47 protein-coding genes and 2 tRNA genes are annotated in these 57276 nt (G+C 73.3%); 21 read left to right on the top strand and 28 right to left on the bottom strand.

The genetic code is table 11. The annotated features are described in order from the left end of the window. Positions 1-250: 250 nt before the first annotated feature. Complete coding sequence (locus tag AB0D67_RS01120; protein WP_362928484.1) at positions 251-1489, top strand: deoxyguanosinetriphosphate triphosphohydrolase; 1239 nt, start codon at positions 251-253, stop codon at positions 1487-1489. 126 nt (positions 1490-1615) lie between these two features. Here the strand turns inward: AB0D67_RS01120 and AB0D67_RS01125 are convergent, their stop codons facing one another. Further along, the gene (locus tag AB0D67_RS01125; protein WP_362928750.1) at positions 1616-2530 is read right to left on the bottom strand and encodes a peptidoglycan DD-metalloendopeptidase family protein; all 915 of its coding nucleotides are present in this window, start codon (positions 2528-2530) and stop codon (positions 1616-1618) included. A 271-nt stretch (positions 2531-2801) separates the two neighbouring features. On the opposite strand from AB0D67_RS01125, the gene dnaG reads away from it, so the two are divergent. From dnaG to AB0D67_RS01145, 4 genes are all read left to right on the top strand, one after another. Then, on the top strand, positions 2802-4661 hold the full coding sequence (dnaG, locus tag AB0D67_RS01130; protein ID WP_362928486.1) for a DNA primase: 1860 nt from the start codon (positions 2802-2804) through the stop codon (positions 4659-4661). Positions 4662-4812: 151 nt separating this feature from the next. After that, positions 4813-5949, top strand: a complete 1137-nt coding sequence (gene rpoD, locus AB0D67_RS01135; RefSeq protein ID WP_362928752.1) for an RNA polymerase sigma factor RpoD — start codon at positions 4813-4815, stop codon at positions 5947-5949. Positions 5950-6255: 306 nt separating this feature from the next. After that, on the top strand, positions 6256-7572 hold the full coding sequence (locus AB0D67_RS01140; RefSeq protein WP_362928488.1) for a hypothetical protein: 1317 nt from the start codon (positions 6256-6258) through the stop codon (positions 7570-7572). Continuing rightward, a complete protein-coding gene (locus tag AB0D67_RS01145; RefSeq protein WP_362928490.1) occupies positions 7569-8030 on the top strand; it encodes a hypothetical protein in 462 nt (153 codons plus the stop codon). Before AB0D67_RS01140 ends, AB0D67_RS01145 begins: the two co-directional genes overlap by 4 nt. A gap of 82 nt (positions 8031-8112) precedes the next feature. Here the strand turns inward: AB0D67_RS01145 and AB0D67_RS01150 are convergent, their stop codons facing one another. Further along, positions 8113-8427, bottom strand: coding sequence for a YtxH domain-containing protein (locus tag AB0D67_RS01150; protein WP_362928492.1), 315 nt, complete (start codon positions 8425-8427; stop codon positions 8113-8115). A 167-nt stretch (positions 8428-8594) separates the two neighbouring features. Here AB0D67_RS01150 and AB0D67_RS01155 point away from each other — a divergent pair. The 3 genes from AB0D67_RS01155 (at position 8595) to AB0D67_RS01165 (ending at position 10526) form a co-directional block, all read left to right on the top strand. Next, positions 8595-8670, top strand: a tRNA-Asn gene (locus tag AB0D67_RS01155). A 264-nt stretch (positions 8671-8934) separates the two neighbouring features. After that, the gene (locus tag AB0D67_RS01160) at positions 8935-9558 is read left to right on the top strand and encodes an FMN-binding negative transcriptional regulator (RefSeq protein WP_362928494.1); all 624 of its coding nucleotides are present in this window, start codon (positions 8935-8937) and stop codon (positions 9556-9558) included. Positions 9559-9725: 167 nt separating this feature from the next. Further along, positions 9726-10526, top strand: coding sequence for an enoyl-CoA hydratase-related protein (locus AB0D67_RS01165; RefSeq protein WP_362928496.1), 801 nt, complete (start codon positions 9726-9728; stop codon positions 10524-10526). Here AB0D67_RS01165 and AB0D67_RS01170 read toward each other — a convergent pair. From AB0D67_RS01170 to galK, 4 genes are all read right to left on the bottom strand, one after another. Next, the gene (locus AB0D67_RS01170; RefSeq protein WP_362928498.1) at positions 10521-11021 is read right to left on the bottom strand and encodes a DUF402 domain-containing protein; all 501 of its coding nucleotides are present in this window, start codon (positions 11019-11021) and stop codon (positions 10521-10523) included. The two genes, AB0D67_RS01165 and AB0D67_RS01170, sit on opposite strands and share 6 nt — an antisense overlap. Before the next feature lie 341 nt (positions 11022-11362). Further along, positions 11363-11806, bottom strand: coding sequence for an SRPBCC family protein (locus AB0D67_RS01175; protein ID WP_362928500.1), 444 nt, complete (start codon positions 11804-11806; stop codon positions 11363-11365). After that, positions 11803-12048 (bottom strand): hypothetical protein, encoded by a 246-nt coding sequence (locus tag AB0D67_RS01180; RefSeq protein WP_362928502.1) that lies wholly within the window; start codon positions 12046-12048, stop codon positions 11803-11805. Before AB0D67_RS01180 ends, AB0D67_RS01175 begins: the two co-directional genes overlap by 4 nt. Before the next feature lie 23 nt (positions 12049-12071). Continuing rightward, a complete protein-coding gene (gene galK / locus AB0D67_RS01185; protein ID WP_362928504.1) occupies positions 12072-13199 on the bottom strand; it encodes a galactokinase in 1128 nt (375 codons plus the stop codon). A gap of 225 nt (positions 13200-13424) precedes the next feature. On the opposite strand from galK, the gene AB0D67_RS01190 reads away from it, so the two are divergent. After that, positions 13425-13498, top strand: a tRNA-Ile gene (locus tag AB0D67_RS01190). 161 nt (positions 13499-13659) lie between these two features. Here AB0D67_RS01190 and AB0D67_RS01195 read toward each other — a convergent pair. After that, positions 13660-13902, bottom strand: a complete 243-nt coding sequence (locus tag AB0D67_RS01195) for a WHG domain-containing protein (RefSeq protein WP_362928506.1) — start codon at positions 13900-13902, stop codon at positions 13660-13662. Between the two features lie 183 nt (positions 13903-14085). On the opposite strand from AB0D67_RS01195, the gene AB0D67_RS01200 reads away from it, so the two are divergent. The 3 genes from AB0D67_RS01200 (at position 14086) to AB0D67_RS01210 (ending at position 15475) form a co-directional block, all read left to right on the top strand. Further along, positions 14086-14547, top strand: coding sequence for a hypothetical protein (locus AB0D67_RS01200; RefSeq protein WP_362928508.1), 462 nt, complete (start codon positions 14086-14088; stop codon positions 14545-14547). Further along, a complete protein-coding gene (locus AB0D67_RS01205) occupies positions 14544-14900 on the top strand; it encodes a hypothetical protein (RefSeq protein WP_362928510.1) in 357 nt (118 codons plus the stop codon). The genes AB0D67_RS01200 and AB0D67_RS01205 overlap by 4 nt, the downstream gene beginning before the upstream one ends. 98 nt (positions 14901-14998) lie before the next feature. Further along, on the top strand, positions 14999-15475 hold the full coding sequence (locus AB0D67_RS01210) for a GNAT family N-acetyltransferase (protein ID WP_362928754.1): 477 nt from the start codon (positions 14999-15001) through the stop codon (positions 15473-15475). Between the two features lie 359 nt (positions 15476-15834). Here AB0D67_RS01210 and AB0D67_RS01215 read toward each other — a convergent pair whose 3' ends face one another. Further along, positions 15835-16833, bottom strand: a complete 999-nt coding sequence (locus tag AB0D67_RS01215) for a helix-turn-helix domain-containing protein (protein WP_362928512.1) — start codon at positions 16831-16833, stop codon at positions 15835-15837. A gap of 152 nt (positions 16834-16985) precedes the next feature. On the opposite strand from AB0D67_RS01215, the gene AB0D67_RS01220 reads away from it, so the two are divergent. Continuing rightward, on the top strand, positions 16986-19943 hold the full coding sequence (locus AB0D67_RS01220; protein ID WP_362928514.1) for a S8 family serine peptidase: 2958 nt from the start codon (positions 16986-16988) through the stop codon (positions 19941-19943). 220 nt (positions 19944-20163) lie between these two features. Here the strand turns inward: AB0D67_RS01220 and AB0D67_RS01225 are convergent, their stop codons facing one another. Then, the gene (locus AB0D67_RS01225) at positions 20164-21198 is read right to left on the bottom strand and encodes a hypothetical protein (protein WP_362928516.1); all 1035 of its coding nucleotides are present in this window, start codon (positions 21196-21198) and stop codon (positions 20164-20166) included. A gap of 226 nt (positions 21199-21424) precedes the next feature. Next, positions 21425-21916, bottom strand: coding sequence for a DUF1992 domain-containing protein (locus tag AB0D67_RS01230; protein ID WP_362928518.1), 492 nt, complete (start codon positions 21914-21916; stop codon positions 21425-21427). Between the two features lie 410 nt (positions 21917-22326). On the opposite strand from AB0D67_RS01230, the gene AB0D67_RS01235 reads away from it, so the two are divergent. After that, positions 22327-23022, top strand: a complete 696-nt coding sequence (locus AB0D67_RS01235) for an NAD(P)-binding domain-containing protein (RefSeq protein WP_362928520.1) — start codon at positions 22327-22329, stop codon at positions 23020-23022. A 106-nt stretch (positions 23023-23128) separates the two neighbouring features. Here AB0D67_RS01235 and AB0D67_RS01240 read toward each other — a convergent pair whose 3' ends face one another. From AB0D67_RS01240 to AB0D67_RS01255, 4 genes are all read right to left on the bottom strand, one after another. Then, a complete protein-coding gene (locus AB0D67_RS01240) occupies positions 23129-24334 on the bottom strand; it encodes an MFS transporter (RefSeq protein ID WP_362928522.1) in 1206 nt (401 codons plus the stop codon). A gap of 115 nt (positions 24335-24449) precedes the next feature. Continuing rightward, positions 24450-25112 (bottom strand): TetR/AcrR family transcriptional regulator, encoded by a 663-nt coding sequence (locus AB0D67_RS01245; protein ID WP_362928524.1) that lies wholly within the window; start codon positions 25110-25112, stop codon positions 24450-24452. Between the two features lie 229 nt (positions 25113-25341). Next, positions 25342-25998 (bottom strand): NADAR family protein, encoded by a 657-nt coding sequence (locus AB0D67_RS01250; RefSeq protein WP_362928526.1) that lies wholly within the window; start codon positions 25996-25998, stop codon positions 25342-25344. 75 nt (positions 25999-26073) lie between these two features. Further along, the gene (locus AB0D67_RS01255; protein WP_362928528.1) at positions 26074-26595 is read right to left on the bottom strand and encodes an O-acetyl-ADP-ribose deacetylase; all 522 of its coding nucleotides are present in this window, start codon (positions 26593-26595) and stop codon (positions 26074-26076) included. 171 nt (positions 26596-26766) lie between these two features. Here AB0D67_RS01255 and AB0D67_RS01260 point away from each other — a divergent pair, with 171 nt between their 5' ends. From AB0D67_RS01260 to AB0D67_RS01275, 4 genes are all read left to right on the top strand, one after another. Then, a complete protein-coding gene (locus tag AB0D67_RS01260; protein WP_362928530.1) occupies positions 26767-27561 on the top strand; it encodes a peptidylprolyl isomerase in 795 nt (264 codons plus the stop codon). A 166-nt stretch (positions 27562-27727) separates the two neighbouring features. Next, complete coding sequence (locus tag AB0D67_RS01265) at positions 27728-28510, top strand: NUDIX domain-containing protein (protein ID WP_362928756.1); 783 nt, start codon at positions 27728-27730, stop codon at positions 28508-28510. A 294-nt stretch (positions 28511-28804) separates the two neighbouring features. Further along, positions 28805-29938 carry a cellulose binding domain-containing protein gene (locus AB0D67_RS01270; protein WP_362928532.1) on the top strand — a complete coding sequence of 378 codons (1134 nt, stop codon included), beginning with the start codon at positions 28805-28807 and terminating at the stop codon, positions 29936-29938. A gap of 169 nt (positions 29939-30107) precedes the next feature. After that, positions 30108-32684 carry a glycoside hydrolase family 3 N-terminal domain-containing protein gene (locus AB0D67_RS01275; protein WP_362928534.1) on the top strand — a complete coding sequence of 859 codons (2577 nt, stop codon included), beginning with the start codon at positions 30108-30110 and terminating at the stop codon, positions 32682-32684. A 141-nt stretch (positions 32685-32825) separates the two neighbouring features. Here AB0D67_RS01275 and AB0D67_RS01280 read toward each other — a convergent pair whose 3' ends face one another. From AB0D67_RS01280 to AB0D67_RS01290, 3 genes are all read right to left on the bottom strand, one after another. After that, entirely contained in the window at positions 32826-34205 is a 1380-nt protein-coding gene (locus AB0D67_RS01280; protein WP_362928536.1) for a hypothetical protein, read from the bottom strand. Further along, positions 34198-34791 (bottom strand): RNA polymerase sigma factor, encoded by a 594-nt coding sequence (locus tag AB0D67_RS01285; protein ID WP_362928758.1) that lies wholly within the window; start codon positions 34789-34791, stop codon positions 34198-34200. Before AB0D67_RS01285 ends, AB0D67_RS01280 begins: the two co-directional genes overlap by 8 nt. 267 nt (positions 34792-35058) lie before the next feature. Further along, positions 35059-36459, bottom strand: coding sequence for a family 16 glycosylhydrolase (locus AB0D67_RS01290; RefSeq protein ID WP_362928538.1), 1401 nt, complete (start codon positions 36457-36459; stop codon positions 35059-35061). A gap of 296 nt (positions 36460-36755) precedes the next feature. Here AB0D67_RS01290 and AB0D67_RS01295 point away from each other — a divergent pair, with 296 nt between their 5' ends. Both AB0D67_RS01295 and AB0D67_RS01300 read left to right on the top strand, forming a co-directional pair. Then, complete coding sequence (locus tag AB0D67_RS01295) at positions 36756-36917, top strand: hypothetical protein (RefSeq protein ID WP_179818717.1); 162 nt, start codon at positions 36756-36758, stop codon at positions 36915-36917. Positions 36918-37454: 537 nt separating this feature from the next. Continuing rightward, positions 37455-39257 (top strand): glycosyl hydrolase, encoded by a 1803-nt coding sequence (locus AB0D67_RS01300; RefSeq protein WP_362928540.1) that lies wholly within the window; start codon positions 37455-37457, stop codon positions 39255-39257. A gap of 24 nt (positions 39258-39281) precedes the next feature. On the opposite strand, the gene AB0D67_RS01305 is transcribed toward AB0D67_RS01300, so the two are convergent. The 11 genes from AB0D67_RS01305 to AB0D67_RS01355 all read right to left on the bottom strand — a co-directional run bounded on the left by AB0D67_RS01305 (position 39282) and on the right by AB0D67_RS01355 (position 56469). Beyond that, positions 39282-39863 (bottom strand): molecular chaperone TorD family protein, encoded by a 582-nt coding sequence (locus AB0D67_RS01305; protein WP_362928542.1) that lies wholly within the window; start codon positions 39861-39863, stop codon positions 39282-39284. Positions 39864-40314: 451 nt separating this feature from the next. Then, complete coding sequence (gene narI, locus AB0D67_RS01310) at positions 40315-41043, bottom strand: respiratory nitrate reductase subunit gamma (RefSeq protein WP_362928544.1); 729 nt, start codon at positions 41041-41043, stop codon at positions 40315-40317. Beyond that, positions 41040-41666 (bottom strand): nitrate reductase molybdenum cofactor assembly chaperone, encoded by a 627-nt coding sequence (gene narJ / locus AB0D67_RS01315; RefSeq protein WP_362928546.1) that lies wholly within the window; start codon positions 41664-41666, stop codon positions 41040-41042. The genes narI and narJ overlap by 4 nt, the downstream gene beginning before the upstream one ends. Next, positions 41663-43339 carry a nitrate reductase subunit beta gene (gene narH / locus AB0D67_RS01320; RefSeq protein ID WP_362928548.1) on the bottom strand — a complete coding sequence of 559 codons (1677 nt, stop codon included), beginning with the start codon at positions 43337-43339 and terminating at the stop codon, positions 41663-41665. Before narH ends, narJ begins: the two co-directional genes overlap by 4 nt. Before the next feature lie 79 nt (positions 43340-43418). Continuing rightward, positions 43419-47129: a nitrate reductase subunit alpha gene (locus tag AB0D67_RS01325; RefSeq protein ID WP_362928550.1), complete on the bottom strand. Its 3711-nt coding sequence runs from the start codon at positions 47127-47129 to the stop codon at positions 43419-43421. A gap of 100 nt (positions 47130-47229) precedes the next feature. Continuing rightward, entirely contained in the window at positions 47230-48447 is a 1218-nt protein-coding gene (locus AB0D67_RS01330) for an MFS transporter (RefSeq protein WP_362928552.1), read from the bottom strand. A gap of 253 nt (positions 48448-48700) precedes the next feature. After that, positions 48701-49951: an FAD-dependent oxidoreductase gene (locus AB0D67_RS01335; RefSeq protein ID WP_362928554.1), complete on the bottom strand. Its 1251-nt coding sequence runs from the start codon at positions 49949-49951 to the stop codon at positions 48701-48703. A gap of 421 nt (positions 49952-50372) precedes the next feature. Continuing rightward, positions 50373-51917: a helix-turn-helix domain-containing protein gene (locus tag AB0D67_RS01340; RefSeq protein ID WP_362928556.1), complete on the bottom strand. Its 1545-nt coding sequence runs from the start codon at positions 51915-51917 to the stop codon at positions 50373-50375. Between the two features lie 196 nt (positions 51918-52113). Next, positions 52114-53034: a neutral zinc metallopeptidase gene (locus tag AB0D67_RS01345; protein ID WP_362928558.1), complete on the bottom strand. Its 921-nt coding sequence runs from the start codon at positions 53032-53034 to the stop codon at positions 52114-52116. Positions 53035-53071: 37 nt separating this feature from the next. Then, positions 53072-55588: a PEP/pyruvate-binding domain-containing protein gene (locus tag AB0D67_RS01350; protein WP_362928560.1), complete on the bottom strand. Its 2517-nt coding sequence runs from the start codon at positions 55586-55588 to the stop codon at positions 53072-53074. Next, positions 55585-56469 carry a helix-turn-helix domain-containing protein gene (locus tag AB0D67_RS01355; RefSeq protein ID WP_362928562.1) on the bottom strand — a complete coding sequence of 295 codons (885 nt, stop codon included), beginning with the start codon at positions 56467-56469 and terminating at the stop codon, positions 55585-55587. The genes AB0D67_RS01350 and AB0D67_RS01355 overlap by 4 nt, the downstream gene beginning before the upstream one ends. A gap of 202 nt (positions 56470-56671) precedes the next feature. Between AB0D67_RS01355 and AB0D67_RS01360 the strand changes: the two genes are divergently transcribed. Beyond that, on the top strand, positions 56672-57241 hold the full coding sequence (locus AB0D67_RS01360) for a TOPRIM nucleotidyl transferase/hydrolase domain-containing protein (protein ID WP_362928564.1): 570 nt from the start codon (positions 56672-56674) through the stop codon (positions 57239-57241). Positions 57242-57276: the final 35 nt, after the last annotated feature.

A 57276-nucleotide genomic window follows, 5' to 3' on the forward strand; every position in this document is an offset into this window, starting at 1 on the left:
GAACCGCGGACCGGAGAACCGCGGACCGGAGAACCGCGGACCGGAGAACCGCGGACCGGAGAACCGCGGACCGGGCGGAACCGCGGACCGGAAGGGGCGGCCGGGCCGGGAGATCCGGCGCCGGGGAGGTCCGGCAGGCGGGTCCCGCGCGACGCGGGGCCCCGCCCGCCGGGCCGCCGCCGGCGCGGCATCCGAGGTTTTCCCATAGTTCGGAATGGATTGGCGGACGCCGGATAAAATCACTGCACTTATGCACGGTTACGAGGAACATGACCAGGCCAGATGGGTGCCGGAACCCCCCGGCAACCCGGAGCGAGGGCCGTTCGAGCGCGATCGGGCGCGGGTGCTGCACAGCGCGGGCCTGCGACGGCTGGCCGCCAAGACACAGGTGGTCGGGCCGGGCGAGACCCTCGGCAGCGGGCAGCACATCCCCCGCACCCGGCTGACCCACTCGCTGGAGTGCGCGCAGATCGGCCGGGAGATGGGGCAGGCGCTCGGCCGCGACCCCGACCTCATGGAGACCGCCTGCCTGGCCCACGACCTCGGCCACCCCCCGTTCGGGCACAACGGGGAGGCCGCGCTCGACGAGATCGCCGCCCCGTGCGGGGGGTTCGAGGGCAACGCGCAGAGCCTGCGCCTGCTGACCCGGCTGGAGGCCAAGGTCCTCACCGAGGACGGCCGCAGCGCCGGGCTCAACCTCACCCGGGCCTCCCTGGACGCCACGATCAAGTATCCCTGGACGCGCCGGACGAGCCCCAAGTACTGCGCCTACGACGAGGACCTGCCCGTCTTCACCTGGATCAGGGAAGGCGCCCCCGAGCGGCGGGTCAGCTTCGAGGCCCAGATCATGGACTGGGCCGACGACGTCGCCTACTCCGTGCACGACCTGGAGGACGCCCTGCACGCCGGGGACGTCGTGCTCGCGGCCCTGCGCGACCCCGCCGAGCGCCGCGAGGTGTGCGTGACCACCGCCTCCTGGTACGCCCCGGACGCCGACCCCGGCGAGCTGGAGCACGTCTTCGCCCGCCTGGTGGCCCGGCCGATCTGGCCCCGTCACTTCGACGGCTCCCTCGGCGACCTCGCCGCGCTCAAGGCCCTGACCAGCGAGCTCATCGGTCACCTGTGCCGGTCCGCGCAGGTCGCCACCCGCGAGGCGTACGGCCCGGCCGCGGGCCGCCACGAGGCCGCCCTCATCGTGCCGAGGGTCACCCGGCTGGAGTGCGCGGTGCTGAAGGGGCTCACCGCCCACTATGTGATGACCCGCGACGTCCACCACGCCAACCAGGCCAGGCAGCGCGAGCTCATCCGCGGGCTGGCCGACCTGATCATGCGGGGCGCCCCGGAGACGCTGGAACCCGCGCTGCGGGCGGCCTTCGTCAAGGCGGCCGACGACGCCGGGCGGCTGCGGGTGGTCGTCGACCAGGTCGCCTCGCTGTCGGACACCGCGGCCGTCACCTGGCACCGGCGCCTGGAGGACGGGGCCCGCTGACCGGCGCGGACCGCGGCCTCACCCGGCCACGCCGCCCGCTCACCCCGCACGGCCGGTCGCACAGGGCCGCACGGGGTCGCACGGCCGGCCGGTCGCACGGGGCGGGACGGCCGGGCCGTACGGAGGTCAGCCGCCGCTGAGCGTGCCCACCGTGATGTGCTTGTCGTCGGGCCGCGGCGGGCGCTCGGTGGGCTTGGACTTCGGCTTCGGCTTCGAGGCGCACAGGGTCGCGCACCTGGGCGTCGCGCCGGTCCGGTTCCTGACGGCCGTCATCTCGTCACGCGGGGACAGGGTGCGGTTGCCGTTCAGCCAGGCGTCCAGGTAGTTCCACGGGTTGACCATGCCGCGCCGTACCCACCAGAGCGAGGGGTCGGTCTTCCACGAGATCGCGAAGTAGAGGTTGCTGGCCGTGGAACGGGCGTTGCCCGAGTTGCCGACCTGGCCGAGGATCTGGCCGGCGGTCACCCGCCGGCCGGGGACGATCCCCGGGGCGACCCGCTCCAGGTGGCCGCCGAGGTAGCGCACGCCGTCGTCGCCGATGACGGTCACGAAGCGGCCCTCGCGGTCGGCGCCCCGGTCGGTGGAGGCCGACCACCGGTTCTTGACGTTGACCTCGTCGACCACGCCGTTCACCGGGGAGACGAACGAGCAGCCCTTGGCGGCCCAGACGGTGGTCTTGGGCAGTACGAGGAGCTGGCTCTGGTAGGTCACCCGGCATCCCTGGACGGGGAAGGAGTAGGTGAAGTTCGAGAGCCTGGGCGGCGGCACCTGCACCGGCTCGTCGGCCTTGGGACGCCGCACCGTCTGCGGCGGCACCCGGGGGACGGGCGTCCCCGTGGCCGCCGGCGCCGGGCTCCCGGTCGCCGTGGCGGCCGGGGTCCCAGGGCTCTCCGGGGTGGCCGTCGCCGTCGCGGCGACCGCCTGGGAAAGGGCGGCGGGCCGCGCGCTGACGCTCGTCACCCCGCCGGCCGAGCCGCAGGCCCCGGTGACGAGCACCGCGCCGGTCACGGCGGCCAGTCGTGCTTTGTGCCCCGATCGCATGATCTCCACCCGCGTAACCTATCGAGAAACAGCCCTTACATTTGTAACCGACCTCATTGCCCGTCATGACCGATTCGGGAAAGTCGGCCCCCTCGCGGCTCCCTCGCGGCCCTGCCGTGATCCCACCGGGGTCCCGTCGCGGTCCCATCACGGCCCCGCCGCGGCTCCGTCGCGGAGACGCCATGGAGACGCCCTCGGGGACGCCGTGGAGACGCCACGGGGACGCCCTCGGGGACGCCGACCTGTCGGGGCGCCCGACTAGACTCGCGGCGTGGCAGGCCGGATCAGTGACGACGACATCGCGCTCGTGCGTGAGCGCTCCCCGATCGCCGACATCGTGGGCGAGCACATCCAGCTCCGCAACGCGGGTGGCGGCAACCTGAAGGGGCTGTGCCCCTTCCATGACGAGAAGAGCCCGTCGTTCAACGTCACGCCCGCCCGCGGCTACTGGTACTGCTTCGGCTGCGGCGAGGGCGGCGACGCCATCACCTTCGTCCGGCGGCTGGAGCACCTGTCGTTCGCCGAGGCCGTCGAACGGCTGGCGAACCGCGCGGGCATCCAGCTCCGCTACGAGCAGGGGGGATACGTCCCCGGCCGGGAGCAGGGCGAGCGCAGCCGGCTGATCGAGGCACACCGGGCGGCGGCGGAGTTCTACGCCTCCAAGCTGGCCGCCCCCGAGGCGGCGGCCGGGCGCAGGTTCCTGTCGGAGCGCGGGTTCGAGCGGGCCGACGCCGAGCACTTCGGCGTGGGATACGCCCCCGCCGAGTGGGAGGCGCTCACCCGGCACCTGATGTCCCGCGGGTTCACCGCCGCCGAGCTGGTCAAGGGAGGGCTGGCCAAAGAGGGGCGCCGGGGCCCGATCGACCGGTTCCGCGGACGGCTCATCTGGCCGATCCGCGACATCACCGGCGACGTCATCGGCTTCGGCGCGCGCAAGCTCAACGACGCCGAGGACGGCCCGAAATACCTCAACACCCCCGAGAGCCCCCTCTACAAGAAGAGCGAGGTCCTGTACGGCGTCGACCTCGCCAAGCGGGAGATCTCCCGGCGGTCCCAGGCGGTGATCGTCGAGGGCTACACCGACGTGATGGCCTGCCATCTGTCGGGCGTGCCGACGGCGGTGGCGACCTGCGGCACCGCGTTCGGCGCCGAGCACATCAAGGTGCTGCGGCGGCTGCTGCTCGACCAGGCGGGCTCCCACGGTGAGGTGATCTTCACCTTCGACGGCGACGCGGCCGGCCAGAAGGCGGCGCTGCGGGCCTTCGCCGACGAGCAGAAGTTCGTCACCCAGACCTTCGTGGCCGTGCAGCCCGACGGCCTCGACCCGTGCGACCTGCGCACCGGGCACGGCGAGGCCGCGGTGCGCGAGCTGATCGCCTCCCGCGAGCCGCTGTTCGCGTTCGCGATCCGCAGCGTGATCTCCCGCTACGACGTGACGACCAACGAGGGCCGGCTGTCCGCCCTGGACGCCGCCGCGCCGATCGTGGCCGGCATCAAGGACCGTGCCCTGCGCCAGCTGTACGCCGTCGACCTCGACCGGTGGCTGGGCTTCAACAACGAGCGGTTCGTCATGGACCGCATCGCCGAGATCTCCGTCTCCGCCGACCGGCAGCAGCAGCGAGCCCAGCGGCCCGCCGGGCCGAGGAAGGTCGCCGACCTCACCGATCCGGCCGTGCGGACCGAGGCGGAGATCCTGAAGCTGGCCGTACAGCGTCCCGCGCTGCTCGGGCCCGGGTTCGACGCGGTCGGCACGGAGGCGTTCACGCTGCCCGAGCACGCCGCCCTGCACAAGCTCATCGTCGGCGCCGGGGGCGCGGCCGCCGCCGGACCGGGCGGCCGGGAGTGGGTCGACCGCCTGCTCGCCGGGGCGCCCGACGACCTGCGCGGTACGGTGACCCGCTTCGCCGTGGAGGAGCTGCGCGCCGGCGTGGGGATCGAGGAGCGCTACGCCTCGGCCATGCTGGCCGCCCTGGAGCTCATCTCGGTGTCCCGGGAGATCGAGCGGCTGAAGTCGCGGATGGAGCGGACCAACCCGGTCGAGGAGCAGCAGGAGTACAACCGTCTGTTCGGCGAGCTGGTCGCGATGGAGCAGCAGCGGCGCGTGCTGCGGGACCGCGCCGCGGGAAGCTGAAGCGTAATGGTCTTTGATTTCCATGCCGTCATTAGGTCAAACCCTAATGAGGTCTCGATTCGATAATGATCGCGGCCTTACCTTCGGTTACAAAAATGGGTCTGCCATTTTGACTGCCTAATACAGCAGACTGTCTCCCGTGGGTGCATCGGTGCTGCCAAGCGGGCCGCCAGCGGTAGACCAGGTGGCCGACCTCGTCGCAAAGGGAAGAGAGCGCGGAAGCGTCACGGTCGAGGACGTGGCCGCCGCTCTCGACAGATCCGAGCTGCCGTCCGACGCGCTCGAACGCGTCGTGCGCATGCTCGCCGAACAGGGAGTGGAGGTCCTCGAGCCCCAGGGCGACGAGGAGCCGAGCCGCCCGGATGAGGAGGACGTCGGCAAACGCGCGCCGACCAGCGATCTCGTCCGCATCTACCTGCGGGAGATCGGCCGGGTGCCGCTTCTCACCGCCGAGGAGGAGGTGGAGCTCGCCAAGTCGATCGAGGCCGGGTTGTTCGCCGAGGACAAGCTGACCAGTGCCGCCTCGCGTCTGGCCTTCCCGGAGTTCCGGGAGCTCGTCTGGGAGGGCAACCGTGCCAAGCAGCGCCTCATCGAGGCGAATCTGCGGCTCGTCGTCTCGATAGCCAAAAGATATGTCGGCCGCGGGATGCTGTTCCTGGACCTTATCCAGGAGGGCAACCTCGGACTCATCCGGGCGGTCGAGAAATTCGACTACACCAAGGGTTACAAGTTCTCCACGTACGCCACGTGGTGGATTCGCCAGGCGATCACACGGGCGATCGCCGACCAGGCGCGCACCATTCGTATTCCGGTGCACATGGTCGAGACGATCAACAAGCTCGTCCGGGTCCAGCGCCAGCTCCACCAGGACCTCGGCCGCGAGCCCGCGCCCGAGGAGATCGCGCTGGAGATGGACCTCCCGATCGAGCGGGTGATCGAGATCCAGCGCATCGCGCAGGAACCCGTCTCACTGCAGTCGCCGATCGGAGAGGAGGACTCCGACCTCGGAGACTTCATCGAGGACGCCGACGCCGTCGTGCCGATGGAGGCGGCCGCCTTCATCATGCTGCAGGACCAGCTCGACGACATCCTCGCGACGTTGTCCGAACGTGAGCAGCGCATCATCCAGTTGCGCTTCGGCCTGGCCGACGGCCACCCCCGCACACTGGAGGAGGTCGGCCGGGAGTTCGGCGTGACGCGGGAGCGGATCCGCCAGATCGAGTCCAAGACCCTGGCCAAGCTCCGCCATCCGACCCGCGCCCAGATGCTCCGCGACTACCTCGACTGAGCGTCCGGCGGGACATCCGTACGGCGAAGGCCCCGGGAGCGATCTCAGCTCCCCGGGGCCTTCGCCGTTCCCGCGGCCCTTCCCAGGGCGTTCCCGCAGCCGTTTCCAGGGCGTCCCGGCGCGGCCCCGGGCGTCCGGCGCGGCCCCGGGCGGCCCGTGCGGCCCCGGGCGTCCCGGCGCGGTCCCGGGGGCTCCCGGCGCGGCTTCGGGCGGCCCCGTGCGGCCCGGCCCGCCGGCGGCGGAGCAACGGGTCGGTAGCCGATCCGAACCTTGTTCTCCTCGTCGATGCGGGAGCAGACTGGGCGAATGGAAGCGCGGCCCGCGTTGGACAACGGCGCGCTCGGGCGTGAGGCGTGGTCCGTGCTCGGTGCGAACCGGACGGGCTCCTGCACCGTGCCCGCACCCGGCCTCTACCCGCACCAGTGGAACTGGGACACGGCCTTCGTCGCCGCGGGCCTGGCCCGCTGGGACACCCGCCGGGCCGGCGCGGAGCTGCTCGGCCTGATGGAGGGCCAGTGGCGCACCGGCATGGTGCCGCACATCGTCTTCCACCCCTCCCACGCCTCCCACGCCGAGACGTACTTCCCCGGCCCCGCCTTCTGGCGGTCACGGGACCACCCCGCCTCCCCGCGCCGGGTGCCCACCTCCGGACTGACCCAGCCGCCGTCGCAGGCCCTGGCCCTGTGGCGGGTGTGGCGGCACGCGACGGACCGCGACGAGGCCGCGGCGCTGGTCCGCCGGGTCCACCCGATGCTCGTCGCGCAGCACGACCACCTCGCCGCCACCCGGGACCTCGGCGGGGGAGGGCTGGCGGCGATCGTGCACCCCTGGGAGTCGGGGATGGACGACAGCCCCGTCTGGGACGCCCCGCTGGACGCGCTGCCGCCCCTGCACCCCGCCTACCGGGACCGGGAGCCGCGCGGTGAGCCCCACGGCGAGCCGCAGACCGGCCACCACGACCGCTACGTCTGGCTGGCCTCCCGCTACCGCGACTCCGGCTACGACCCCGCATACCTGCACGACCACCCCTTCGCGGTCGAGGATCCGATGTTCAACGGGATCTGGCTGGCCTCCTGTGAGGCGCTCGCCGAACTGGCGCCGGTGGCGGGGGCCGACCCCGCGCCGCAGCGGGAGGCGGCGGAGCGGATCCGCGCGGCGCTGCTGGAACGCCTCTGGTTCGACGGCCTCTTCCATGCCCGCGACCTGCGGTCCGGACGGCTCAGCCCGGTCTGCTCGGTCGGCTCCTTCGGCCCCCTGCTCGATCCGGGGCTGCCGTCCGACCGGGTGGACACGCTGGTGGGGGTGCTGGAGTCGCCCAGGTTCATGGGCGCCGCAGGATACCCGGTGCCGAGCTGCGAGATCCGCTCCCCGCAGTTCGACCGCTCCCGCTACTGGCGGGGACCGTCCTGGGTGATCACCAACTGGCTGCTGCTGCGGGCGGCCGACGCGCACGGCCGTACCGAGCTGGCCCGGTTGCTGGCCGCCGGGACCCTGCGCCTGGTACGGCAGGCGGGCTTCCGCGAGTGCTTCGACCCCTTCGACGGCAGCGGCCGGGGCAGCCGTGACTTCTCCGCCTCGGCCGCCCTCACCCTCGACCTGCTCGCGGATAACGTGGCCGTATGAAGCTCTTCAACCGCATGCCCGCCGAGGTCCGCGAGGCCGTCACACCGCCCGACCGGGTGCTCACCTACGCCGAGGGGCCGGACGGCCACGTCATCGCCACCGACCGGGCGCTCTACATCCGGGGGACCAGGCTGCCGTGGTTCCGGGTGGACCGGGGACTGTGGGACGAGGAGGGCCTGACGGTGGTCACCACGTCGGGCGAGGAGCACCGGGCGCTGCTGCCCGAGCCCGGTCGTGTCCCGGAGGCGGTGCGGGAGCGGGTGACCGCCTCGATCGTGGTGAGCCGGTACGCCCCGCTGGACGCGCGCGGGGGAGTGCGGCTGGTGGCCAGGAAGACCGACGACGACCGGACGGTCTGGGAGTTCGTCTTCGACAGTGGCATGGACCCCGACGACCCGGGCCTGCGGGCCCTGGCCGAGCAGGCGCTGGAGGAGGCCCGCCGCAGCTTCGGCGTCTGACGGCGGCCCGGGGGACTTCTGCTCCGGACACGACGAAGGCCCCCGGGAAAGGGGCCTTCGTCGTGCTCGTGCACCTCGCGGGTCAGTAGGGTCCGGCCGCGGCCTGGCTCTCCTTCTGCGGCCAGCCGGTGCCCGCTTCGTCGTGCTCACCGGTCTGCGAGCCGTTCTCGGACTGCAGGAAGGGGAGCTTGTTCTTGGCCACGTCGCCGACCTTGGTCCTGGCGATGTCGGTGGCCTTCGAAACACGCGCGCCGACCAGACCGGCGGCCTCCTGTACGGAGGGGTTGTCGGCCACCCGCTCGGCAATGCGCTTGATCTGCTCGTAGCGCTGCCGTCCGGCCCTGCTTCCCAGGACGTAGCCCACGGCGAGCCCTGCCCCGAACATCAGTCGATACATCTCAACCTCCACATCCGCGCTTCGCGAGAACCCCCTACCCATGGACGGGCGGTCCTCTCCGACCTACCCGCGAGCTTCGATGCGACACACACTCTCAGAGTGCGCTAATCTATTCCTGCGCCGAGAGGAGCGGGGAAAACCTCCCTCCGACCAGCGCAGAGAAACGATCCCGTGTAGCTCAATCGGCAGAGCAGCCGGCTGTTAACCGGCAGGTTATAGGTTCGAGTCCTATCGCGGGAGCCAACGAAGGCCCCGGGAGCCCCGCTCCCGGGGCCTTCCGCGTTCTCGCGCTCTCTTCCGGTATCAAGGTTCGGAAATCCAGCGTGGTGACGTGAAGGAGCCGCTGCGACGAGGTGGGGCTGCGTCCGGCGTTCGTCCACCACCCCGACGTCCTGGAGCGGTCACGCGGCCGGTGGCCCGTCCCGGAGGGGTGATCGGCCGGGCGGTAGGTTCTGTCACGTGCGTCTCCGCCCGGGAGACCCTCTCGCCCGGAACGGAAGGAAGACCATGTACGTCCCCGCCCACTTCGCTCCCGACGCCGACGCCGTACGCGACCTCCTGGCCGCTCCGGGTGCGGCGGACCTGGTCACCGTGACCCCGGCCGGGCTCCTCGCGACGTTCCTGCCCTTCGTGTACGAGCCGGACGCCGGTCCGCACGGGGCGCTGCTCGGTCACCTCGCCCGTAACAACGACCAGTGGCGGCAGCCCGCCGAGGGTGAGGCCCTGGTCATCGTCCGGGGGCCGGACGCCTATGTCACGCCCTCGTGGTACGCGTCGAAGGCCGAGCACGGGCGTGTGGTGCCGACCTGGAACTACGTCACCGCGCACGTCTACGGCCGGCTGGTCGTCCACGACGACCCGGTCTGGACGGAGTCGGTGGTCCGCAGGCTCACCGAGCTGCACGAGGCCGGGAACGATCCGGCCTGGTCGGTGGACGACGCCCCCGCGACGTTCGTCGCCGGTCAGCTGCGGGCCGTCGTCGGGGTCGAGGTGGTCATCAGCCGCGTCGAGGCGAAGTTCAAGCTCAGCCAGAACCGGCCGGGGCCGGATATCGACGGTGTCATCGCCGGGCTGGAGGAGCGGGGCGACGCCGGGAGCGCCGCCGCCGTACGCGCCGCCCGGCCCCGGTGACCGACCGGCGGGTGGTGTTGCGGGCCTGAGCAGAACATGATTCGGTGTTCTGGCCGGGCCCGTGCCCGGCGGCGGGAGGCGCGCTCCCCGGAGGGCGTTCCCCGCAGGCGTCTCCCGGGCCGGGAGGCGTTCCGGTGCGGACGGCCGGTGGAGGGGATGGGCGGGACATGGCGGATCCGGTGCTGTCGTCGATCGACGGGAGCGTGCTGACGCTGACGTTCAACCGGCCCGACCGCCTCAACGCGTGGACTCACGCGATGGGGCGCCGCTACTTCGACCTGCTCGCCGAGGCGGAGCGGGATCCGGCGGTCCGGGTGGTCGTCGTGACCGGCGCGGGCCGGGGCTTCTGCGCGGGCGCGGACTTCGAGGACCTCACCGCGGTCCTGGACGGCTCCCACCGCTGGGAGGGCGAGCCCGACCGGCGCTCCGTCACCCTCCCGGCCACGCTCGGCAAGCCCGTCATCGCCGCGGTCAACGGAGCCTGCGCCGGGCTCGGCATGGTCTGCGCACTCGCCTGCGACCTGGTCTTCACCGCGGACGAGGCGAAGTGGACCACCGCCTTCGCCCGGCGCGGCCTGATCGCCGAGTACGGCCTGTCCTGGATCCTGCCCCGGCTGGCCGGCCAGGCGCGGGCCATGGACCTGCTGCTGTCCGGCCGTACGTTCACCGGGGCCGAGGCGTACGGGATGGGGCTGGTCAGCCGCTCGGTGCCGGGGGAGGGCCTCATGGCGGAGACCGCGGCCTACGCCCGCGAGCTGGCGCTCCACAGCTCGCCGGCGTCGATGGCCGTGATGAAGCGCCAGATCCGGGGCGACTGGAACCGGAGCCTGGAGGAGGCCGAGGCCGACGCGGTCCGGCTGATGGCCGAGTCGTTCGGCCGCCCCGACGTCACCGAGGGTGTGGCGGCCTTCCTGGAGCGCCGCCCGCCCGCCTTCCCGCCGCTCCCGCCCTCAGGACACCCCTCATGACACCAGGGAGAGCCAGTGGGGCGCGGGGCCGAAGGGGGCGGTGCGGGCGGTGACGGCCTCCAGCAGCAGGTCCGCCGAGGCGCGGGCGTTGCCGATGACCTCGGGCGGGTAGGCGTAGCGGACCTGGTGCTCCTCGAACTCGTCCTCGTCGTCCAGGATGATCCGGCCGTCGCGCATGCGCAGCACGTCGAGGTCGAGGTCGACCATGGTCACCTCGCCGTCGCGCCACTCCGGCACGGTCGAGATGTCGCAGTAGATCTCCGCCTTGTACGGCTCGGCGTTGAAGCAGGCCGTCCACCAGGCGTCGCGGGGGAAGAGCATCACGAACGCGTGGTGCCAGGTGATGGGAGTCTCGGAGCCCCGGCGGGCGACGGTGCCGGTGGGGCAGCCGGTCCAGACGCCGTGCTCGTCCTCGCCGAGGAGCACGGCCGGGTGGTGCCAGTGCAGGGAGTCGTCGTACTTGCGGTAGACCACGTTCACGATCTCGGAGGGCATTCCCCGACCCTATGGGGCGGGCGGCCGTCCGTGCCTCCCGTTTCCGGCCGGGGCGCGGCTCCCGGCCGGTCGGCGCCCTCGCCCCGCCGTCCGGGATCCCTCCCGGGACGTTCCGTCCGTGCCCCCGTGGCCCGGGCGGTGGTGGACGCCGTACGGCCGGCGGGTGCGAGTTCGCGGGCCGTACGGCGTCCGGGGTTCCCGCGGGACGCCGCGCGGCCGGCTGCGGACGGCGTGAAGGCGCGGCGGGAGGTACCCCGCGGGCCGCCGTACGGGCCGGACACGGTGGCCGTACGGCGGAGCTCGGTGGTGGCGCCGCGTGGTGAGGCGCGGCCGGCGGGCCGTCAGACGGCTCGCAGGAAGGCTTCGATGTCGTCCTGCCAGGAGCGGAGGAAGGCGGTGTAGCCGCGGGCGAACTCCGCGAGCTCCCGGGCGGCCTCGTCGTCGAACGGGGTGAGGTCGTAGGTGACCGTCACCTCGCTGCCGTCCCCGTCCCCGTCCCCGTCCCCGTCGCGGGCCAGGGCGACCGTCACGGTCCCGGCGCGGTGGCCCGGGGTGACGCGGGCGTAGGAGATGCGGGAGTGCTCCTCGCGGGCGGTGACGACCCAGGTGGTCGTCACGCCGTCGGCGTCGGTCTCGAAGACGGTGCCGGGCACGGTGTCGTCCTCGACGGGCACCGGGAAGCGGGGTTTCCAGCCCTCCACCCAGTCCTGCTCGCCGCGCGCGGTGAACAGGCGGAACGCCCGGCTCGGCGGGAGGGGGACGGTGAGCGTGCCGGTGAGTCTCATCGCCCCTCCTCCAGCCGGTGAGCGTCGGCGGAGGTCAGGGTCAGCCCGTAGACGGCTCGGAGCTGCTCGATCTTCGCCATGGTCTCCTCGGAGAAGGGCGCCCTGCCCTCGAAGGAGTGCAGGACGATGCCCTCGACGAGGTCTCCGAGGGAGACGTCCAGGTATTCCGCGAGGCCCTTGAGGACCTTCAGCACGTTCTTCTCGACGCGCAGCCCGGTCTGGACCCGCTCAACTGTTACCATGTTACCAAGGTAACATAGATGGATCACTGGAGACGACGCGCTCCGGCGGCCGGGACGGCGGGGTAGATCTCCGGACGGGCCCAGCCGCGCTCGGCGTAGGCGAGGATCACCGAGTCCTGTACGGCCTGCACCCGGTCCTCGGCGACCAGCGCGATGGCCGACCCGCCGAACCCGCCGCCGGTCATCCGCGCCCCGCGCGCCCCGCCGCGGATCGCCGCCTCCACGGCCACGTCCAGTTCCGGGCAGGACACCTCGAACTGGTCGCGCAGCGACAGGTGGGAGGCGTTCAGCAGGGCGCCGATCTCCTGGACCGCCCCGGCCCGCAGCAGCCCGATCACCGCCTCCACCCGGTGGTTCTCGGTCACCACGTGCTGGGTGCGCCTGCGCTCGTCGCCGCTGAGCCGCCCGAGGGCGGCCGCCAGGTCGGTCACGTCGCGCAGCGCGGCCACGCCCAGGTGCCCGGCGGCGCTCTCGCAGTCGCGCCGGCGCCGGGCGTACTGGCCGTCGGCCAGCTCGTGGCGGACCCCGGTGTTGATGATCAGCAACCGCATGCCGTGCGCGGAGAGGTCGAACGGGACGTTCCTGCTCCCCAGACTCCGGCAGTCGAGGAAGAGCGCCCTGCCCTCCTCGGCGAGCGCGGAGGCGGCCTGGTCCATGATCCCGCAGGGCATGCCCACGAAGTCGTTCTCGGCCCGCTGCGCGACCCGGGCGACCTCCATCTTCGTCATGCCCAGGCCGTACAGGTCGTTGAGGGCGGTGCCGACGGCCACCTCCAGCGCCGCGCTGGACGACAGCCCCGCCCCCTGCGGGACGTCCCCGTCGATCACCAGGTCGGCGCCCCGCACCGGGTGCCCCGCCTCGCGCAGCGCCCAGAAAACCCCGACGGCGTAGCGGGCCCATCCCGCGGCCCGCCCCAGGTCCTCGACGGTCTCGACGGTCCCCGGCTCGGCCGCCTGGAGCGAGCGCAGCCGTACGACGTCGTCCTCACGCGGCGAGACCGCCGCGGTGATCCCCCACGGCACCGCGAACGGCAGGACGAGCCCGTCGTTGTAGTCGGTGTGCTCGCCGATCAGGTTGACCCGCCCCGGAGCGTGCCACACCCCCTGCGGCTCCGCACCGAAGGACTCACGAAAAGCATCAACAACGCGCATGGTCAAACACTCCTCAACAGGGTCCCTCCGTAGGGTAGCGAGTCCGGGACGCCCCATCGGCCTCCGAAGGCGGCGCGAAGGCGTTCGAAGCCGCCTGAAGCCGCTCGAAGCTCCTTGGAGCCCGCTCGAAGGCCCGTGAAGATCACAGCTTGAACGCGACCCGCTCGCCGGATGTGCGAACGGGCCCGACCTTTGGTTGAATGCCGCAGTACGGTACGCGCGCGAGGGGCGGTAGCTCAGCCGGTTAGAGCAGGGGACTCATAATCCCTGGGTCGCGGGTTCGAGTCCCGCCCGCCCTACCTCTCGCGGTCCACGGAGAAGTCCGCCCTGCCTGCGTCCAGCCAGGACTTGTCCGGAGGATCCCTTGCGGCTCCTGACCGAATGATCAGTGGGTGAGGCGGCGCCGGATCCTCGACTCACCGGGTGTCCCCGGCCGAGGCGCTCCTCGCCCGCAAGGCGATCATTCCGGTGGGCCGCCGAGTGCGGGTGCGAGGCCGACGAGCTTGGCGAGGAAACGATCGACCTGCTCCGCCAGCGGTGGCCATGGCAGGTCGGGCTGATTGACCCGCATCGACACGGCTCCGTGCACCGCCGCCCTCAGATCCAGTGAGACCGCGGCGGCATCGTCGGCCGGGGCGATTCCGGCATCGATGCACCGCTGCACCGCGGCGGTGGTGCGCTCGGCCGGCTCCTGGGCGCTCACCCGCCTGACCGAACTGGAACGGGCGCACGTCCTGCCCGCCCCCGCCGGCCAGGGTCACGAGGTGAACACCGGCGGCACGGGCAGCCCGATGCCCGAGTCGATGCGGCAGGCCGTGGCCGCCCTGGACGCGCCGTTCGGCGGCCCTCGCTTTACTTCGGAATGTGTTCCGAAGTATGGTGTGGTATGGCTGTGCCGACCGTTCCGTTCTCTGACCTGTCGAAGCATTCCAAGCAGGTCGCCGAGACCATCGATCAGTTCCATCGGGTCCACGTCAAACGCCGTGACGGGGAGGATCTGTTCATCTCCACGGCTCAGCACGACCGCCAGCGCGAGGAGACGGCGGATGTCGCAGCCCGCATGATCGCCGCCCTGCTGTCCAGCGATGAGGGTGTCCGCGTCATCTTGCACGCCCTGCCCGTGGTCTTTCCCTGGGGACGGCACCTGTCCGCGGATGAGAGGCGCGAGTTCGCGCAGGAACTCGTCGATGCCACGCGCGACGCGGTCGATCTGGACGTCCACGCCACCTTGCACCGAGTCATCGTCGAGTGGCGCGCCACCGCCCGTATCCTGGCTGACCCGGCGCTGACCGCGCAGCTCACCCGTCCACTGCCGGATGAGGACCATGGTGAGGTGACCACACCGTGAGCCCCAAGCGCGGTGACGCGGTAGCGCCGCCGTCGGTCGGTGACGAGTGGCATCTGCGTTTCGCCACCGGAGAGGCGGCCAAGGGCTGGATCGATCTGTGCGGTGAGGCGCCGGGCAACACCCGGCGGTGTTTCGAGGCGCTGCGTACGGATCCGTTGTCGCAGAAGGACCCGGACCGTCAGCACCGGCTGCGCGGTCGTCTCGCCTCCGGGACGCTGGGCGGCCGCGAGTATCCGCAATGGGAGTACGAGGTCACCGCGGGAGGGCGGGTGCGCTACCTCGTCGACGAGCCCCGGAGGACCGTTCATCTCGTCTATGCCTCACCCCGGCATCCTAAGGACACCGACGCCTGAAGCCGCTCGCAGGACTTACCACTCTGGACCCGCATGGCCTTCCAAGGTCGCCATTTACATGATTAATCATGATTGTTACCGTCGGTGGCGTGGAGATCATGATCACGACGGCGCGGGTCGAGGACGTTCCCGCGCTCGTCGCCTCGGCCGCCGCGCTCTTCCGGGAGGACGGCGGTAGGCGGGATCCGTTCATGGACGTGGACTGGCCGGCCCGGGACGGGGACGACTACTACCGGGGGATGGTGACGGGCGAGGGGAACCTGGCGCTGCTGGCCCGGTCCGGTTCGCCCGAGGGGCCGGTGGTCGGTCATCTCACCGCCCGGATGCGGGGCCGGGACGAACTCCGCCCGGACGCCGTCGTGGCCGAGCTGCTCAGCATGCGGGTGGACGAGGAGCATCGGGGGCGCGGCGTGGGGGCCCGGCTCGTCGAACGGTTCCTCGCGTGGGCCGGGGAGCGGGGCGCGAACCAGGCCGTCGTGTCCGCCTACGCGACCAACTCCGACGCCGTCCGTTTCTACCGGGCGCGCGGGTTCACCCCCGTGCACGTCTCGCTCCAGGCGGACCTCGGCACGTAGGGGCCTGTTCCCGGTGACCGGTGACCGGTGACCGTACGGGGCCGGCGAGGCTGCCGAAGACCGACGAGCCCAGGTGGTACGTGAACAGGTAGGGCGAGGCGGCCTGACCGGTGGACACTCCGCCGGGCGGGCGGGGCGCGGGGGTCACGCCGGCGATCTCGTTCGAGAGCCAGGACCTGGCCGCCATCGAGGACCTTGTCGCCGCCGGACCGGGCGTGGCGATCGTGCCTATGCGACCCGCCCGGCCCCCTGCCCCGAGGCGCCGCCGCCACCCGCCTCCGCGACCGCGTCACCGGCCTGCCGCGCAGGCAGCCGGAGGCCGGGCCGGCCCCCGGCGGGGTTCACCCCCGCCGGGTTCGTCAGAGCCAGCCGCGGGCGGCGGCCGCCGCGCCGGCCTGGAAGCGGGTCGTCACGCCGAGCCGTTCGACCACGGCGGCGATCTTGCGGGTGGCCGTCCGCGGGCTGACGCCCAGATGCCGGCCGATGGCCTCGTCCTTGAGACCGGTGTTCAGCAACCGCAGCACGAGCAGGTCCTCATCTGGCGGCCGCTCGTCCACCGTCGGCGGTACGCCCGTCAGCGGCCTGCCGCGTTCCCAGTAGACCTCGAACAGCTCGACGAGCGCGTCGAGCAGCCGGGAGGGGTGAAGCAGCGCGATGTTGTCGTAGACCCCGTCCACCAGTGGGAACAGACCGACTCTGCGGTCGGCGATGCGCAGCTTGAACGGCAGGCGCTCGACGAAGCGGGAGCGCTCGCCCTCCTCGGCCAGCCGTACCAGGGTCTCCAGGCGTCCCGGGCGGTACAGGGAGTCGGCGCAGTAGACCACGCGTATGTCCACGCCACGCGCCAGCAGGCTCCGGGTGTCCTTCAACTCCGACTCGTTGGTGTCCGACGTGTCGTCGGGGCGGCCCACGTAGGGCGGGCGGTCGAAGCCGAGCAGTTCGGTGCCGACCGTCCGCTGCACCTCGGTGACGACCCGCTTGACGGCCTCCTCTCCCACCAGGACCTCCACGACCCCGGCTGGACCGGCCTCCATCCGGCCCGAGTGGTAGAGCTGGGAGAAGTCCGAGACGACCGTCCTTACCGCGGCGAGCCGCGCCTCGGTCTCCAGCCGTCGCCGATCCACCAGCCACTCGATCGCCGCCTCCGGGGGCACCGCCTCGTACCGGCCGGGTCCACCGCGGCGCAGCAGCCCCGCGTCGGCCAGGCGAGCCAGCGCGGAACGCACCCGGGCCGGGCCGACGCCGAGTTCGGCGGCCATCTCCCCCGTCCGCCGGCCAGGCCGGCGCAGCAGCAACCGGTACACCCGTTCGTCGGAGTCCGTGACGCCCACGGCGCCGAGCACGGACCGATCGCCCACGAAGCACCTGCCGAAATGTCGTTTTTGGTCATGCGGCCGAAAATGTCAGCACTATATCTCGACAGGGATCCACGCCGGACGCTTGACTCCGTAGCGGCCCTCCGGTGATCTCCCCGGACGGGTGACCAGTCTCTTTCCCCCTCAGAGGCGCAATGTTCCGCAACCCCCGCGTCCGTCGTGTGCCGGCGCTGGCCGCCGCGCTGGCGGTCACCGTCATCACCCCGGCCATCGCCCGGCCCGCTGCGGCGTCGGCACCTCCCGGGGCCGCCTCCGCGGTCGCCCCCACTTCGTACATCGTCACCCTGGCCGAACCACCGCTGGCCACCTACGACGGCGGCACGGAGGGCATCGCCCCCACCAGGGGCGGCAAGGGCAGGAAGGTCGACACCACCAGTTCCCACGCCAGGCGCTACCGCGACCGTCTGGTCGACCGGCAGAACAAGGTGGCCCGCGGCGTCGGCGCGGCCGCCACCGGCCACCACGCGGTCGCCTCCAACAGCTTCACCGCCGAGCTGACCCCAGCCCAGGCACTGCGGCTGCACACCACCCAGGGCGTGCTGTCCGTCGTCCCCGACACTCTGCGCAAGGCCCTGGACGACCGCAACTCCGCCGATTTCCTCGGCCTGACGGGCGACGCCGGCCTATGGGCGAAGCTCGGCGGCGTCGGCAAGGCGGGGAAGGGCGTCGTCGTCGGTGTCATCGACACCGGCATCTGGCCGGAGAACCCCTCCTTCGCCGCCCCGGCCCTCAGCACGGAGCCGCCCACGAGAACCGACCCGTACCGGCCCTACCTGAAGGACGGGGTCACGGTCATGAAGAAGGCCGACGGCGCCACCTTCATCGGCCTGTGCCAGACCGGCGAGGAGTTCGCCGCGAACCTGTGCAACCAGAAGGTCATCAGCGCCCGGTACTTCGGTGAGCAGTGGTTGAAGGGCAATCCGCCGGACAAGCGCGCCGACTACGTCTCCCCGAGGGACGCCCAGGGCCACGGCTCGCACACCGCCGGCACCGCGGCGGGCGACCACGCCGTCCGGGCCACGGCGAACGGCGCCGACTACGGCACGATCTCCGGCGTCGCCCCCGGTGCGGCCGTCGCCGTCTACAAGGCCCTCTGGCAGGGCAAGGACGGCGGAGTCACGGGCGGCTACACCTCCGACCTCGTGGCGGCCGTCGACCAGGCGGTCGCCGACGGTGTCGATGTGATCAACTACTCGGTCGGCGGCATGTTCGAGTCGGCGGCCGACGACCCGGTCCAGCGCGCCTTCCTGGCCGCCGCCGAGGCCGGCGTCTTCGTCGCGACGGCGGGGGGCAACTCCGGTCCCGACCCGTCCACGGTGGACAACACGATGCCGTGGACGACGACGGTCGCGGCCGGCACGATCGCGCCCTGGCAGGCCGAGGTCCGGCTCGGCGACGGCACGGTCGCCGATGGCGTGAGCACCACGGTCCTCGCCCCGCTCGGTCCCAAGCCGCTGGTCACGGCCGCGTCGGTGAAGACGGACACGGCCGCCGAGGCCGACGCGCAGGTCTGCGCGGCCGGTTCGCTCGACCCCGCCAAGACCGCCGGGAAGATCGTCTACTGCCGGCGTGGGACCACGCTCCGCGTGGACAAGTCGGACGAGGTCAAGCGGGCCGGCGGTGTCGGCATGGTGCTGGGCAACCCGACCGACCAGGACACCGACGTCGACCTGCACTCCGTGCCGACCGTGCACGTCAACGCCCCCGACTCGGGCAGGGTCGAGGGCTACGCGGCCACCGCGGGCGCGACGGTCACGTTCGTCCCGGCCGCCTCCGGCGGCGCGCCGTACCCACAGGTCACGAGTTTCTCCTCTCGCGGCCCCTCGCTCACCAACAACGGCGACCTGCTCAAGCCGGACATCACCGCGCCGGGCTCGGCGATCCTTGCCGCCGTGGCGCCCCCCGGCAACGGCGGCAAGGACTTCGATTTCTACTCCGGCACCTCGATGGCCGCCCCGCACATCGCCGGCCTGGCCGCCCTCTACCTCGGCGAGTACCCACTCCTGTCGCCGATGGCGATCAAGTCGGCCATGATGACCACCGCCTACGACACCAAGACCCCGGACGTGTTCGCCCAGGGCGCCGGGCACGTCGACCCGGCCCGCATGCTCACGCCGGGCCTGATCTACGACGCGGGCGCCGAGGACTGGTACGGCTACCTGGAGGGCCTGGGCGTCGGCACCGGGACCGGCGTCAAGCCGCTGGCCGGGCCCGACCTGAACTACCCGACGATCTCCGTCGGCACCCTCTTCGGCTCCCGGACGGTCACCCGCAGGGTCACCGCCGTCACCCCGGGCGTCTACCACTCGGCGATCGAACTGCCCGGTTTCAAGACCAAGGTCAAGCCGTCCACGCTGGTCTTCAAGAAGGCGGGCGAGACCAAGGAGTTCACCGTCTCCATGGAGACGGTCCCGTCGGACATCACGGGCACCGTCGCCGGGCGGCTCACGTGGACCGGCGCGGGCACGACCGTGCGCAGCGCGGTCGTCGCCACCCCGCTGAGCGCGCGGGCGCCCGTCGAGGTGAAGGGCGCCGGAACCGACGGTTCGGTGCGCTTCGAGGTGACGCCCGGGGTGAAGAAGTTCCCGGTCACCCCGTACGGTCCCGTGTCGGCGGACGAGGTGCCGGGCACCGTCAGCGAGAGCGAGGTGCTGGGCCGCGAGATCCCGGTCATGGTTCCCGACGGCGCCAAGGCCGTCTCGTTCAAGATCCGGGCGGCGAACCCCGAGGCCCAGGTCGGCGGCGTCATCTTCTACGAGAAGAACGGCACGCTCGAGTTCGAGTCGTGGGTGTCCAGCCCGGACGGCGACCATCGCGTCGTGCTGCCCCACCCGCGCCCCGGCAGGCACACCCTGGTCGTGCTCACCCTCGGCGACCTGCCCGGGACCACGTCCACGGACTTCCTCACCCAGATCAACCTCGTGACCGCCGACCACGCGCGAGGCACGCTCACCCTGACGCCGGGCAAGCCGAAGGCGACCGTCGGCACGCCGATCCCGCTGACGGTCTCCTGGACGCAGGCGACGCCGCGGACGAACACCGGCTACGTCGAGTACCCCAACGGAGCAGGAACGATCGTCACGATCAACTGACACGGTTCCGCCGCCCGGCCCTCGGCCCCCCTCGCCTGCCCGGCGGGCGGGGGCCCGTCGGCTTACCCGGTCACCCGGCCGCCCGCTTCCGCGACCACGTCACCGGTTCGCCGCGTTGATCCTCATGCTCCGCGCGGCCCACCGGTGTCACCGCCCGGTCGCGTTCCGCCGGTGGGCGGCCGGACACTCCCGGTGCGGGAGGTCCGGACGCCGTGGCCGGTCATACGCAGCGCAGGACGAACGACTCGCCCGTGCCGTCGTGCCCGTTGTACGTGCTCCCGGCCACCGAACCGTCGTCCGAGGCGACCGTGAGCGACATGCTGTACGTGGGCGACTTCGGGACGGCGTGGACGAACCGGTCGAGGCGCCAGATGCCCTCGCCGCCTCCGGTGGCCTCGTCGGTGGGGCCGGTGATCAGGCCGTCACGGTTGAGGGCCCGGGTGTCGGAGCTGTTCGGCAGCAGGCGCGGCACCCCGTCGGTGTCCCACAGCACGCCCTGGCCGCGGGAGGGCGAGGCGTAGCCGGCCCGGCCGATCACGCGGCCGTTGGAGATCCTGGTGGCGGACGTGGCGGACGCCCCCGGCACCTTCGCCAGAGGGGTGATCGCGCCGTTCCGCCACAGCGCCGGGCCGTCCGGGCCGCGCAGCAGCACCGTGCCGTCCTCGTCGGCGTCCTCGGGCTGGTATCCGCCGGGCAGGACGGTCTCGATCACCTGGCCGGGACGGTCCGCGGGCCAGCGCAGCAGGCGGTACTCGAACCGGTTGTCGATCCGGACCATGTTCTTGCCGGTGACATCGCCTTTCTCGTCGATGGCGAGCGGGGTGACGAATCCGGTTCCGTCCGGGCGGACGAGTTTCTCCGCCTGACCGTCCTTCAGGAGGACCGCGTAACTGGGACCGTAGTACGGCGGGACGGCTATGGCGGCCCAGGCCAGTGTCGTGCCCGACCGGTTCTCGTCCGGCAGCCTCAGGAGCGGCTCGTTGCCTATCTTGGTGCCGTGGTCGGTGAACAGCCCGTTCCGCCATGAGACGCCGTGCCAGTAGCCGTCGGCGAGTATGGCGCGGCCCGAGAAACCACCCTGGTGGTTCGTCGCGGTGACCTCGGACTGCCCGGTGCCCGCCGGCACGGGCAGGGCGGATCGCGTCCAGGTGCACGCGGCGCCCGCGGAGGCCGAGACGGCGCCCGGCGCCACCACACCGGAAACGAGCAGAAGTACGGTTCCCGCGATCGAACGGACCAGCCGTTTCATATTCATGGATTCCTCCTGCGATTGACGCGGTCGGTGTCAACCGTAGAGGGGAAGGAATGGCCGGTCGCTTTTCTCGTTCGACAATGGCGGTTTCCAAGAAATCCGCGGTGCTGGGAGGGCGCCGGCGCCCCGGAGAGCCGGGGCGCGCCCTTCGCCGCGGGGGAGACGGTGACGCCCCGGGCGCACCGCGTCCCCCGGGGGCCGGTGCCGCGTCCGCCGGCCGAAGCCCGGGTCACCCTCCCCGGCGGAACAGACCGAACAGGCCGAACGGTCCCCGTCCGCGCCGCGCGGGTGCGGGCGGGGGCTCGGAGGGCTCCTCCCGGACGGGGTGGCGGTCGCGCCAGTCGCGTACGGCCTCCTCGACGTCGAAGGGCATCAGGTTCAGCGGGGGACCGGAGAGGGCCTTGCGGTTCCCCTCGACGATCTCCTCGTTGATCTCCTCGATGATCCGGCGGACCTCGTCCTCCGACCGTGCCTCAGCGGCCGCGGCCCGCGCCTCCTCGGCCTTCCTGCGCAGGGCGAGCGTGCCGGGCAGCGGCATCGACAGGCCCTCGGAGCGGAGCTTCTGCCTGATCCACCACATCTCCTCGTACGGCTCGCCCTCGCCGGGCAGCGGCTTGCCCGCGCCCGGCAGGCCGTCGAACGCGCCGCGCTCCGCGGCCTCGCGGATCTGCCGGTCGACCCACGTCTCGAAGCCGACACCGAGTGGCCTGCGTTCCGTCATCGCCCGCCTCCAGCACGCCGGACAGTGGTGTTCCCGAGCATAGCCACCCATCGCCGGCCGGCAGGGGCGCGGGTGGACGGCGCCGACGGCTTCGGCGGGCGGCGCGCCACATGGACGTGGCCGTCCATGTGGCGCGCGGGCGCGGCTCCGCGAGCGCCGGACTCTCGGGTGTTCCGTATTCCGGAATTCCGGTCCGCGCCGCCGTGTCTCAAATTCCCGTGAATGGCTCAGAAGTCCGGAGGGGAATTCCTTTACGTGGCGTGGAACCCGCGACTGCGGCGATTTCGCGTACGATCGGTTTTCCGGTGGCGCCCGCCTCCACGGCCCTTCCGGGGCCGCGCAGGCCCGCTCATCCCGGGGCCCGGAGCGGACGGCCACGCCGTATTCACCGGACAATCCCTGGAGCGACCATGAGGATCGGCATCATCGGCGCCGGAAACATCGGCGGCGCCCTCACCCGGCGGCTGACGGACCTCGGCCACGAGGTGACGGTGGCCAACTCGCGCGGCCCGCACACCCTCGCCGACCTGGCCTCGGAGACCGGGGCGAAGGCGGTGACCGTCGAGGAGGCGCCACGCGGGGCCGACCTCGTCGTGGTCACGATCCCGGAGTGCCGGGTGCCCGAGCTGCCTCCGGGTCTCTTCGACGGGGTGCCGCACGACGTGGTCGTCGTCGACACCGGCAACTACTACCCCCAGCAGCGTGACGGCCGCATCGAGGAGATCGAGTCCGGCCTGCCGGAGAGCCGCTGGGTGGAAAGGCGCCTCGGCCGTCCGGTGATCAAGGCGTTCAACAACATCTACGCCCGGCACCTCGCCGAGCACGGCCGTCCCGCCGGCGCGCCGGGCCGTGTGGCCCTGCCGGTGGCCGGCGACGACGAGGCCGCGAAAAGGGTCGTCATGGACCTGATCGACCAGCTCGGATTCGACCCGGTCGACGCCGGTGGCCTGGACGACTCCTGGCGCCAGCAGCCCGGCACGCCCGTCTACGCCACGGACAGGGACGCCGGGGGAGTCCGCGAGGCGCTGGCCCAGGCGAGGCCCGAGCGCGGCCCGGAATGGCGGGCCACCGATGGCAGCCCGGGCACCTTCGTCGCCCCGGCCTGACCGACCCTGCCTGGACCCTGGCCCGGACACCTCCGCCTGGTGTTCCGGGCCGGGCCGGATCAGATCGGACCGGGCTTCATACGGCCAGGCGTTCCCGAAGCCGTTCTCAACTCGCGGCTTCCGTGAGTAGGTCGTCATCGGCCCGGGTGCCGTCGCGCGGCGCGTCCGCGGGTGTCCGGCGGCGGCGGAGGACGTCGGGCACGAGGGTGAAGATCCCGGCCGCGGCCAGGGCCGCGCCGAGCCACAGCGGGGCGCGCAGGCCGAACGCGTCGATGCCCAGTCCGCCGGCCGAGGATCCGATGATGACGCCGAGGGTGATGAAGGAGGTGTGGACGGTGTTGACCAGGGGCCCGGCGTTCCCGGCCCGCTGGACGCGGGCGGTCATCGCCGCGTTGAGGGTGACCCCCGCCAGGCCGATCCCCAGCATGAACGTCACGGCGGGGACCGGAAGGTGGGCCAGCAGCGCGAAGCCGGTGAGGAAGGCGAGGTTCAGGACCAGGCCGCAGAGCAGGACTGCGAGGGTGTGCCGGTCGGCGAGGCGTCCGACGACGACGTTCCCGATCACGGTGGCGGCGCCGTAGGCGACGAGCAGCACCGGGACGGTCCCGGCGGCGAAGCCGGTGACGCCGGTGAGGACCGGGGTGAAGTAGGTGAAGGCCGCGAACGTCGCGCCGATGACGAACGTGCTGGTGGACAGCGTCAGCCACAGACGCGGGGCGCGGAAGAGGGCCAGTTCGCTCCGGAGGTTCCCGCCGTCGCCGTCGCGCTCCAGGCGCGGCACCCCGGCGAGCGTGGCCAGGGCGGCGATCACGGTCAGGACGCCGACGGCCCAGAAGGCGGCGCGCCAGCCCAGCCACTCGCCGATCAGGGTGGACAGCGGCAGCCCGAGCAGCGTGCCGAGCATCAGGCCGTTCATGGCCGCCGCGACGGCCCGGCCCCGTGCCTCGGGGCGCGCCAGTCGCATGCACAGCGAGACCGAGATCCCGAAGAACGCCTGGGAGGCGGCTCCGGTGATCACCCGCGCCACCGTCATGACCCCGTAGCCCGGGGCGACGGCGGCCAGCACGTTGCCCGCCAGGAAGACGGCGAACAGCGCCGTCAGCGCGGTCCTCGGATTCACCCGAAGCAGCGCCACGGTCAGGAAAGGGCCGCCCACGGCCATGGCCGCCGCGAAGGCGGTGACGAGATAGCCGACCTGCGGGACGGTGACACCCAGCCCGTCGGCGATCTGCGGCATGAGGCCGGCGACGGCGAACTCGCTGGTCACCATGGCGAAGATCCCGAGGGCCATTATGTGTACGGCGCGGTGCACGGCGCTCCTTGGGGACATCGGTTTTGGATTGATCGGTTCAAAATTCGGGCATGGAGACGCCGTGGGGGCTCCGGGGATTTTCGGAGGGGCGGGGTCCGAGCCGGCGATCCGGCGTTCAGCGGTCCTGGGCGGGCGGCCCGGTGGGTCCGAGGTCCGAGGGTGCGGGCTCGCGGGGCGCGGGGCCGGGCGGATCCGGCTCTCGGGTGAGCGCGTCCATCGCCGTCGCCGCGACCGCCTCCAGCGTGGCGCGGTCGGCGCCTCCCTGGCCGGAGACCCGCAACCCCGCGATCACCGCGTTGACGAAACGGGCCAGGGAGGCCGCGTCCCGGGAGGAGGTGATGTCGCCCTCGCGCTGTCCGGCCTCCAGCGCCACGCGCATGACGGCCAGCCGGCGCGCGGTGTCGCGTTCCAGCATCGCGGCCGCCTCCGGGTCGCGGTCGGCGAGCTCCACGACGGTGTTGACGGAAAGGCAACCGCGCCGGTCGTCCGGGTCGTCGCCGATCACCATGGCGAACAGGGTGCGGATCCGCTCCGCGCCGGGCCGGCTCTCGTCCTCCAGGAGGGCGAACTGGGCGGCGTTCATGGTCTCGATGTAGCGGGCCAGCGCGCGCTTGAACAGGTCGTGCTTGCTGGCGAAGGCGTTGTAGATGCTGCTGCGGCCCAGGCCGGTGGCGTCGCACAGGTCCTGGGTCGAGGTGGCCTCGTAGCCCTTCTCCCAGAAGGCGTGCATCGCCGCGTCCAGGGCCCGGTCCTCGTCGAACGTCCTCGGCCGTGCCATGCGGTCACCGTAACACATTTTGGAATGCTCGATACAGTACGGTCCGCGTCCCACCGGGATCCGGCGTGACCCGTGCCCGCCGGGATCCGGCGCGGGCCGTACGGCCGCCCGAAGGCAGGCTCGGCGCGGTGGCCCGGCCGGCCGGCCACATGGTCGGGGCGAGACCGGGGTTCACGGATCCGGCTCGGCCCTCACACCGCGTGAGGCCGGGAGCCGGGTACATGAGCGATCACTGCGACGCGTTCGGGATGAGCCCCGTACCCGTCCCCGGAGCCGCCGGGTCGCCGTCCTTCGGGTCACCGTCCGTCAAGCCGCTGTCCGCCGGGTCGCCGTCCGTCAGGGCGTCGCGGGCGTCCATGAGGGCGAAGCCCAGCAGGTTGAGGCCGAGCCAGGCGGCGGGGGAGGCGGCGCGTGCGTCGTCCGCCGCCAGCCCGATGCCCCAGATCCGGTCCACCGGGCTGGCCTCGACCAGAACCCGGCCGCGGGTGCCCAGCAGGAACTCCCTCAGCTCCGGGTGCGCGCCGAACTTCGCGACACCGCCGCGCACCACGATCCCGTAGCGATGCTCGCGCCAGACGGTCTCGTCGAAGCCCCGGACCTCGCGGCCGAGCTGTTTGACCTCGCCGGGATGCCGGGCTCCGAGGATTCGCGCGGCGGTCCCGCCGTCGCCGAACAGCCACGCCTTGTGGGCCATCATGTAGTGCTCCGCGGAGCGGAAGACGTGCCCGTCCGAGGTGAAGGGGGCCTCCCACCACTGGCTGAGGCATCCCGGGCCGACGCCTCCGCCGCGTGGCGGCCGGTGCCCCCAGAAGAACAGGTGACGGAGCACCACGCCGTCCCGCTCGGCGGCCACGGCCTCATCGACGGAACGGGGAAGTCTGCTCATTCCGGACACCGGTTCACCATGCCACGTACGGCCGCGGCCGGGCCACCGGATTGACGGGCACGGCCGGGCGCGGGGTCACTCCCGGTTCAGCCGGCTGAGCGCCCAGTCGAAGGAGGTGTGGGCGGTCGCGGTGAACAGGACGAACCACACCTCCGACACCCGTGTGGCCGTGGCGTTCACGGTGTCGACCGCGATGCGGGCGGCGTCGTCCATCGGCCAGCCGTAGACCCCCGCCGACACCGCCGGGAAGGCGACGCGGGCCGCGCCGAGTTCGTCGGCGACCCGCAGCGACTCGCGGTAGCAGGAGGCGAGCAGCTCCGAGCGGTCCTCGTCGGCGGAGAAGACGGGGCCGACGGTGTGGATGACCCAGCGGGCCGGCAGATCGCCCGCGGTGGTGGCCACCGCCATGCCGGTCGGCAGCCCGTGGACGTAGCGGGAGGCGCGGAGCTCACGGCACTCGGCGAGGATCGCCGGGCCGCCGCGCCGGTGGATCGCCCCGTCGACCCCACCGCCCCCGAGGAGCGAGGAGTTGGCGGCGTTGACGACGGCGTCGACGTTCTGGGTGGTGATGTCCCCATGGACCAGCCTCATCCACATGGTCCGAGTCTGCCATCCGGCGCGGGCCGCGGCGGCGTTCCGGTCGGCACACGCGTAGGGGGAGCCCGTGGCGGCCGGTGGAGAGGGCGACGTCCCTCCCCGCCGGCCCCCTCGCGTCCCACGGGTGCGCCGCCGAGTCCTTGACGTCCTCGGTCAGATCGATTAGACCTCATGAGGTCATCGATCATCTCCCGGGAGGTCACCGTGTTCGACAGAGCGTTGCCGCGCCGCGCGGTACGCGCCGCGCTGGTCATGGCGGCGGCGGGCTCGCTGGTCGCGTCGGGAGCGATGCCCGCTTCGGCCGCCGGGGCCGCAGGCAGGCCGCCGAGCCCGACGAGCCCGACGAAGGGTCCGTGCCGGTACACCCCGACCCCGGACGAGCCGGCCGTGCGCAGGGTCCCCCTCCCGCCGGACCCGCGCCGCACGCCCGCCCGCCCCGTCTCCGCGGTCCTCAAGACCAACCACGGCGACATCGGGCTCACCCTCGACCCGGCCAAGGCGCCCTGCACGGTGCAGAGTTTCGTGCACCTGGTCCGGCACGGGTTCTACGACCGCACCTCATGCCACCGGCTGACCGCCTACGACCGGCTGAAGGTGCTGCAGTGCGGTGATCCCGGCTTCACCGGCGAGGGCGGACCGGGCTACCGGTACAAGGACGAACTGCCCACCGATCTGCCGCCGTGGCCGGGTGACTCCACCGGGCAGCGCAGGACGTACGCGCGTGGGCTGCTGGCCATGGCCAACGCCGGACCGGACACCAACGGCAGCCAGTTCTTCCTGGTCTACGGCGACTCCGGTCTGGCGGCCAACTACACGGTCTTCGGGACGGTCGACGCCGCCGGGCTCGCCGCCCTGGACCGCATCGCGGCCGGCGGCATCCAGCCCGCCGAGGGGGGCCCGACCCCGCCGGTCGACGGCAGGCCCGCCCTCCCGGCCGACATCCGCGACGCCCGGATCCGTCACTAGACGCCCGGATCCGGTACCGGTCGTCGGCGGTGACGCCTTTTCGCGGTGGATCACCCGCGAAGGGCGTCACCGCCGGACGCCGCTCCGCCGCCGCGACCGTACGGCCGTACGGCGGACCCGCCGGAGACCGTACGGCGGGCACGCGCGAGGAGAGGGTGTGGGTGTGATGGCCGACGGAGACTCCGGCGTGCCGGGATCCCTGAGGAAGGTGCTCGCCGACGTCGCCGCCGAGCGGGCCGCGCAGGACGCCATGTGGGGCGTGCAGGAGCACCCCGACGGCACCGGCCCCGAGGGCACGGCCGCCGCCGACCGCGCCAAGCGCGACCTCGACGGGGCCAAGCGGGCGGGGAGGGTCACCTGGCGGCACATCCTGCACGAGGAGGTCCTGGAGGCGTTCGCCGAGGACGACCCCGACCTGCTGCGCGGCGAGCTGATCCAGGTCGCCGCCGTCGCCGTCAAGTGGGCGCAGGCCCTCGACCGGCGCGTCGCGACCGCGCCGCACCGGGTGCGTGAGACCCGGTTCACCGCGATCGTCGACGTGCACGTGATGTTCGTCCGCGACGGCGCGCTGCTGCTCGGACGGCGGGCGAACACCGGGTACGGCGACGGCCTGTGGCATCTGCCCAGCGGGCACCTGGAGGCCGGGGAGCCGGCGATCCGGGCCGCGGCCCGCGAGGCGGAGGAGGAGGTCGGCGTCACCGTCGACCCGGCGGACCTGACGTTCGTCCACGTCATGCACCGCGCCCCCGACCGGATCGGGCTGTTCTTCCGGGCCGAGCGCTGGACCGGCGAGCCGTACAACGCCGAGCCCGGCAAGTGCGACGGCCTGGACTGGTACCCGCTCGACGCGCTGCCCGCCGACATGGTCGCCTACCCTGCGGCGGCCCTGCGGGCGATCGCCGAGGGGCGGGGCTTCGCGCTCCACGGCTGGGACGACCCGGCGGGGTGAGTTCCGGGCAGACGGGCTCCGGCCGGTGAACTCCACGCGGACGGATCCCGGGCCCTGACCCCCGGCCCCGGCCCCGGCTCCAGGCCATGGGGCTTCGGGCCATGGGGCTCCGGCCGGGCGGGGCAGGTGAAATTTTCACGGGCCCCGCGGCCCGCCGGTGAGGATCGCGCCTGGTGACCGGCCGGACGCGGCGCGGCGCGGCCGGACGGCCGTTTGCAGCGGGGAGACCGGACTTTATGGTGCGTCGTGCAGGAGGGACCCTGCAGACGTTCGCGACCCCCGGAGCAGCGCACCATGACGGACACGACGGAACGACGCGGCATGAGCCGGGCCGTCGCGGTGATCCTCGCCGCGCTCGGCCTGGTCCTCGCGGCCGGAGCGGTCACCGCCCCGGCGCGTGCCGACACGACCATCTGCGAGAAGTACGGCTCGACCAGCATCCAGAACGGCAAGTACATCGTCCAGAACAACAACTGGGGCGACGACACGACCCAGTGCATCAACGTCACGGGCACCGGTTTCACCGTCACCCAGGCGAGCCACAACAAGCCGACGAACGGCGCGCCGGGCTCGTACCCGTCGATCTACGCCGGCTGCCACTACGCCAACTGCACCTCCGGCAGCGGCCTGCCGATGCGGGTCAGCGACAGCCGGTTCAACGGCGTCCAGACCAGCGTCAGCATGAGCTACCCCGGAGGCGGGGTGTACGACGCCGCCTACGACATCTGGTTCGACCCGACCCCGCGGACCGACGGCCAGAACACCGGCGCGGAGATCATGGTGTGGCTCAACCGCGTGGGGTCGATCCAGCCGGTCGGCTCGCGGGTGGGCATGGTCAACCTCGCCGGGGCCACCTGGGAGGTCTGGTACGGCAACATCGGCTGGAACGTGATCTCCTACGTCCGCACCTCGGCGACGAACTCGATCAGCTTCGCCGTGCGCACCTTCGCCGACGACGCGATCAACCGCGGCTACGCCCAGCGGTCGTGGTACCTCACCAGCGTCCAAGCGGGCTTCGAGCCGTGGGTGGGCCAGAACGGCCTGGCGGTGAACGACTTCTCCTACAGCGTCGGCGGGAGCGACCCCGGCAACGGCGACCCGGGTAACGGCGGCGGCCGCACCTGCTCGGCCGCCGGGTCCACCGCGAACCAGTGGAACAACGGCTACGTCATCGATCCGGTCACCGTCACGAACACCGGCTCCTCGACGACCAACGGCTGGACCGTCACCTTCACCCTCCCCGCCGGGCACACGCTCTCCGGCTCCTGGAACGCCGGCGTGACCGTCAACGGGCAGACCGTCACCGCGCGCAACGTGAGCCACAACGGCTCCCTCGCGCCCGGCGCCAAGGCGAGCTTCGGCTTCCAGGTCACCCGTCCCGGCGGCAACCTCCAGGTTCCCTCGGGCTACACCTGCACCGCGTCCTGAACCGGACCGGGGGTACGGCGCATTCGCCCGGCCGTACCCCCGGGCCTTCCGCCGCGGCGTCCCGGTCCCGGACCGGGACGCCGTACCCGTGCCGTGCCACCGGCCTGCACGACGCCCGCCCCGCCGACGACCCTCGTGAAGGGGGCCGAACCCTGTGAAGGGGACCGAAGTGCGCACCTCCCTCCTGCCCGGCCGCCGGGCCCGGCTCCGCGCCGGGCTCACCGCCGCGCTGCTGGCCGCCGGGATGTCGATCCCGGCGGCGACCACCACGGCCGGGGCCGTGTCCGCCCCGGGAACCGGGACGGGGACCACGACCGTGGCCGGAGCGGGAACCACGGCCGTGGCCGGGACGGGAGCGGGGCTCCGGGCCGCGGCCGGGGAGCCCTACCGGGACCCGTCCCTGTCGGTGGCGACCCGCGTCGCCGACCTGCTCTCGCGGATGACGCTGGACGAGAAGATCGGCCAGATGACCCAGGCGGAGCGCGCCTCCGTCACCGCCTCCGACATCACGACCTACCGGCTGGGCTCCCTGCTGTCGGGAGGCGGCTCGGCGCCCTCCCCGAACAACGCCGCCTCCTGGGCCGACATGTACGACGGCTTCCAGCGGGCCGCCCTCGCCACGCCGCTGGGCGTCCCCCTCGTCTACGGCGCGGACGCGGTGCACGGCCACAACAACGTGGTCGGCGCCACGATCTTCCCGCACAACATCGGGCTCGGCGCCACCCGGGACCCCGAGCTGGTGCGGCAGATCGGCCGGGCGGTCGCCGAGGAGGTCTCCGGCACGGGCGTCGACTGGGACTTCGCCCCCTGCGTGTGCGTGGCGCGCGACGACCGGTGGGGACGCACCTACGAGTCGTTCGGCGAGGTGCCCGAACTCCCCTCGTCGATGACGACGATCGTCACCGGACTGCAGGGCTCGCAGCTGGGCGGCCCGGCCTCGGTGATGGCCACCGCCAAGCACTACGTCGGAGACGGCGGCACGGCCGGCGGGGACGACCAGGGCGACGCCCGCCTGACCGAGGCCGAGCTGCGGGCGGTCCACCTGCCGCCGTTCAAGGCCGCGGTGGACCGCGGGGTCGGCTCGGTGATGGTCTCCTACAGCAGCTGGAACGGCGTCAAGACGCACGGCGACCGCTACCTGATCACCTCCGTGCTCAAGGGCGAGCTGGGCTTCACCGGGATCGTCGTCTCCGACTGGAACGGCGTGGACCAGATCGACGGCGCCGAGGGGCTGTCGGCCACCGACGTGCGCACCGCGGTCAACGCCGGCGTCGACATGGTGATGGAGCCCCAGGCGTGGAAGCAGTTCATCACCCTGCTGCGGGCCGAGGTGCAGGCCGGACGGGTGGCGACCTCGCGGGTGGACGACGCCGTACGGCGCATCCTGACCAAGAAGTTCGAGCTGGGACTCTTCGAGAAGCCGCTGACCGACCGGTCCTACACCTCCACCGTGGGCAGCGCGGCGCACCGCGCCCTGGCCCGCCAGGCGGTGGCGAAGTCGCAGGTGCTGCTGAAGAACAGCGGGAACGTCCTGCCGCTGGCCGCCTCGGGCGGGAAGATCTTCGTCGCCGGCAAGAGCGCCGACGACATCGGCGTCCAGAGCGGCGGCTGGACCGTCACCTGGCAGGGCTCCACGGGGAACATCACCCCCGGCACCACCATCCTCCAGGGCATCCGCGACACCGTCGGCCCGGCGGCGACGGTGACCTACAGCCGCGACGGCAGCGGCGTCGACGGCTCCTACCGGGCGGCGATCGCCGTGGTGGGCGAGACCCCGTACGCCGAGGGCCAGGGCGACCGCACCGGATCCATGGGCCTGGACGCCACCGACCTGCGCACCCTCGACACGCTGCGCCGGGCCGGGGTGCCGCTGGTCGTGGTGCTGGTCTCGGGCCGCCCGCTGGACATCGCCGCCCAGCTGCCCGGCTGGGACGCCCTGGTGGCCGCCTGGCTGCCGGGCACCGAGGGGCGGGGCGTCGCCGACGTCCTGTTCGGCGCGGTCAAGCCCACCGGGAAGCTGCCGATGACCTGGATGAGCGACGTGAGCCAGCAGCCGATCAACGACGGGGACGGCAAGACGCCGCTCTTCCCCTACGGCCACGGCCTGACCTACCGGGACACGCCCGCCGACACCGCCCCGCCGTCCGCGCCCGGTGTGCCGGTCGCGTCGGAGGTGACGTCCTCGCAGGTCAAACTGTCCTGGGCGGCGTCGAGCGACGACGTCGGCGTGACGGCCTACGACGTCGTACGGGTGCAGGGCACGACCGAGACCACGGTGGCGACGCAGGCGGCCCCCTCGGCGACGGTCACCGGCCTGTCCGCGGGCACCGCGTACACGTTCGCGGTCTACGCGCGTGACGCGGCGGGCAACCGCTCGCCCAGGTCCGGCACGGTGAACGTCACCACGGGCGCCGGGAACGGCGGCGGGGGATGCCGGATCACCTACGCCGCCGGCGACTGGGGCGGCGGGGGCTTCGGGGCCACCGTCACCGTCGCCAACACCGGGACCTCCGCGATCAACGGCTGGACGCTGCGGTTCACCTTCCCCGGCGACCAGCGCGTCACCCAGGGCTGGTCGGCGACCTGGTCGCAGTCGGGCGCCGACGTCACCGCGACGAGCCTGTCGTGGAACGCCTCCCTCGCGCCCGGCGCCTCGACCGGCATCGGGTTCAACGGCTCCTACGGCTCCGGCAACCCGGCCCCGGCCGCGTTCACCCTGAACGGCACGCCCTGCTCGGTGTCCTGAGAACCCGGACGGCCGGCGTCCCGCGGCCGGCCCCGGCCGGTCGGCGTCCCGGGGCTCCGCGCGGAGCCCCGGGGCCTCGTCCGGGCCGCCGGACCCTCCGGCCGGGACCTCGTCCGGGTGTCCGCGCGGACGCCGTCCCGCTCAGGAGGGCCAGGGGACGCGGGGCAGCCGGGACACCGGGGTCACGGCGGGCCCGTCGTCCGTCCAGCCCGCCTCCAGCACCACCTCCACCTCGTCGCCGGCCGCCCCCGGCCGGCCGGAGGTGGTGCTGGACAGCACCTGGGAGGTGCCCGGGTCGATGACCAGCGTCCGCCGGAAGGGCACGGGGGTCCGCACGGTGAAGGAGAACGCCTCACCCGCCCTGCCCCGCGCGTCGGCTGCCCGGCCCAGGTAACGGACGTCCGGCGACTCGGCGAGGGCCCGGTAGGCGGCGGCGCGCACGGCGGGCGGGGACGGCTTGCTCCACAGCAGACCGCTCAGCGCGTCCGCCACGAGACCCCCGTCCACCGCGGCCCGGCCGGCCCGGCCGGTCCTGTGGGTCCCGTGAGCCATGCCGGCCTCGCCGGTCGTGTCCCCGCTGCCCGCCGTGCCATCCGGCACGGTCCCGTCGCCGCCCGTCGTGCCGTGGTCCGTCGTGTCGGGGTCCGTCGTTCCGGGGGCGGGAGTTCCGGGGGCGGGCGTTCCGGGGGCGGGCGGCTCCGCCACCGTCCCGGCCACCAGGTCCCGCAGCGCCCGCGGGTCCGACGGGAGGCCCTCGATCCGCCGCAGGGTCATCCCGTGACCCGCCATGCTGAAGGGCGCCTCGCCGGTGATCTCCGTGAGCTCGCCCTCGCCCGGGGACGTGGACAGCCCCGCCGGTCCGTTCCGCCACTCCGACGGGGAACCGTCGCGGCGCCAGGCCGCCTCGTCGGCCTCACCCGCGGGGCGGACCCCCAGCGCCCGGGAGGCGGTCCAGGCCCGGCCGTCCCTGGCTGCCCACAGCTCGGTCAGCCGCCACTCCACCACGCGGTACCGGTCCGGGCCGTCGCCCAGCGGTTCCGGCAGGGTCCGCCGGCGCAGCTTCGCGACATGCCAGTAGGCGCCGGCCGCCGTCGTCCCCGCCCCGGCTTCGGCTCCGGCCCCGGACTCGGCCGAGGTGGCCGCCGCGAGCAGGATCGACCGCCCGGAGAGCCCGGAGAGCCCGGAGAGCCCGGCGGCCCCCGTGCCGGGTCCGCCCGACGTGCCGCCGGATCCCGGGCCGCCGGATCCCGGGCCGCCGGATCCCGGAACCCCGGACGTCACCGGGACCGCGATCACCGCCGTCGCCGCCGCGACGGCGACGGCGAGGCCGGCGACCGCCATCGCCCACGGCGGCCGCGGACGGCGGGAGCCGCTCCCCGCCCCGATCCCGCTCCTCGCGCCGGCTTCGCCCTCCGCTCCGGCGCCGATCGCGGCATCCAGCCTGGCGCGCACCCGGGCCTCGGCGAAGGGGCCGGCCTGCGGCTCGCCGTACAGCTCGCGGACCCTCTCCAGCTCATCCACGACCGGCCTCCTCGGCGTCGAGCATCGGGTTGACGCCGCCGAGCGCGGCGCGGAGCTTCCTTCTGGCCCGGTTCAGCCGCGAGCCGACGGTCCCGTACGGGATGCCGAGAGCGGTGGCGATCTCCTCGTGGCTCAGCCCGGCCAGGGCGACCAGGAGCAGCACGTCGCGGTCGCGGCGGTGCAGCCCGGCCAGGGCCGCCGCCAGCTCCGGCCGCAGGCTCTGCGCGCTCACCCGTACGGTGACCCGCTCCTCGTGGCCCGGATGGTCGGGGTCGGGACCGTGCCGTCCGAGGGCGCGCAACGTGCGCACCTCGACGCGGCGGTGCCTGCTGACGAGGTTGGTGGCGATGCCGTACAGCCAGGCCCGGACGCCGGCGCGGGAGGGGTCGTAGCGCGCCCGCTTGCGGAACGCGGTGAGGAACGTCTCGGCGACGACGTCCTCCGCGGCGTCCGGGCCGAGCCGCTGGGCGACGTAGCGGTGGATCTCCCCGAAATGGGCGTCGAAGATCGCGGTGAACCGTTCCGGGTCGTCCAGGGGGAGCCGGTCGGTTCCGGCGTCCCCCACCGGGTGGGCGGCCTGGCACATCGTCGTCACGACGGTCTCCGGTCGGGTGCGGCCCTCGGGTCCCGTCCGGTGGATCTCCGTCGCGGCGAGGATCCACCGGACGGACCCTGGGCGTGGTTCGGCGGTCACCCTTTCCTCTCCCGATCCGCCGCCGAGCTTTCACGCCCGCGCGGCGGTCACCTCCCAGGGCCGGCTCCCCGGCATCCTTGCCCACCCCACCGGCATGTCACGGCTCATCCGACCCGCCGCCGCACTCTCGGGACCGGCGTCCCGTCGGCGGGACGACCGCTAGCTCCGCTTCCAGACGCGGACGTAGTCGACCTGGAAGTCCGCGGGGAACCGGGTGGCGGCGTCGGGGTCACCGAGCCAGCCGCCCACGTGGAAGGTGAACCGCAGGTGGTACGGCTTGCTGAACGCCGAGTCGAACCATGAGGTGGTCGTGCGGTCCCGCTGCCAGACCTTCCGGCCGTCGATGTACCACCGCATCACCCCGGGTTCCCACTCGGTGGTGTAGGTGTGGAAGCCGTCGCCGGGGTACCCGGTGGTGAAGGGGAAACGCTGGTCCTGCTTCACCTGGGGACTGTAGCTGTTGAAGATGGCCTGGGTGGCCGCCGCGTAGTACGCCGACCCGCCGGGCAGCTCCATGACGTCGATCTCACCGTTGGCGCCGTCCTCGGGGCGGAGCCAGAAGGCGGGCCACAGCCCGGTCGAGCCGGTCGGGCCGTTGGGCGACTTGGCCCGTACCTCGAAGCGCCCGTAGGTGAACGAGAGCCGCTTCATGGTGGTGAGGTAGGCGGTGGTGTAGGCGCGGGTCTCCGAGCCGCAGGTGCGCGTCTCCTTCCGCGCCGTGAGGAAGAGCGACCCTCCCGAGACGCGGACGTTCTCCGGCCGGTTGGTGATGCAGGCCCGGTCGAAGTCCACGCGCGTGTTGTTCCGTGCCTCCCACGTCGAGGTGTCCAGAGACGCGCCGTCGAACTCGTCGGCCCAGACTTTCGTCCAACCGGCCGGGCCGCCGGTCGAGGAGGCCGTCGGCGTCGGACTGGACGTCGGGGACGCGGTCGGTTTCGGTGTGGGGCTGCCGGTGGGGGACGGCGAGGCGGTGGACGAGGGGTCGTAGGTGATGACCAGGCGGGGCCTGAGGGAGGCGGATGAGTTCTCCCGGGAGGCCCAGTAGGTGCGGGTGGTGCGTGCCGTCTGCATGACGGTGAAGACGAGCTTCCCGTTGCCGCGGACGGCCTCGGAGACGTCCCAGGCGTTGTATCCGGCGGTGACGGCGGTCCTGGTGTCCAGCGCCGCACCCGGCGTGCCCCGGTCGGCCCATGAGCCGTCACCGGTGGCGTCCCCGGTCGTGGTGTGCGCCGTGGTGGTCGCGGTGTAGGCGTTCCAGGAGTACAGCTGGAGGCTCGCCCTGATGTTCCGGGCGCCTGCGGGAAGCCCGCTGACGTCGAACGCGACGACGGCGTCGCGCTGTCCCCGGGAGTTGCCCTCGCACGTCGCGGGGCAGGTGGCGAGCGTCGTCTTGACGCCGTTGTCACCGTCCTGCGTCACCTGGGTGATCGTCGTGTCGGCGGTGCTCGCGACGGTGAGCGTCGAGGACGACGCCGTGCGGGCGGTCCCGGTGCCCGTCCACAGGGCGCCCGCGACCACCAGGGAGGACACGGACACGGTCAGGAGTTTTCTGGTTGACATGCTGCCTCGGTGAGCTGGGGGGAATGGTCGGCCCGTGCGGCCGTACGGCGCGCGCCGGAGCGGTCCGTGCGCGGTGGGCGGCCCTCACCTGCTCCGTGGAGGCCGGTACCCGCCGCGGTCTGGAGGAGAACCATACTGTCCTCCTCCGCCCCGGGCGGGAGAGGCGATCGACGGCTCCGGACGCGTACGGGCAAGTTCCGTGCGCGGATCGGCAAGGCGCGGACGGCGCCGTAGCGGTCGGCCGCGGGTTGAACGAACTGCGAAATGTCGGTGGGGCAGGCAAGAATGATCTCATCATGGTCATCTCACCTTCGCTCCCCTTCGCGGCCACGACGTCCCCCAACGGCGACATCGTGGTCTTCTACGTCGGTCCCGAGCCGCGCATGACACCCGAGCAGGCGCTCGCGTTCGCCGACCGGCTCCGCGACATGGCCGCCGAGCGTCTCGCGCCCGCCTGATCCCGTACCTGCCCGGCAGGGGTCTCGGGTTCGTCCGACCCGCGCCCGCCTGCTCCCGCGTCCGCCGACCGGGGCCCGCCTGGTTCCGCGCCTGCCGACCGGGGCCCCGCGTCCGCCTGACCCCGCGTCCGCCTGACCCCGAGCCTGCCCGCCGCGTGCCCCCGGCCGGTTCCGGGGTGTGCGGCGGCGATCCTTCCACCTCGCCCCGGTGGGACCGCCGTGTCCCCGGCGTGCCCTCCAGGGTCTCCACGCGGTCACCGTACTTCCTGAACCGGTAAAGGAAAGCCTTTTCCCGGATCGTCCGAAAGGCTTCCGAAACACGGGGTCAGGTGAAACTTTCACGTGCTGTTCGAGGTAGCGGCAGACCCTATCCCGGATGTTTGACAGCTGAACCGGTTTAGTTCAACCATCCTCGTACCCCGCCGACGGGCCGCCGCGCCGACCGGTGTCCCGGCCGGGCCGCGGCGCGCCGCCCCGTTCCGAGGGAGAGGCGCGCCGCCCGGGGCGCCCCCCACCCTCGTACGCCCAGGAGATCGCATGAGAGATCATGGACGGCGCGTCAGAGCCACTCTGACGAGCCTCACGGCGGCGGTGGCCCTGCTGGCCGCCGTGCTGGTCGCACTGCCCGCCGCGCAGGCCGCCGCGGCCCCCTGCCGGGTGCTGTACCAGGTCGTCAACGACTGGGGCTCCGGCGGCACCGTCAACGTGACCGTCGTCAACGACGCTCCCACCGCCGTCGACGGCTGGACGCTGACCTGGACCTTCCCCGGCGGACAGATCGTCAACGACATGTGGAACGCCACCCACGTCCAGTCCGGCGCGACGGTCTCGGCGAAGAACGTCTCCTACAACGCCGCCATCCCCGGAGGCGGCGGCTCGGCCGGATTCGGCTTCAACGTCACCTACAACGGCTCCACGGCCGCCCCGGCCGCCTTCACGCTGAACGGCGCGGCCTGCGGTGGCGGCACCGGCCCGACGACCACCCCCACCCCGGACCCGACCGTCACCCCCACGGTCACGCCCACGGCGACCCCCACCGTCACGCCCACGACCACTCCCACCGTGCCGCCCGGCAACCTGGCGCTGAACCGGCCGGCCGCGTCCTCGTCGAACGAGAGCTCCGCCCAGGGGCCCGGCCTCGCCGTGGACGGCGACCCCGGCACCCGCTGGTCAAGCCTCTACAGCGACCCGCAGTGGATCCGGGTGGACCTGGGCGTCGTCCGCCCCGTCGTCCACGTGACCCTGAACTGGGAGGCCGCCTACGCCAAGGGCTACCAGATCCAGGTCTCCGACGACGCGGTGAACTGGACGACGGTCTACAGCACCGTCACCGGTGACGGAGGGACCGACGACCTGACCCTCTCGGGCCGTGGGCGCTACGTCCGGATGTACGGCACCGCCCGCGGCACCTCCTGGGGCTACTCCCTCCACGAGTTCGAGGTCTACGGCGTCGCGCCGAGCCCGTCGCCCACGCCCACCGGCCCCGCCTGCGGGCAGACGCCCGCCGACCAGGCCGCGAACTCCAAGGCCAGGAACCTCCTCTGCTACCTGAAGACCCACTCCTACATCAGCGGCCAGACCGACGCCCCCGACGCCGACCGGGTGAAGTCGCTGACCGGGCGCTACCCGGCCATGGTGGCCTTCGACTTCATGGAGTACACCCGGGGAAGCGTCGAGACCCAGAGCGTCATCGACTGGTTCAACTCCCACCGCGGCATCGTGGCCTTCCAGTGGCACTGGTACTGCCCGCGCGGCGGCAACTACTCGGCGCCCTGCGACTTCGTGCCCGACCTCGACAACCCCTCGTCCAAGCTCTACCAGGACATCGACCTGGTCGTGCGGGAGCTCAAGAAGATGGGGGACGCCGGCATCCCCGTCCTCTTCCGCCCGCTCCACGAGAGCAACAACAACTACATGTGGTGGACCAAGAAGGGCGCCGACGCCTACAAGCGGCTCTGGAGGCTGATCTTCCAGCGCGCCCAGGCGGCCGGGGTGCACAACGTGCTGTGGGTCTTCAACGGCATGGCCAGCGGGCAGGGCACGTCCCTGGCGTCGTGGTACCCGGGTGACGCCTACACCGACCTCGTCACCTCCGACTACTTCCAGAGCTCGGGCGACTTCAACACCTGCCGGTCCATCGGGAGCGACAAGACCGTGGGCGTCGCGGAGACCTTCAGCCCGCTGAACCCGTCCTCCGACTCGCCCTGGCCCTACTTCGTCGTCTGGGCCTCGCGCGACTGGAACGGCAGCGGCAAGGACGTCCAGTCGCTGTGGAAGGCGTCGATGGCGAACCCGAGGACCATCTCCATCGACCAGCTTCCCGACATCACCAAGTGGTGAGCCGGGCCGGCCCGCCGTACGGTGTCATCGGGCGGTGGACCGGCCCCGCGCGACGCAGGGCACCGCGCGCCGCTCGCGCGGGCCGGGCGGGGGGAGGGTCGCCTGCACCGCCGCCACGACGTGGGCGTACGGCGACCCCTCCGTCTCAAGCTCTTCGCGCAGCGCCGTCAGGGCCGCGCGGTGCTCGCGCAGCAACTGCACGGCGGGCTCGACGGCGCCGCGGGCCGACAGCTCGCACACCGCCGCCAGGTGGTCGGCCGGCTCCTCGCCGGACAGGCCGAACCCCGCCGTGCGGAAGGCGCCCTCGAACCGGTGCATGGCTCCCTCGCGTTCGGCGGCGTCATCGGAGGAGTGGCAGGTCAGGCGGAAGCGGCGGCTCCGCTCCGGGCCGAGCACCGCGGTGTGGTGCGACTGCAGGGCGGTCTGGGACGTGGCCGCCACGTGGACGAGGAAGGCGGTCAGCCGGTTGCGGACCTCTCCGAAGGGGAGCGTGGAGACCGACCTCGCCAGGAGCGGCCACGCCTCCCGCAGCCCCTCGTCGGGCCGTCCGAGCAGCACCGAGGCGACCATGTGGGCGGTGCGCACCCCGCCGTCGAGAACGCTCATGACCGCGCGGCACCCGCCGCGACCTGTGGCGGCGCCGGTGACGCTGCGGCCCGTGACGCTGCGGCCCGTGACGACATGGCGCCCGCCGTGGCTTGTGACGGCGTCGGTGCCGGCATGGCCGACGGTCCTCGCCCGGTCGTCTCCCGGGCGGCCTGTCGGACGGTCATCATCGTGGGAATCCCTTCCGGATCCTCTGGCGTCTGGCGTCGGGCATGCGGGGATCAGCTTGGCGGGCCGGCCGGCCCGCGCGGCAGAGTCTTTGGTCGGGCCGCTCGGGACCAAGGTCCCTAAGTACACATAAAGGATGAAAATTCCGGCGATACGGCCGGTCGGCCGTCATCATGTCGGGCGGCCGTGCGGCAGGCCGGTCAGCGGGCCCTGCGGCGGACCTTCCGCGGGCCTTCCGCGAGGGCCGTACGGTGGGCGCTCGCCGTACGGCCCGCGGAGTCCGTCAGCGGGTCGGCTCCCAACCACGCCGGGGCGCCGCCAGACCGCGCCGGTCGTCCCGGCTGCGGTAGACGATGTAGGGGCGGGTGAGATAGCCGACCGGGGCGGTGAGCGCGTGGACCAGCCGGGTGAACGGCCAGATCGCGAACAGCACCAGCGCGCTGAGCGCGTGCAGCCGGAACAGCGGCGGGGCGCCCGCCATCAGCTCCCCCTCGGGACGGAGCAGGAAGACCGACCGGAACCACGGGGAGACCGTCGTGCGGTAGTCGTAACCGCCGCCGAGGACGTTGGCCACGACCGTGGCGGCCAGGCCGAGCGCGATGGTCAGGGCGAGCACCGCGTACATGAGCTTGTCGTTGCGGGTGGTGGCGGTGAACACCGGGCCGACGGTGCGGCGCCGGTAGACCAGGATCGCCAGGCCGCCCACGGTCGCCACACCCGCGAGCGTGCCGAGCACGACGGCCGTGACGTGGTAGGCCGTCTCGCTCACCCCGATTGCCTCCGTCCAGCTCTTGGGGACCACCAGCCCGCCGACGTGGCCGAGGATCACCAGGAGCAGGCCGAAGTGGAACAGCGGGCTGCCGGCCCGCAGCAGCCGCGACTCGTACATCTGCGAGGACCGCGTGGTCCAGCCGAACCTGTCGTAGCGGTAGCGCCACACGTGGCCGAGCGCGAACACGGTCAGCGACACGTAGGGGACCGCCACCCACAGCACGGTGTCCAGGGCGTTCACCGGTCGCCTCCCGCGATCGAGTAGGGCTCCAGCCCGACCTCCTCGGCGGGCGGCCCCTCGGCCGCCAGGCGCAGCGCCGCCTCCCGCTCCCACGGACGGGCCGGCGGGAGGGTCGCCTGCACCGCGGCCACGACGTCGGCGTACGGCGACCCCTCCTCCAGCAGCGCCCGCGCGAGCACCGCCAGACCCGCGCGGTTCTCGCGCAGCAGTCGTACGGCGGGCCCGACGGCCCCGCGCGCCGACAGCTCGCACACCACCGCCAGGTGGTCGGGCAGTTCCCCGCCGGAGAGGTCGAACCCCGCCTCGCGGACCGCGTGCTTGAACCGCAGCAGCGCCGCGCCCCGCTTCCGGGTGTCGCCGTGGGCGTAGTACGTCAGGTAGGGACAGCAGCGCCGTTTCAGGTCGAACGTCGCCACGTAGTGCGCCTCCAGCTCCGGCCGCGGGGTGGCGTCCAGGTGGCGGAGGAAGGCGGCCAGCCGGGCGCGGACCTCTCCGGAGGGAAGCGTCTCCACCGACCGGGTGAGGAGCGGCCGCGCCTCGTACAGCCGTTCGTCGGGGTAGCCGAGCAGCACCGAGGCCACCATGTGGGCGGTGCGCAGCCCGGCGTCGTCGAGAGCGCTCATGACTTCCTTCCATCCTCGTGGCGGGGGTCGTCGCGGCGGGGGAAGAGGCCCTCGGGGACGCCCCTGCCGTCCCAGTTGAGGAGGTTGACCCGGCCGCGGAGCCGGTCGGCCTCGGCCAGGCCCCCGGCGGTCTGCCGCTCCTTGAGCGCGTGGAAGGTCTCCACGGAGACCGGCGCGGGCAGGCCGGACGCCTCGCCGAACGGGCCGCCCATGCCGGGGCCGCCCTCGCTGTCGAGGCTGCACCCGGTCATCGTCTCCTCCAGCCGCGCGCCCTGCTCGGCGTGCGCCCGGGGGATGACGTAGCGCTCGTCGTAGGCGGCGATGGCCAGCAGCCGGTACATCTCCTCGATCCGCTCACCGGTCATGCCGACGGCCTCGGCGATCGAGGGGTCCGGTTCCTGCCCGAGGTTGTCGCGCCGCATGTGGGAGCGCATCGCCGCCAGCCTGCGCAGGACCGCGCGCACCGGCTCGGGGTCGCCCGCGGTGAACAGCCCGGCCAGGTAGCCGATCGGGATGCGCAGCGTCTCGATGGCGCCGAACAGGTTGCCGGCGTCCTCGCCGTCGTGGCCGGTGCCGGCCAGCGCGTCGACGACCGGCGACAGCGGCGGGATGTACCAGACCATCGGCATCGTCCGGTACTCCGGGTGCAGCGGCAGCGCGACGCCGTAGTCGAAGATCAGCTTGTGCACGGGGGAGCGGCGGGCGGCCTCCAGCCAGTCCTCGGGGATACCCTGCGCCCTGGCCGCCGCGACCACCTCGGGGTCGTGCGGGTCGAGCAGCACGCTCCGCTGCGCCTCGTACAGATCCTTCTCGTCCGGTACGGCGGCGGCCTCGGCGACCCGGTCGGCGTCGTACAGCAGCAGGCCGATGTAGCGCAGCCGCCCGACGCACGTCTCGGAGCAGACGGTGGGGATGCCCACCTCGACCCGTGGGTAGCAGAAGGTGCACTTCTCGGCCTTGCCGGTGCGGTGGTTGAAGTACACCTTCTTGTACGGGCAGCCGGTCACGCACATCCGCCAGCCGCGGCAGCGGTCCTGGTCGACCAGGACGATGCCGTCCTCGGAACGCTTGTACATCGCGCCGGAGGGACAGGAGGCCACGCACGAGGGGTTGAGGCAGTGCTCGCAGATGCGCGGCAGATAGAACATGAACGCCTGCTCGAACTCCAGCCTCACCTCCTCCGACAGCGTGCGCAGCACCGGGTCGGCGGGGACCAGCTCCGGGCCGCCGGCCAGGTCGTCGTCCCAGTTCGCACTCCAGGTGATCTTGGTTTCCTCGCCGGTGATGAGCGACCTGGGCCGCGCGACCGGGGTGTCGTCCTGCGCGGGGGCGGAGAACAGCCGGTCGTAGTCGTAGGTCCAGGGCTCGTAGTAGTCCTGGATCGACGGCATCAGCGGGTTGGCGAAGATGGACAGCAGCTTGCGCAGCCGCCCACCGGCCCGCAGCCGGAGCCGGCCGCGCCGGTTCAGCTCCCAGCCGCCCCTCCACTTCTCCTGGTCCTGGTAGGTGCGCGGGTAGCCCTGGCCGGGACGGGTCTCGACGTTGTTGAACCAGACGTACTCGACGCCGGCCCGGTTGGTCCACGCCTGCTTGCAGGTGACCGAGCAGGTGTGGCAGCCGATGCACTTGTCGAGGTTCATCACCATGGCGAGCTGCGCCATGACCCTGGTCATCGCCCGCCCACCTCCTTCCTTCTGGGAAGCCCGGAGGGGCCGGAACGGCCGGAGGGGCGGCGTGGTTCGGGGAGGGGCATCAGTAGTCGACCTCCTGCGAGCGGCGGCGGACCACCGTGACCTCGTCACGCTGGTTGCCGGTGGGGCCCAGGTAGTTGAAGGCGAACGTGAGCTGGGCGTAGCCGCCGATGAGGTGGGTCGGCTTGACCAGCAGGCGGGTCAGGGAGTTGTGGATGCCGCCGCGCCTGCCGGAGGTCTCGCTCTTCGGTACGTCCACCACCCGCTCCTGGGCGTGGTACATGTACACCGTCCCGGCCGGCATGCGGTGCGAGACGACCGCCCGCGCCACCACCACGCCGTTGCGGTTGACCGCCTCCACCCAGTCGTTGTCGGCGATGCCCGCGCGGGCGGCGTCGTCCGGGCTCATCCAGATGGTCGGCCCGCCCCGCGACAGCGACAGCATCAGCAGGTTGTCCTGGTACTCGGAGTGGATCGACCACTTGGAGTGCGGGGTGAGGTAGCGCACGACGACGCCCTCGGCGCCGCCCTCCCCGATGCCCGGCTCGCCGAACAGCGCGGTCATGTTCAGCGGCGGCCGGTAGACCGGCAGCGCCTCCCCGGCCTCGTGCATCCAGTCGTGGTCCAGGAAGAAGTGCTGGCGTCCGGTGAGGGTGTGCCAGGGTTTGCGGTGCTCGACGTTGACGGTGAACGCCGAGTAGCGGCGCCCGCCGGTCTCGCTGCCCGACCACTCCGGCGAGGTGGTCACCGGCACCGGGCGGGCCTGGGTGTCGGCGAAGGTGATCCGCTTGTGCTCGTCGGCGAGCCCCTCGAACGAGGTCCCGGTACGGCGGGCCAGCGTGGCGAACCCCTGCGCGGCCAGCCGCCCGTTGGTGGTGCCCGACAGGGCGAGGATCGCCTCGCACATGTCCACGTCGCGGGCCAGGGACGGCCGGCCGTCGGCCACTCCGCCGCGGACGGCGCCGTTGACGTGCCGCAGCCGGTCCACCTCCTCCGCCACGTCGTAGGTGATGCCCTTGGTGGTCGCCCCGAGCCGGTCCGCCAGGGGGCCGAGCGCCGCCATCTTCTCCGCGACGGCGCCGTAGTCGCGCTCGACCGTCACGATCTTCGGGAAGTCCCGGCCGGGCGCGGGCGTCTCGCCGGTCCGCCGCCAGTCGCGCACCCGGCCGTGCGGGGTGGCCAGCTCGTCGGGGGTGTCGTGCAGCAGCGGCACCGCCACCAGGTCCCGCCGTACCCCGAGGTGGGTGCGGGCCAGGGCGCTGAACGCCTCGGCGACGGCGGTGAACGCGGCGAAGTCGGTGCGGGTCTGCCAGGGCGGGTCGATCGCGGGGGAGAAGGCGTGCACGAACGGGTGCATGTCGGTCGAGGACAGGTCGTGCTTCTCGTACCACGTCGCGGCGGGCAGCACGATGTCGGAGAACAGCGTCGTGGACGTCATACGGAAGTCCAGCGACAGCAGCAGGTCGAGCTTGCCCCGCGGAGCCTCCTCGCGCCAGCGCACGTCGCCGGGCCGCTGCTCCGGCGCGGCCTCCTCCGCCCGCACCGCCGAGTCGGTGCCCAGCAGGTGGCGGAGGAAGTACTCGTTGCCCTTGGCCGACGAGCCCAGCAGGTTGGCCCGCCACACGGTCAGCACCCGCGGCCAGTTGCCCGGCGCGTCGGGGTCCTCGCAGGCGAAGCCGAGGTCGCCCGAGGCCACCCGCCCGGCGACGTACGCCCCCGCCTCCAGCCCCGACGCGGCGGCCTCGTCGGCCAGGTCCAGGGGGTTGCGGTCGAACGTCGGGTACGACGGCATCCAGCCCAGCCGCGCCGACTGCGACAGCAGGTCCGCGGTGGCCCTGCCGGCGAACGAGCCGTCACCGAGCGGGGAGGAGACGGCGTCGGCGGTGTAGGTGTCGTAGCGCCACTGGTCGGTGTGCAGGTACCAGTAGGCGGTGCCGATCATCTGCCGGGGCGGGCGCGACCAGTCGAGCCCGGACGCCAGCTGCGCCCACCCGGTGATGGGCCGGCACTTCTCCTGCCCCACGTAGTGCGCCCAGCCGCCGCCGTTGACGCCCTGGCAGCCGGTCAGCGTGGTCAGCGCCAGGAACGAGCGGTAGATCGTGTCGGAGTGGAACCAGTGGTTGGTCCCCGCCCCCATGATGATCATCGAGCGGCCGCCGGACTCCTCGGCCGTGCGGGCGAACTCCCGGGCGATCCGCGCCGCCCGCGCCGCCGGCACCCCGGTCACCGCCTCCTGCCAGGCCGGGGTGTACGGCTCGGCCGCGTCCTCGTAGGAGGACGGCCAGTCACCCGGCAGGCCGGGACGGGTCACGCCGTACTGGGCGAGCAGGAGGTCGAAGACCGTGGTGACGAGGCGGCCGGCGACCCGCAGCACGGGCACCCCGCGGCGCAGCACCCCGTCGCCGCCCGGCCGGTCGAAGCGGGGCAGCGCGACCGGGACGGCCTCGGCCCCGGGCAGGCCGTGCAGGGACGCCGCCGGGTCGATGTCGCCCAGGTCGAGGTTCCAGCGGCCCTCGCCCCCGGCGGAGTAGCGGAAGCCGAGCGAGCCGTTGGGCACGGCCGGACCGCCGGTCGCGAGGTCCCAGAGCACCGTCTTGAACGCCGCCTCGGCCGCCTCGGCCGCCTCGGCCGCCTCGGCCGTGTCCGCCCGCGCGGCCGCCTCCCCACCGAGGTCGGCGGCGGTCAGGAACTTCCCCGGCACGAACGAGCCGTCGCGCTCCTCCAGCGCGACCAGGAACGGCAGGTCGGTGTGGCGCCGGACGTAGTCGTCGAAGTACGGCGTCCGCCGGTCGACGAAGAACTCCTTCAGGATCACGTGCCCCATGGCCATGGCCAGCGCGCCGTCGGTGCCCGGGTGCGGGGCCAGCCACTCGTCGGCGAACTTGGTCGCGTCGCTGTAGTCGGGGGAGACGACCACGACCTTCTGCCCGCGGTAGCGGGCCTCGGCCATGTAGTGCGCGTCGGGGGTGCGGGTGACCGGCACGTTGGAGCCCCACAGCATCAGGTAGGCGGCGTCCCACCAGTCGGCCGACTCCGGCACGTCGGTCTGGTCGCCGAAGACCTGCGGGGAGGCGACCGGCAGGTCGGCGTACCAGTCGTAGAACGACAGCATGGTCCCGCCGATCAGCGAGACGAACCGGGCGCCCGCGGCGTGGGAGACCATGGACATCGCGGGGATGGGGGAGAACCCGGCGACCCGGTCGGGGCCGTACGTCCTGATGGTGTGCACGTGCGCGGCGGCGATCATCTCCGTCGCCTCGTCCCAGGTGACGCGGACCAGGCCGCCCTTGCCCCGGGCCGACTGGTAACGGCGGCGCCGTACCGGGTCGGAGACGACGTCGGCCCAGGCGGCCACCGGGTCGCCGAGCCGCGCCCTCGCCTCCCGGTACATCTCCACCAGCACGCCGCGGGCGTAGGGGAAGCGGACCCGGGTGGGGGAGTAGGTGTACCAGGAGAACGCGGCGCCCCGCGGGCAGCCGCGCGGCTCGTACGCGGGCCGGTCGGGGCCGACGCCGGGATAGTCGGTCTGCTGCGCCTCCCAGGTGATGATCCCGTCCTTGACGTAGACCTTCCACGAGCAGGAGCCGGTGCAGTTCACCCCGTGCGTCGAGCGCACCACCCGGTCGTGGCTCCACCGGTCGCGGTAGAAGGCGTCGCCCTGCCGGCCGCCGATCTTGTACAGCGTCCGCAGGTCCGCGGACACCTCTCCCGGACGCAGGTGGCCGCCCAGCCGGAGCAGGGCGTCGCTGACGGGTCCGTCCATGGCGGTCATGCGGTGCCCTCCCTAGGCCTCTTCGGCTCGCTCGGCTCGCTCGGCTCGCTCGGCTCGCTCGGCTCGTTCGCGCCGGGCGCGAAGCGGCGATCCACGGCGGTCATACGGCGGTCTCCTTCACGCCCGGCTTCACACTGAGCGCGAAGCGGCAGTAGACGAAAGCGGCGGCGGCGACCGTCGCCAGCAGCATCAGGCCGATGGCGTAGGAGCCGGTCGCCTGGTAGATCAGCCCCATCACGATCGGCGGCAGGAACCCGCCGAGCCCGCCGGCCGCGCCGACCACGCCGGTCGCGCTGCCGACCATCGGGCCCGGGACCGTCCGCCCCAGCAGGGCGAACACCGCGCCGTTGCCCACGCCGAGCGCCGCGGCCATGGTCAGGAAGGCGGCCGTGGCCAGCGGCATCGCCGGGGTGAAGGCCACCACGACCGCGCACGCCGTCACGACCGCCAACGCCGCGGCCAGCACCGGGCGGCCCCCAAGCCGGTCGGCCAGCCAGCCGCCCACCGGGCGGGCGACGGTGGCCAGCACCACGAACCCGGCTGCCCGGGCCGCGGCGTCGGCGACGGTCAGGCCGTAGCCGGACCTGAGGTACAGCGGCAGGTAGACGCCGAAGGCGACGAACCCGCCGAAGGTCAGCGCGTACATCGCCGCCAGTTCGCGGGTGACGCGCAGCCGCGCCGCGGCGAGGAACCGGGCGGTGAACGGCTCGGCCGACGGCCGGGTGCCCGGGGCGTTGCGGCCCACCGCCCAGAAGACCACGCCGACCACGACGAGCGCGGCGGCGACCACGAAGAACGGCGTCTGGCGGCCGTAGGCGTCCGCCAGGCGCGGGGTGGCGAAGCCGGAGATCGCGGTGCCGATGTTGCCCATGCCGAAGATCCCCAGCGCGAGCCCGCGGCGCTCCGGCGGGAACCACGCGTTGACGTACGGCACGCCGATCGCGAAGGTCGCCCCCGTCATGCCGAGCAGGAAGCCGCCGGTCAGCAGCGCCGGGTAGTTCTCGGCGAAGGCCAGGAACACCACCGGCGCGACGCCCAGCAGGCTCGCCGCCGCGAAGACCGCGCGCCCGCCGTAGCGGTCGGTCAGCCCGCCGAGCACGATCCGGCCCAGTGAGCCGACGATGACCGGGACGGCGACCAGGATCGACACCTCGCCCGGACTCAGGCGGAGAAGCTCCTGGTAGGCCGGGCCGAGCGGGCTGAGCAGGGCCCAGGCCCAGAAGTTCACCGCGAACGCGACGGTCGCCAGCGTCAGCGCGGTCGCCGCGCCTCTCCCGGCTCCGGTCGCCCGCGCGGCGGTCTGCGAGGTGGTCCTCATCGCGGCGAAACCCTCCGATCCCTCATGGCGGCGAGCACTCGGAGATCACCTTCTCCGGAGGGCACGTCCGAACATCAGGGTCTTTGGTCCCATCGCCTCCGCCCAATGGCACATACCGGCCAGGAGACGGTAAAAGTTCTCACGCCGCCGCCCGCGCCGGGCGGCGGCGCGGGCGGCGGGATCTTCAGTGCGGGATCTTCAGTGCGGGGTCCTCACCGCGGGATCCTCAGCGCGGGGTCCTCAGTGCAGGTCCTCAGCGGGTGGGGTCGAGGTCGCGCAGGGCCTCGGGCTGCTTGCCGGTGGTGATCTGCTCGGCGAGCATGCGCCCGGTCACCGGCCCGTGGGTGAACCCCCACATGCCGTGCCCGCCTGCGACGAACCTGCCCGGCGCGCGGGTCGCGCCGACCAGCGGACGCCCGTCGGGCGTGACGGGGCGGGGGCCGACCCAGGTGTCGGTCCGCTCCTCCCAGGAGACGCCGGCCAGCAACGGCCGGGCCGACTCGATGATGGCCTCGACGCGCCGCGCGTCCAGCGGGGCGTCCGCGTCGCGGAACTCCATCGTCCCGGCGACGCGCAGCCCGCCCCGGTACGGCGTGCAGGCCACGCGCACGGCGGGCAGGTAGACCGGCCCGGGAACCGGCTCGGCGGTCGGCACGGTGAAGGAGTAGCCGCGTCCGGCGCGCACCGGCGTCCGCACCCCCCACTCCCGGCCGAGCACGTTCAGCCAGGCCCCGGTGGCCAGGACGACGGCGTCAGCGGTGACGTCGTCGCCCGCGCCGGACCGGACGGTGAGCCGGCCCGCGTCGTCGCGCACCCCGGTCACCCGGAAGCCGGACCTGATGACGCCGCCGCGGGCGACGACGGAACGGGCCAGCGAGCGGGTGAACTCCCCGGGGTCGACGTAACGCTGGCCGTCCAGCCGGATCCCGACCCGCACCCCGGAGGAGAGCTGCGGCGCGTACGCGGCGAGGCGGTCGCGGTCGAGCACCTCGTAGTCGATGTGCAGCCCGGACCGGTTGATGCGGCGCAGCTGGTGCAGGAGTCCCACGGCCTGGCGCGGGGTCGCGAACCCGGCCAGGATCGGCGCCTCGACCGTGGGCGCCTCGACGCCGTTGGCGGTGAGCACGTCGAACGCCTCCAGGCACTCCTCGTTGAACGGGAGGTTGGCCTTCACGGCGCGGCCCCACGACCGCCAGGTGCAGTTGGCGGTGAACCGGGCGAGGAAGGACCACAGCCCCGTGTCCAGGGTGGCCGGCACGTGCAGCGGGGCGCTCGGGTCGAGCAGGGAGCGCATGCCGTAGCGCAGCACCCCGGGCTCGTTCAGCGGGATGGCCAGCCCGGGGGAGAGCCAGCCCGCGTTGCCCCACGACGCGCCCGCGGCGACCCCGTCGCGGTCCACCACGGTGACCTCCACACCGCGTTCCTGCAGGAACCAGGCGGTGGACAGCCCCACCACACCGGCGCCGATCACCACAGCCGTGCGCGGTCCGCCCTCGATGCCCATGACAACCCTCTCCCCTCGACTCGCCGGCTCCGGCTCGTCGGCTCGCCGTGCGTCCGGGGTCTGCCCGCCGTACGTCCGGCATCCGCCGGGCGTGCGCTCGCCGTACGCCCGACGCGGGTCCGGCCCGCGTGGCACGAGCATGACGTGCCCGGCGCGGTGACGGTCTGTGCGCGTCGGACAACCGGGGGCGCCGGGTTTGTCCGGCCGTGACAAACGCCGGGATCGTATCCGGCCGCGACGAACACCGGGATCGTGTCCGGCCGCGACGAACACGGGGGCCGCCGCCGGCGTTCCCGGAAACCGTCGCGACGAACACCGGGGCCGCCGCCGGCGTTCCCGGAAACCGCCGGGACGCCTTCGGGAACCGCCGGGGCGTCCCCCGAAGCCGCGGACGCCGGAGGACCGGGCCGCCGTCCCGGGGTCAGGGGCGCTCGTCCTGCCCGGCGGCCAGCGCGATGATCATCGCCAGCCGCTTCTCCGGCAGCTCCAGCTGCAGGTTCGTGAGCTCCCTCATCCTGCGCATCCGGTAGCGGACGGTGTTGGGATGGACGCCCAGGCGGCCCGCGGCGGCCACCGGATCCCCCTGTTCCTCCAGCCAGGCGCGCAGCGTCGCGACGTACCGGGTGCCGTGTTCGGCGTCGTGCCGGGTCAGCTCGGCGACCGGCCCGCGGGCCGGGACGCGCCCGGCGGAGGCGGCCGCCCGCAGGCGCTGCAACAGGATCCCGTCCCACGACTCGTCGTAGACGACCGCCAGGTCGCCGCCGGGCCGGGCGGCTCGCAGGGCGAGACTCTCGTCGGCCTCCTGCCGGCTCGCGGGCAGCCGGCCCAGGTCCGCGGCCCCGCCGACGCCGGCGAACACGGTGACCCGTCGCGGCAGGACGTTCACGATCGAGGCGATCCAGACGCGGGCGGGCCCCGGATCGCCGCCGCAGGGCAGCACCGTGTACAGGGTGTTGCCGAACAGGGCGCTTCGTCCCGGCCGTGACCAGCCGAACCCCGTGGTCGCGCGTTCGAAGGCCAGCAGGATCGCCGCGTGCCGCTCCTCGGCGACGTGGGCCTGCAGGGCGATCACCCGGAACAGGGCGCCGGGCAGGCCCAGCCGGCTGACCAGGGAGGGCCCCTCGGCCGTGCCCTCCAGCAGCCGGATCACGAGGTCCGACTCCACCTGGCGTTCCAGGTCGGCGCCGACCCGGGAGCGCAGCAGGTGCAGCGCGACGGCCCGCGCCCCGTCCACGAGGGCCGTCCGGCGGCCGTCGGACAGCGGGCGCTCGCACTCCACCCAGATCGAGCCGAGCAGCTCCCGCCCGGCGCGGACCGCGACCACCATCCGCCCCCGCAGGCCGTGCTCCGGCGAGGGCTCGACGAACAGGGGCTCGTCGGAGGTCGTCAGGTGCGCGAAGACGCCTCCGCGCTCGAACAGCCCGCGCACGGCCTCCGGCACCCGCCGGCCCAGGATCGTCTCCAGCCGCGCCGGGTCGGCGGCCTGCTGCGAACCGGAGTAGGCCAGCACCCGCGACATCTGGTCCTCGATCGTCACCGCGGAGCCGACCTCGGCCGCCAGCGCGTCGGCCAGGGCGAACAGGTCGGCGGGCCCCCGCCCGGCGTCGGTCTCCCGGCCCTCGACGACCAGCCCGTACACCACGCCGGCCAGCTGGCTCCACGACACCTCCGGCTCCACCAGCAGCACGGCGATCCCGCCGTCCCGGGCGGCGGCCAGGGCCTCCTCGTCCAGCGGCGGCCGCCCGCGCACCAGCACCGCGGCGGCGCGTGCCGCCCGTGCCAGCCGTACGGCGCCGGCTGCGGAGTCCACGCCGACCGACAGGAACACGTCGCCGGTCGCGGGGGAGGGCTCGGTCGGGTCGTGTACCGCCACGCTGCGCAGCTCCACCGCCCGCGACGCCGGGGCGCAGCACAGGCGGGCGCCGTACCCGCCGAGGACGTTCACCAGCCGGTCCAGCCTCAGCACGCGCCACCACCCCCGCCCCCGCCCGTCGTACGGCCTGCGCCCGCCGGGCCCGTGCCCGCCGTACGGTCCGTGCCTGTCGTACGGTCCGTGCCCGCCGTACGGTCTGTGCCCGTTGTACGGCCTGTGCCCGCCATGCGGAGGTCCGCCACGCCGTCGCCCGCCACGGCGGCGGCCCCGCCGGTCACGACACCGCGGGTCACGACACCGCGGACGACGGCGCCGCCCAGGTGTCGCAGGCCGACGGGGAGACCGCGTGGAGACCGCGATCGAACCAGCGGCCCCGGTGCGCGCCGGTGCCATGGGTGCGTGGATCGCCGTCGTCACCGCTGTCGCCGCCGGCCCGGACCGCCTCCGCCAGCGCCTCCCAGTCCCGAGCGGTGCGGGACAGGGACCGCCGCACGCTGCCCAGGAACACCCCCGACAGGCAGTCGGCCTGCAGTTCGTAGCGGCGGCCGAGCTCGGCCCGGCGGGCGCGCTCCACCCGGACGCGGGCCTCGTAGCGGGCCCGGACGCCGGTGAGGCTCTGCAGGTGGTGGCCGTACTCGTGCGCCGCCACCTTCAGCGGGTACAGGTCGGTCCGGCCCTCGATCCACTCCCCGGTGAGCGGGAACACCACCGTGGCCCTCTCCGTGCAGTAGAAGGCGGCCGCGCCTGCGGGCCAGGGCACCCCGCACACGCGCTCGGCGGGCTCCTCGTAGAAGCGGACCGCGGGCGCGCGGAAACGCAGCCCGGCCCGCGCGAAGTGACCGGACCACGACCTGTCCAGGCACCCCATGACCGCCGTGAGGTACTCACGCCCCCGGGGGATCCCGCCGTCGACGAGCGGAGGCTCCGGGCACGACGCGGCCGCCAGCCTCCCCCTGCCCAGGGACGGGCTCCCGGCCGAGGCGCTCCGGCCGGTCGTCCCGTACGGCGCCGCGGTCGCCCCGTACGGCGCCGCCGCCGGGACGACCCGCGCGGCGGCGTGCGGGTCCGCGGCGGAGGCGGCCCGCGCGGGCGTCCCGTACGGCACCGTGGCCGCGCACGCGGCCAGGCACACGGCCACCGCCGGAACGGTCAGGCGGACGGCGGCGGCCGGGCGCCGCGAACCGGCGTCACTCGAGGGGAGGCATCGCATGACCGGCAGCTTAGAGCCCTGGCGCCGCGTGCCACCGTCAGGTGGTGAGGACCTCCACGGTGCCGTGTTCGCCGTCCACTCTGATCCGGTCGCCGTCGCGCAGGCGCATGGTCGCGTTGCCGGTGCCGACCACCGCCGGGATGCCCAGCTCGCGCGCGACGATCGAGGCGTGCGACAGGGGCGCGCCCATGTCGGTGACGACGGCGGCGGCGCGGGGGAACATCGGGGTCCAGCCGATGTTGGTCAGCGTCGTCACGAGGATCTCGCCCGGGGCGAGCCGGTCGCCGTCCTCGGGGGAGTCGATGACGCGGGCCGTGCCCTCGACGATCCCGGGCGCGCCGGGGAACCCGGTGACCGTCTCGCTCACCGGCGCACCGCCGCCCCGGGCGTCGAAGAGGTCGCGCCGCCGACCGGGGTCGGCGGCCCAGCGCTCGGGGTCGAAGCGGCCGGCGATCAGCGTGGGGTAGGCGGGCAGCGCGGCGTAGCGCTCGTAGGTCGCCCGCCGTACCGCGACCCGGTCCAGGGGGCTCTCGTCGCCGCGCAGCAGGGCGACGACCTCCTGGATCGACAGGAAGAACAGGTCGTCGCCGCGGCCGGTGAGCTCCCCGGCCCGCAGCACGAGGTCGCGTACCGCCCAGAAAGCCCGGATCACCTCGGAGCGGGTCGCCTCGCGGTCACGGACGACCAGGCTCCACCGGGCCACCCGCCGCCGCATGGCGGCGACCCTGCGCGGGAAGCGTTCCCCGAACCGCCGCCAGGCGGCCTCACCCGCCTCCCTCCGGCGGGCGAACAGCTCCTCCTCCCTGTCTTCGACCCCGGACATGGCGGCGAGCTGCGCGTCGATCCACCGCGGGTCCTCGCCGGGCCGGGGGGACGACAGCTCGAACTCGTGCGGCCCCCGGTGCCCGTACTCGCGGGCGAACGTCTCCCGGTCGATCTCACCCCTGGCCAGCCTGCCCAGGCCGACGATCGGGCCGAGGCTGGCCAGCTCCCCGTCCGCTCCGGCCCCGGTGAGCATCGCCTCGGCGTCGACCTCGCCCACCAGCCCGCGCAGCCGGTCGCGGGTCATGACCAGGGTCGCGCCGCCCTGCCGCCCGGCGGCCTCCAGCACCCGGCACGCCTCCGTCAGGTACGGCAGCAGCTCCGCCTCCCACAGTGCGGCCAGCTCGCCCGGGGAGGTCGTCCCGGCGATCCGCCCGCGCAGCCGCGCGTTGCGCTCCCTGGCCGTGGCGAGGAAGGCGGGCATCCGCGCGAGGTTGACCCGCACCCGGCGGCGCAGCGTGAAGGCCAGGGGCAGCACGGCCCTGATGATCTCCCAGCGCGAGGCGGGCAGCGGCGGCACGTCGAGACCGGCCGGGAGCCTGCCGAAGACCTGCTCGGTCGCGCCGAGCCGTCCCTTCATGCCCAGCGCCGCGGCGATCGAGTACATCACGCTGAGGTTCATGTAGAACCGGCCGCCGATGTTGCCGACCAGGTCGAAGCCGGGCAGCGTCGAGGCCGACATGGCCTCGGTGATGAAGAGCCGCACGACCGACCAGGTGCAGGGCGTCATCACGTCGGGGATGGCCTCGCCGAGGTTGGCGGAGGTCCACAGGTAGTCGCCCTTCAGGGAGTCGTTCCACTCCTCGACGGGCCGGCGCAGGCCGGTGACCGGGCGGGCCTGCAGGATGTGGAGCGTGCCGTCGTGCAGGGCCCACTCGACGTCCATGGGCGTGCCGTACAGCTCCTCGATCTCCTCGCCGAGCCGGGCCAGCCGTACGGCGAGCGCCCGGTCGAGGACGGGGCGGCGGCGCAGGTCGTCCGGGACCGGCTCCTCGCGCGTGCCGCCGGCCGTGCGGACCGTCATGACGGCCTTGTCGGCGACGTGCTCCTCGGCGACCTCGCCGGTGGACCGGTCGACCACGACGGTGTCGGGTGTCACCTGCCCGCCGACGACGGCCTCACCCAGTCCCCAGGAGGCGTTGACCACGATCCGGTCGCGGACGCCGCTGACCGGGTCGGCGGTGAACATGACGCCGGCCGCGTCGGCGGGCACGAGTTCCTGGACGACCACGGCCAGCGCCACGTCGTCGTGCGGGACGCCCTGTCCGGTCCGGTAGGCGATGGCCCGCTCGGTCCACAGCGACGCCCAGCAACGCGCGACCGCCGCCACCAGGCCGCCGGCGCGGACGTTGAGGTAGGTGTCCTGCTGCCCGGCGAAGGACATGCCGGGCAGGTCCTCGGCGGTGGCCGACGACCGTACGGCGACCGGGACGTCGTCGCCGAGCTTCGCGTGGGCGGCGAGGATCTCCGCGGCGGTCTCCCCGGGGACCTCCCGGGAGGCGAACAGCTCGGCGATCCGCCGTGCGGCCCGGTCGGCGGGCAGGTCGGCGACGGCGCGCATGATCTCCTCGTGCAGGCCGCCGCGGGAGACGAAGTCGCGGTAGGCGCCGGTGGTGACGCAGAAGCCGCCGGGCACCGGCAGGCCCGCGCGGACCAGACGGGCGAGGGAGGCGCCCTTGCCGCCCGCGGTCGCGAGGTCGGCGGCGTCGTCGGATAAGGGGATGACGTTCATCGGGGGGTCTCCTTGGTGCCCAGGGACAGGCTCAGCTTCCGCCGCGCGCTCTCCAGGACGAAGTCGATGTGCCGCAGGGTCGCCTGACGGATCTCGCGGGCGTCGTCGCCGGTGGGCGCCGTGCCGGACTCCAGCGTCCGGCCGCAGGCGTCGGCGACGAGTTCAGCCAGCCGTTCGTCGTCCGGGACGTACGGTCCGGGCAGCAGGCGGGGGATGGTCAGGAACCCGTAGAGGATGGACGAGAGGGCCGTCACGTGCTCGGCGGGCGTCAGGTCGGCCCGCAGCGCGCCGCGCCGGGTCAGTTCGGCGAGGTAGGGGCCGAGCCCGGCGCGCAGCTCGGCGTCCGCCGGGCCGTCGCGCTTGGCCCGGGTGAGCCCGCCCAGCACCTCCGAGTCGCCGAGGAGGCTCGCCCGCAGCAGGGGCCTGCGCAGCAGCCCGGCGGCGAGCAGGCCGAGCAGGTCGCGGAGCCGGCCGGGGGTGTCTTCCACGCTTTTCCGCACGTCGGCGGCCATCTCGGCCCGCTCCCGGCGCAGCAGCGCGGCGAACAACTCCTCGCGGGTCCGCCAGTGCAGGTAGATCGTGCCCTTGGCGACCCCGGCGCGGCGGGCGATGTCCCCGACCGTGGTGGCGTCGTAGCCCCGGTCGAGGACGAGGTCGCAGGCGGTGTCGAGGATGCGGTGCGCCCGCTCCAGGTGCCGGGCGGCGTCGCGCGGGGGCCGGCCGGGCCGCCGGGGCCGCGCCCCGGCCCCGTCTCCGGGGCCGTCTCCGGGGCCGTTCCGCGAGTCGCCCGGCGGGCCGTGCGTGTCGCCGGACGGTTCGCCGGGCGAGCCGTCATGGGGTCTGGTCTGTGCCGTCATGTCCTTGAGAACCAGCCGTTCCAAGAATTTTGACCAAACTCCACTGTTTGGTCATTTAATTGATAGCACATCCCTGGACGGCCCGGCGGGAGGGGGCCGGACCGCTCCCGCGGCCCCGCGCCGTGCCCGGAAGGAGCCGCCCCGGCCGTCCAGGGATTCGCGGGCTCACTGCGTCCGCGGCGTAAAAGGGGGTGAAGCTCCTCGGACTCGGTGCGAGGCTGGGCCCGTGAGCGATACGCGGACCGTGGTCCTGGTCGAGGGCGTCAGCGACAGGTCGGCCGTCGAGGCGCTGGCCGCGCGCCGTGGCCTGGACCTGGCGGCCGAGGGCGTCTCCGTCGTGGCGATGGGCGGGGCCACGAACATCGGGGCCCACGTCGGCAGGTTCGGTCCCGCCGGTAGCGGTCTCCGGCTGGCCGGCCTGTGCGACGCAGGGGAGGAGGGCGACTTCCGGCGGGCACTCGAGCGCGCCGGTCTCGGGCCGGGTCCCGGCCGGAGCGGTCTGGAGGCGCTCGGATTCTTCGTGTGCGTCGCCGACCTGGAGGACGAGCTGATCCGCGCCCTCGGCGCCGCCGCGGTCGAGCGCGTCCTCGACGCCGAGGGTGAGCTCGGCTCGTTCCGCACCCTGCAGAGGCAGCCCGCGTGGCGCGGACGCGACACGCACGATCAGCTGCGCCGGTTCATGGGCGCGGGCGGCGGTCGCAAGATCCGCTACTCCGCCCTGCTCGCCGCGGCACTCGACCCCGACCGGGTGCCGCGACCGCTGGACGGGCTGCTGGCCTGCCTCTCCGGCCGCTGACCGCCGGGGGACGTACGGGAACCAGGCCGGGAACG

The sequence above is a fragment of the Streptosporangium sp. NPDC048047 genome (assembly GCF_040653115.1).
In the GTDB taxonomy this organism is placed as follows: Bacteria; Actinomycetota; Actinomycetes; order Streptosporangiales; family Streptosporangiaceae; genus Streptosporangium.

Bases quoted from the DNA above. Each gene is read 5' to 3' on its own strand.
- AB0D67_RS01345 (WP_362928558.1), bottom strand. From the start codon at position 53,034: ATGCGATGCCTCCCCTCGAGTGACGCCGGTTCGCGGCGCCCGGCCGCC.
- AB0D67_RS01265 (WP_362928756.1), top strand. From the start codon at position 27,728: ATGGCCGACGGAGACTCCGGCGTGCCGGGATCCCTGAGGAAGGTGCTC.
- AB0D67_RS01290 (WP_362928538.1), bottom strand. From the start codon at position 36,459: ATGTCAACCAGAAAACTCCTGACCGTGTCCGTGTCCTCCCTGGTGGTC.
- AB0D67_RS01300 (WP_362928540.1), top strand. From the start codon at position 37,455: ATGAGAGATCATGGACGGCGCGTCAGAGCCACTCTGACGAGCCTCACG.
- AB0D67_RS01140 (WP_362928488.1), top strand. From the start codon at position 6,256: ATGGAAGCGCGGCCCGCGTTGGACAACGGCGCGCTCGGGCGTGAGGCG.
- AB0D67_RS01260 (WP_362928530.1), top strand. From the start codon at position 26,767: ATGAGGTCATCGATCATCTCCCGGGAGGTCACCGTGTTCGACAGAGCG.
- AB0D67_RS01255 (WP_362928528.1), bottom strand. From the start codon at position 26,595: ATGTGGATGAGGCTGGTCCATGGGGACATCACCACCCAGAACGTCGAC.
- AB0D67_RS01160 (WP_362928494.1), top strand. From the start codon at position 8,935: ATGTACGTCCCCGCCCACTTCGCTCCCGACGCCGACGCCGTACGCGAC.
- AB0D67_RS01285 (WP_362928758.1), bottom strand. From the start codon at position 34,791: ATGTGCCAGGCCGCCCACCCGGTGGGGGACGCCGGAACCGACCGGCTC.
- AB0D67_RS01325 (WP_362928550.1), bottom strand. From the start codon at position 47,129: ATGACCGCCATGGACGGACCCGTCAGCGACGCCCTGCTCCGGCTGGGC.
- narJ (WP_362928546.1), bottom strand. From the start codon at position 41,666: ATGAGCGCTCTCGACGACGCCGGGCTGCGCACCGCCCACATGGTGGCC.
- narH (WP_362928548.1), bottom strand. From the start codon at position 43,339: ATGACCAGGGTCATGGCGCAGCTCGCCATGGTGATGAACCTCGACAAG.
- AB0D67_RS01350 (WP_362928560.1), bottom strand. From the start codon at position 55,588: ATGAACGTCATCCCCTTATCCGACGACGCCGCCGACCTCGCGACCGCG.
- AB0D67_RS01225 (WP_362928516.1), bottom strand. From the start codon at position 21,198: ATGAATATGAAACGGCTGGTCCGTTCGATCGCGGGAACCGTACTTCTG.
- AB0D67_RS01305 (WP_362928542.1), bottom strand. From the start codon at position 39,863: ATGAGCGTTCTCGACGGCGGGGTGCGCACCGCCCACATGGTCGCCTCG.
- AB0D67_RS01250 (WP_362928526.1), bottom strand. From the start codon at position 25,998: ATGAGCAGACTTCCCCGTTCCGTCGATGAGGCCGTGGCCGCCGAGCGG.
- AB0D67_RS01295 (WP_179818717.1), top strand. From the start codon at position 36,756: ATGGTCATCTCACCTTCGCTCCCCTTCGCGGCCACGACGTCCCCCAAC.
- AB0D67_RS01210 (WP_362928754.1), top strand. From the start codon at position 14,999: ATGATCACGACGGCGCGGGTCGAGGACGTTCCCGCGCTCGTCGCCTCG.
- AB0D67_RS01150 (WP_362928492.1), bottom strand. From the start codon at position 8,427: ATGTATCGACTGATGTTCGGGGCAGGGCTCGCCGTGGGCTACGTCCTG.
- AB0D67_RS01335 (WP_362928554.1), bottom strand. From the start codon at position 49,951: ATGGGCATCGAGGGCGGACCGCGCACGGCTGTGGTGATCGGCGCCGGT.
- AB0D67_RS01175 (WP_362928500.1), bottom strand. From the start codon at position 11,806: ATGAGACTCACCGGCACGCTCACCGTCCCCCTCCCGCCGAGCCGGGCG.
- AB0D67_RS01245 (WP_362928524.1), bottom strand. From the start codon at position 25,112: ATGGCACGGCCGAGGACGTTCGACGAGGACCGGGCCCTGGACGCGGCG.
- AB0D67_RS01235 (WP_362928520.1), top strand. From the start codon at position 22,327: ATGAGGATCGGCATCATCGGCGCCGGAAACATCGGCGGCGCCCTCACC.
- AB0D67_RS01125 (WP_362928750.1), bottom strand. From the start codon at position 2,530: ATGCGATCGGGGCACAAAGCACGACTGGCCGCCGTGACCGGCGCGGTG.
- AB0D67_RS01200 (WP_362928508.1), top strand. From the start codon at position 14,086: ATGGCTGTGCCGACCGTTCCGTTCTCTGACCTGTCGAAGCATTCCAAG.
- galK (WP_362928504.1), bottom strand. From the start codon at position 13,199: ATGCGCGTTGTTGATGCTTTTCGTGAGTCCTTCGGTGCGGAGCCGCAG.
- AB0D67_RS01230 (WP_362928518.1), bottom strand. From the start codon at position 21,916: ATGACGGAACGCAGGCCACTCGGTGTCGGCTTCGAGACGTGGGTCGAC.
- AB0D67_RS01330 (WP_362928552.1), bottom strand. From the start codon at position 48,447: ATGAGGACCACCTCGCAGACCGCCGCGCGGGCGACCGGAGCCGGGAGA.
- AB0D67_RS01120 (WP_362928484.1), top strand. From the start codon at position 251: ATGCACGGTTACGAGGAACATGACCAGGCCAGATGGGTGCCGGAACCC.
- AB0D67_RS01165 (WP_362928496.1), top strand. From the start codon at position 9,726: ATGGCGGATCCGGTGCTGTCGTCGATCGACGGGAGCGTGCTGACGCTG.
- AB0D67_RS01170 (WP_362928498.1), bottom strand. From the start codon at position 11,021: ATGCCCTCCGAGATCGTGAACGTGGTCTACCGCAAGTACGACGACTCC.
- AB0D67_RS01145 (WP_362928490.1), top strand. From the start codon at position 7,569: ATGAAGCTCTTCAACCGCATGCCCGCCGAGGTCCGCGAGGCCGTCACA.
- AB0D67_RS01180 (WP_362928502.1), bottom strand. From the start codon at position 12,048: ATGGTAACAGTTGAGCGGGTCCAGACCGGGCTGCGCGTCGAGAAGAAC.
- AB0D67_RS01220 (WP_362928514.1), top strand. From the start codon at position 16,986: ATGTTCCGCAACCCCCGCGTCCGTCGTGTGCCGGCGCTGGCCGCCGCG.
- AB0D67_RS01270 (WP_362928532.1), top strand. From the start codon at position 28,805: ATGACGGACACGACGGAACGACGCGGCATGAGCCGGGCCGTCGCGGTG.